Raw genomic sequence first — 57,671 nt, 5'->3', positions numbered from 1 at the left:
TTCGAGTTGATCCGGTGTTGAAATTTATGGTGGTGGCCGTCACTGCCTACGGTATGGCTACCTTCGAAGGTCCCCTTCTTTCGTTAAAAAATGTGAATGCCATCGCACACTATACTGACTGGATCGTTGCGCATGTTCACATCGGTGCTTTGGGATGGAACGGGTTTCTGACCTTCTCTATGTTATATTGGCTTTGGCCGAGAATGTGGAAAACAACCCTTTTCTCAACCAAACTGGCAAACACCCACTTTTGGATGGGGACAATGGGTATTTTATTCTACGCACTACCGATGTATGTAGCCGCATTGACTCAAAGCTTGATGTGGATGGAGTTTGGCGATGCCGGAAGACTGGCCTATCCAAACTTCCTGGAGACGGTCATTCAAATCGTTCCAATGTATATGCTGAGGGCATTTGGCGGATTTCTTTATTTGGCGGGCGCTGTATTGATGGTGTATAACCTGATAAAAACTGCTACTCAAGGCTCATTCCAAGAAGAGGAGGTAGACGAGGCGCCGGCTTTGGAAAAGCATGTGAATACATCCGGTGAATTCTGGCACAGGGCCTGGGAAAGAAAACCCGTATTCTTTACGATTTTAGCAACTATAGCTATCTTAATAGGTGGAGTAGTAGAAATTATCCCCGTAATCTTAATTAAATCAAACGTTCCAACTATTACTAGTGTGGAGCCTTATACACCATTGGAATTGCAGGGAAGGGACCTTTACATTTCCCATGGCTGCGTAGGCTGCCATTCTCAGATGATCCGACCTTTCCGGGCGGAGACAGAGCGGTATGGGGAATATTCCAAGGCTGGTGAATTTGTGTACGATAGGCCTTTTCTTTGGGGGTCAAAACGCACCGGTCCGGATTTGCACCGGGTAGGAGGAAAATATCCGGATAGCTGGCATTACCACCACATGGTGGACCCTAGGAGTATGTCGCCCGGCTCCCTCATGCCTCCCTATCCTTGGATGGTCGAAAATACCATGAGCCACAGTGATCTTCCGGCCAAGATACGGACGATGCAAAAGTTTGGTGTCCCTTATCCGGAAGGCTATGATGAGGTAGCGTTGAATGATTTGATGATACAGGCCAATGCCATCGTCGCCAACCTTAAAGAAACAGGTGTGGATGTAGCTCCGGATACGGAAATCGTAGCCTTGATTGCTTATTTGCAACGTTTAGGTACAGACATTAAAAAAACCGCAGCCACTAATCCCTAAATTCCAAACTCATGTACAAAGAACTGTTAAGATCCATAGAAGATATTGAGATATATCCGATTATCTCCTTGGTTATGTTTGTGCTCTTTTTTGTAGGTATGTTCATCTGGATATCCCAGGTGGACAAAACCTACGTGGACCACATGAAGAGTATGCCACTAAATGATGAACCTAAAAATGAAAACGGACATGAAAAGAATTAAATTGACATTGCTTGTCCTTTTTGGATTATTTGTTTCTTTCCCAACTTTGGCCCAAACATCGGAAATGGGTTTGCTGGAAGGCCTAAGCTCCATGGAAAGCAGTGAAGTTACCCTGTTAGCTATAATGGGGATTTTACTTCTGCTAATCGTAATCCTAATGTTGCTGATGATTTATCTTCTGGTGTTTCTGAGTAAGACTTTAAGCGTAGAAACTCCCGGATTGGAGCATCAGCCGAGTTGGTGGGAAGTCTTCAGGAAGCAGTATATAGTAGGAGAAATGAAGCCGGTCAATGAGGAGAAGGACATTCAACTGGACCATACTTATGACGGTATCAGAGAATTGGATAACTTTATGCCTCCTTGGCTGAAATACGTGTTCTACATCACGATCGTGTTTGGAGTGGCGTATTTTGTGTACTATACTGTATTGGGTATCGGTATGACACAGATAGAGGAATATGAGCAGCAGTTGGCAATTGCCGCAGTAGAAGCAGAACAGCGGCAATTTTTGGCTGTATCTACAATCGATGAAACCAACGTCCAATTTGATGCCAGCGGACCGGCTATCAAGGCGGGGATGACTCTTTATGAGAACAACTGTGTGGCCTGTCACGCTATCGACGGCGGGGGAGGAGTTGGTCCAAATCTAACTGATGATTATTGGGTTCACGGAGGTTCTATTGAAGATATATTCCGAGTGGTCAAGTATGGGGTGATAGAGAAAGGGATGATACCCTGGCAGGATCAACTTAGTCCGGAAGAAATGCAGCAGGTATCCAGTTATGTGCTTACCATGGTGGGTTCGACTCCGGCTAATCCCAAAGCTCCCCAAGGGGATCTATATGAGCAGAAGATTGAGGAGCCTACTGACGCACTCACAGAGGATGAATTGGGGGTAGAAGAAATTTGACAAGAAGAAGGCACTTCCAGCACTAATCAGTAATCTCGGGAGTGCCCTTTTTTTAAAAGGTAAAAAACAAATGGGCAAGAAAAACAGTCCTATCCTACCGGATAATTTTCGGGATTCTCTGGGTACGGTAAAGGAAGACGGAAGTAGAAGTTGGATATATCCAAAAAAAGTTTCCGGAAAATTTTACCGGTGGAGGACGTATGTGTCGTGGGTATTGTTGGCCATACTTTTTGCCGGGCCATTTATTCGGGTTGACGGTAGACCCTGGCTATTGTTCAACATTTTCGAGAGGAAATTCATCATCTTTGGCGTGGTGTTTTGGCCTCAAGACACCTATCTGCTTATTTTTCTGCTGTTGATTTTTGTCGTTTTTATAATCCTGTTTACAGTTGTGTTTGGGAGGGTGTTCTGCGGGTGGGCTTGTCCACAGACGCTCTTTATGGAAATGGTTTTCCGAAAAATTGAATATTGGATTGAAGGAGATGCAAATAAGCAACGCAAGCTTAACGAGATGCCATGGAACGGGGAAAAAATAAGGAAAAAATCCCTGAAAATGTCAATATTTACCCTGATCTCGCTGTTGATTTCACATACCGTGATGGCGTATCTGATCGGTGTAGATCGCGTTAAGGAGATAGTGATTCAGCCACCTGGAGAAAATATGGCCGGATTTATTGGTCTTATGGCCTTTACCGGAATTTTTCTTTTCGTCTTCTCCTGGTTCCGGGAGCAGGCCTGCGTGGTTGTATGTCCATATGGCAGGCTGCAGGGGGTTTTATTGGACAACAATTCAATCAATGTGGCCTACGACCATGTCCGTGGCGAACCTCGGGGTATGATTCGGAAAAGCCAGCCGATAACGGAAAACCTAGGTGACTGTATTGATTGTACACTTTGTGTCCAGGTATGTCCCACTGGAATAGACATCCGAAACGGGGTTCAAATGGAATGTGTGAATTGCACAGCTTGTATCGATGTCTGTGATGAGGTAATGGAGAAAGTCGACAGGCCAAAAGGACTGATTCGTTATGCTTCTGAAACAAGTATCCAAGAAGGTACCCAACGGCTTTTCACTCCCAGAGTGAAGGGGTATTCCGCCGTTTTGATGCTGCTCGTTGCCGGATTTGTATTCCTTCTAACCACTAGGGAAGATTTGGGAGCAACTGTTACCCGATTCCGGGGCATGACCTATCAGGAGCGGGAAGGCGGAGAAGTAAGTAATTTATACGAGGTTACCTTTATTAACAAAACCTTCACCAGCCAAAAAGTGGCATTAGTACCTGAAGATGAAACCTTCCGCCTGGAAATGGTCGGTGACACCAACTGGACACTTGAAGGCCAAACCAGGTTTGATGGAAGGTTTTTTATAATCAAGGACCAGAAGAATATTCAGACCAACCAGCAAGAAATTGTCTTATTGCTCATGCAGCAGGGAGAGGTAATTGACAAAATTAAAACAAGCTTTGTGGCACCTGTCAAGTAAGTAATAAAAACTTAAAACGCTAGAAACTATGGATTGGGGTAAAGGAATTGTATTGGTATTTGTCGCTTTTGCGGCAATCATGATTAGCATGGTGACCATATGTATGAAAAAGGACGACCTGCACTTGGTTACCCAAAATTATTATGAGGAGGAAATCAAGTACCAAGCTCATATCGACAAGGTGATCAATGCCAACGGACTGTCCTATGAGGCACTTCAGTTTGACAACCTACAAAAATCAGTATCCATAAGCCTACCTGTTGGGGCTAAGGGAGAACTTCATCTTTTCAGGCCTTCCGATGCTCGGTTGGATCAGAAGTTGGTGGTGGATGTTATAAATGAAGATACAACTGTCGTGGATTTGGCCATGCTGAAATCCGGTTATTGGCTGATGAAATTAACTTGGTCAGCCGAAGGAAAATCCTATTATCAAGAGAAAAAAATCACGATTTAGATGCTCTGGACTGCTTTTTTGTTGGGGTTTTTGGGATCATTCCATTGCTTGGGCATGTGTGGTCCGATTGCCTTGGCCGTTTCTGCCAAGGACAAACGCAGGTACCTAAAAAACAAGCTGATTTATAATTTTGGGAGGACAGTTACCTATAGTTGCCTTGGCGGCGTAATTGGTTTTCTTGGTTTTTCAATGGCTTTGGCAGGCATCCAACAATGGATTTCTATCAGTATGGGGGTATTGATTGTCGTCATGGCTTTTTTCTATAAACGATCTGAACGCATTGTGGCCCAATCTGGTCTCTTTGGCGCAGTGGGAAGGCTAAAACAAGCACTTAGTAAATACCTCAAAAAAGGTGGAACCGGAGCCTATTTTACCACGGGTATGTTAAATGGATTTTTACCCTGCGGGATGGTATACTTGGCGTTGATAGCTTCCTTGGCGATGCAGAGTCCGTTATATGGGGCTGCTTATATGTTTTTCTTTGGTTTGGGTACGATTCCAATGCTAATTTCATTGATGGTCACCCAACATATGCTGGCCTCACAGGTAAGGAATAAACTTTTAAAGGGCATGCCTTATTTTGCGATGTTTATAGGTATACTTTTTATTGTCAGAGGTATGGGCTTGGGTATACATTACATCAGCCCCAGCTTGTACCTTCCATCCCCGGACAGCGGCGTTGTTGAAATGACATTATGTGAATAATGCGAACACCCGGCAGGACGAAATCGTATAGGGACATGAAAGGCGTTACAGCTAACCTTCTCCAAAAGCGACTTAAATGGCCTTGCTAAAGCCGGGTTTAATTCTTGGGGATTGCATATAGGGATCAAAAGCCATACAAATATTTCGGATAAAAGCCATTCCGCGATCCAAGACCCGTATTTCATTGGCATCATATTCCAAGAGCCCTTCACCCTTAAATTCCGACAGGAAATTAACCCAAATGGGATTATCAACAGGAGAACTTCCTTCCGGCCACTTTGCCCTATGGTTGCAGATCAGGTCGAGTATAAAACTTTTCATCTGAAGGTCGGTGGGGCTCAGGCAATGCCCTTTTACTATAGTCGTTTTCCCATCTAAAATCATTGTTTTATAGGACTCAAGCTGTTTTTCGTTTTGAGAATAGGCAAAAAAAACATCGCTGATGGCGCTGTTTCCCAACCCTATCAAAATCTTGGACGGAAGCGTAGTATACCCCATGAAGTTCCGGTGGAGGGTGTTTGTTTGCTTGGCGATGAATAGTGGATCTGCGGGGAGAGCAAAGTGATCCATACCAATTTCATGGTAGCCCATGCTTTGAAGCAGCTGCTTACCATGCTCGTACAAGCCTCTTTTTTCTTGTTCTTTGGGCAAATGATTTTCAAAACTGCGCTGCGCAGGAAAGGCTTCTGGCACATGGGCATAGCTGTAAAAAGCTATCCGGTCCGGCTTTAGCTCGTCGACCTTTTCAAAGGTTTCTGAAATAGTATCTTTAGTCTGGTGGGGAAGGCCATAAATAAGGTCAAAATTCACTGACTGATACCCAATATTCCGGGAAATTTGGGTGACTTCTGCCACCTTTTCAAATGGCTGTATACGATGGATGGCTCGTTGAACTTTCAGGTCAAAATCCTGTATTCCATAGCTCACCCTGGTAAATCCGACTTCAAATAGTGCGGCAAGATGCGCTTGCGTGGTGTTGTTTGGATGCCCTTCAAAACTGAACTCCGCATTATCAGTCACCCTTACATAGCGTTTGATGTGACGGATTAGTATTTTCAATGATTCGGGAGAGAAGAATGTGGGAGTACCACCTCCCAAATGAATGCCTGCCAACTTTGGTTTTGAAGGAAGGATCTTTAAATAATTATCCCATTCCTTCATCAACGTAGAAATGTAGGGGATTTCCAACGTATGATTGGTCGTAATCCGTTTGTTGCATCCGCAATAAGTGCATAAGCTTTCACAATAGGGGAGATGAATATATAAGCTGATTCCTTCTTGATCGCCGAAATGTTGATAGGCTTTTTTTACTGCTTTTTCCCAAAAAGGTTGTGTTACGTCATTTCTCCAAAAAGGCACAGGAGGATAGCTGGTGTATCGGGGAGCCGGAACATTATACTTTGTGATCAAATCTAAAGGAGGGCTTTGCATGGGTGGATTGGTTTTGTATGCAAATCTCCCAAAATTTCAGAAATTGTTTCATGATAACGGTACGGCTAAAACCTGATAAAAATCATTTATTGAAAATAGCCGATGAAATGCAAAAAACTGGATTCGACAATTTCTGTCAATTCCATAATTTATCGGCTGATGGGTTGTTTTTAAAAACAGTTAGCCTCACCCCTGGGGCTAACTGTTTCTTAATTATAGAAAGTTTTCGACAGGAACATAGGGCAGTCCAAAAGTCTCCGAAACAGCTTCATAGACCACATGTCCCTCAATGATATTCAGTCCTTTTAGTAGTTCTGGTTGATCGATAACAGCTTTCTTCCATCCCTTGTTGGCAAGCTCCAACGCATAGGGGAGAGTGGCATTCGTCAATGCGAGGGTGGAGGTGTATGGCACCGCCCCAGGCATATTGGCCACACAATAATGCAGTACGTCATCTATGATATAAGTGGGGTTTTCATGGGTGGTAGGTCGGCAGGTTTCTATACATCCACCTTGATCTACAGCCACATCCACAAGCACAGTGCCCGGCATCATCAGTTTCAACATAGCCTTGGTTATTAGGTGTGGTGCCTTAGCACCGGGGATCAATACAGCTCCTATTACCAGATCTGCGGTTGGTAGGAGCTTTCGGATGTTAAATTCATTGGACATCATAGTTCTCACGTTGGCTGGCATCACATCGGATAGATACCTCATTCTCGGCAGTGAGACATCAAGGATGATCACATCCGCGCCAAGACCCGCAGCCATCCAAGCTGCTTGTGTGCCGACAATTCCACCACCCAAAATGATCACTTTTGCCGGGAGGGTACCTGGAACGCCACCCAATAATATACCTCTGCCTCCCAGCGGCTTTTCCAAGTAATTCGCGCCTTTCTGCACGGCCATTCTTCCGGCCACTTCTGACATGGGAACCAATAGGGGTAAGCTTCGATCTGACATTTCCACCGTCTCATAAGCGAGGCAAATTGCCTTACTTTGAATCATGGCATTGGTCAGCGGCTCATAGGAAGCAAAGTGAAAATATGTAAATAAAAGTTGATTTCTCCGAATCAAGGAATATTCAGAAGCAATAGGCTCCTTAACCTTGATGATCATTTCTGATATGCCGTACACCTCTTCAATAGTAGGGAGGATTTTAGCACCCGCCAATTCATATAGTTCATTGGGGAATCCACTTCCCTGACCGGCTCCTAGTTGGACATAGACCTCATGGCCCTGCTTAGTCAATTCCTTGGCTCCAGCGGGAGTGAGGGCAACTCGGTTTTCGTTATTTTTTATTTCTTTTGGTACGCCTACGATCATGTGGTTATAGTGTTTGAAGTGAATTTTTGAAGAATGAAATTTAGATAAAATACGGGCCAAGTCGGATCTTGGAACTCAAAAATGGTATAAGGTGCTGAGAATTGGAATTAGCCATTTTCCAGTGTTTCCGGATTTGGAATTTTTGTTGAAATTTGTCCTCAAAAGTAAACAGTTTTGCCGAAAACATATTGACTGCCGGGATTTTTTACCGCAAAAAAATACCAAATAGGTATTGGATTTTTTAAAAGAAATTGAATATGTCAGGAATAAGGAATTAAAAATCTAAGAATAATAAAGTAAATTAATTTATCGCTAAATATAAGTAGGACAAAATAAAATTTTACAAATTGATTTTTTTTAATAAAAAACAGAATAATAGTATATTTTATTGAAAAAATAATCTTAATTATAATTGGGATTTCTGTCAAATTTCTGTATTTTTGGTCCACTTGCATTTTTCCCTCAGTGAAAAACAGTTGCGTTTATAGATAAAGAAATGGAAGAATTGTCCACCCTCAATATTAAGAAAAAGACCGGTTTTGGTCGGGAGCATGTTTTGGAAGATTTTAGATTGGCCATGACAAGCAGGCATGCATCCTTGATGGGTAGGAAGGAAGTCTTTATGGGTAAGGCCAAATTCGGGATTTTTGGTGATGGTAAAGAGCTGGCACAATTGGCAATGACCAAGTTTTTTCAGCTGGGGGACTTTCGTTCTGGGTATTACAGGGACCAGACCTTTATGTTTGCCACCGGAGAGTTGAGTATTCAGGAGTATTTTGCACAGCTCTATGCACATACGGATGTAGAGGCTGAGCCGGCCTCCGCTGGGAGGCTTATGAATGGGCACTTTGCTACCCGGTCGCTCAACCCAGATGGAAGTTGGAAAAACTTGATGAAAATCAATAACTCCACGGCCGATATTTCCCCGACTGCCGCACAAATGCCCAGATTAGTTGGTCTGGCTTATGCCTCAAAGCTTTACAGGGAAAATAAACAGCTTCATCAGTTTACCAATTTTTCCAACAAGGGCAACGAAGTGGCATGGGGTACAATCGGCAATGCGTCGACCGCCGAAGGGATGTTCTTGGAGACTGTCAACGCTGGAGGCGTATTACAAGTGCCGATGATCATTTCTATTTGGGATGATGGGTATGGCATATCGGTTACCAACGAGTATCAGATAACCAAAGCAAGCATTTCGGAAGCTATGGAAGGCTTCAAAAGAACATACGATAAGAACGGATACGAGATATTTGTAGTGAAAGGGTGGGATTATGAAGCCCTAATGGAAACCTATGGCAAGGCCGCAAAAATTGCCCGCAATGAACATGTGCCTGTGCTTATCCATGTTATCGAAATGACGCAGCCCCAAGGGCACTCCACTTCCGGGTCCCATGAGCGGTATAAATCAAAAGAAAGACTTGCTTGGGAAGCGGAATACGATTGTATACCAAAGTTCAAGTCCTATATATTGGAAAACGAAATCGCTACCGAAGACGAACTCGATGAAATCGACAAAGAGGTAAAACAGTTCGTTAAACAAAGCAAAGACAGAGCCTGGAAAGCATTTAATGATGTCATTAGTTCAGAACTGAAACAAGCCGTTGCCCTGATTCAAAAAGCCGGGGCACTAAGTGGTCATCGACCTGCCTTGGAGCAGATGACGCAAGACTTGGTAAAAACCATTAATCCTGTCCGAATGGATCTTATTAGCACAGTTCGGCGGGCTTTGTGGGAAATGAGGCATGATCCCATTGAAATTAAGGAAGAGTTATTGAACTGGTATAAAAAACAGGAGCATATAAATAAGGATAGGTATAACAGTCACCTTTACAGTGAATCCTCCCATCGGGCTTCTCTTGTACCGGAAATACCCGTGTCTTATGGGGAAGATTCTGCGTTGGTGGATGGTAGGGAAGTGTTGCAAGCTTGCTTTGACCAAATGTTAAGTAGGGATCCCCGGGTATTTGCCATCGGCGAAGATGTAGGGAAAATTGGCGATGTTAATCAGGCATTCGCCGGACTGCAAGCCAAATATGGCGAAATCCGAGTGACGGATACCGGTATACGGGAGTGTACTATTATAGGCCAAGGCATTGGTGCGGCCCTTCGTGGACTGCGGCCAATTACCGAAATCCAGTACCTAGACTACCTAGTCTATGCACTGCACACTTTGACCGACGATCTAGCCTGTCTCCATTACAGAACCAAAGGGGGACAAAAGGCACCGCTTATTATACGTACCAGAGGACACCGACTAGAAGGTGTTTGGCATTCTGGTTCGCCCATAAGTATGATTTTAGGCAGTTTACGCGGGATATTGCTATGTGTTCCCCGAAACATGACACAAGCTGCCGGAATGTACAATACCCTTCTGGAAGCTGATGAACCGGCCGTCGTTATTGAAGTGCTCAATGGATACCGGTTGAAGGAAAAAATGCCTGCCAATATTGATAGATTTACTGTACCTGTTGGTAAGCCCGAAGTTTTGCGCACGGGGACCGATATCACTGTAGTCACGTACGGTGCCATGTGCCGGATTGTGATGGGTGCGGCTGATGCCCTTGAAACGATGGGGATATCATTGGAAATTATAGATGTGCAAACCTTAATTCCTTTTGACACATCCCACATCATTGGCCAATCCATCTCCAAGACCAACCGGGTGATTTTTGCGGATGAAGATGTGCCGGGAGGTGCGTCCGCATACATGATGCAGCGCGTAATTGAAGGGCAAGGTGCCTATTACAAGTTGGATTCCGAACCCATTACGATTTCCGCAAAGGAGCACCGGCCCGCCTATTCCACAGATGGGGATTATTTTTCAAAACCGAGCATAGATGATGTCGTTGAGGTCGCTTATGGGATTATGAGCGAAACGGATCCCGAAAGATTTCCCCCTTTATTCTAGTATGGTGATAAAAACTTTATCGGGCTCGCCGAATTTGTGCCAAGGTAAAATCAGGTGTGGATACCAAATTACTTCTGTTCAACTGCCTGTCTTGAATTTGTAAATCAAGTCTGAGCGTATCATTCCTAAATATGCTATTCCAACCCAGTGACAACATGCCATAGCGTATATTCCCTTCTATTGCACGATCCCTATCGTCGGAAAGAATTCTTGGGAATCTGCCGTTAAAGGTTGTAAAATAAGGCGGGTCGGACCATCTAAATTCAGTGTATTCTCCGCTCCTTTTTATGTAAAACTTGACAAAAATGTTATAATAATCCGGATTTTCTTTCACCCAGATTGTATCTCGTACTTCGACATTGTTTATCAAAGGAAAGATAATCCAGTCTCTATTGTTGTAGGAGGGTGCTTCTGCGGGGCGGTTTGCATAAGTGATTAATGTTCCTTGATTATCCACCTGATATTCGAGTTCATTGAATGGAGGATTAATTTCTCTGGGATTAAGACCCAAATCACCTTCAGCATCCCGGAAATTTAATGTCACAATCAAGGAATCTGCATCAGTTGTTTCCACAAATTCCAGATTATTGAAGCTGATTTCAGGTACTGTAGGGAAATTAACTGGAGGAGCTATACAGGAAAATCCCAGGGATAAGATTAGAAGAAGAACGGGCTTATTTACTACCTTCATGGTTTCAGTAACGTTATGCAGCGACTTGTATGATGTAAATTTGATTAAAAAAAGGGGTTAACCATAAAATTAACGATGAAATATTTCAAAAGTTTTTCTGAATCCCTCAAAAATATGGGACATAATGACTTTGAACGGCTTGCACTGGACCTTTTTCATTTTCAGGCAGCCGAAAATCCTGTTTATAAAGCTTATATTCAAGCTCGAAAAATTGACCCTAAAAAAATTTCGAATTTGACCCAAATCCCCTTTCTCCCCATATCTTTTTTTAAGTCCCAGAAAGTTTATTGTGGATCGGACCCTGACCCTAACAAATTCTATTCAAGCAGTGGGACTACCGGACAGGTGAACAGTAAACATTATTATTGGTCCGAAACATTTTACCTAGAGCATGCAAAGCAGATATTTGAGGAAACCTATGGTAGTTTGAGTGATTTCCACATCTTAGCCCTTCTTCCTTCTTATTTGGAGCGTCAGGGAAGCTCACTCGTTTCTATGATTGAGTATTTCATTTCTCAAACCAAATCCCCATTTTCAGGGTTTTATTTATATGATCACCAAAAATTATCAGACACTTTAACCGCAAGCAAGTCATCCGGCAAAAAAGTGCTTTTAATCGGCGTGACTTTTGCTTTGCTGGACTTGATAGAAGAGTTTAAGGAGATTCCTGCGTTAAATAATTTGATAGTCATGGAAACGGGGGGTATGAAAGGGAGGCGAAAAGAAATGATTCGGGAAGAAGTTCATGATCAGTTGAGAAAGGGCTTTCAGATAGATGCCATTCATTCCGAATACGGTATGACAGAATTAATGTCTCAAGCCTATTCGAAAAGCGACGGAATTTATACGCTTCCTAAAACTATGGGCGTTTACATCAGGGATACACATGATCCCTTCGCCTATCAAGACAGGAAGGTAGGCGGGATGAACATTATAGATTTGGCAAATTTCCATTCCTGTGCTTTTATTGAGACGCAGGATTTGGGTAGAATAGATAGAAGCGGAGAACTGGAAATTTTGGGGAGGTTTGACAACAGTGACCTGCGAGGATGTAATTTAATGCTTAATTAGTTTTGTATTGGGTATATATTTATTCATATTTGATCAGTTAAAAAATAGAATTATGAAATCGAGCATAACGAAAGCTTCACATACAGGGATGATTATCGTGGCGAGATTCCATATGGCCGCAAAAAAAAAAAATATAATCATATGAAAAGTTTAATTATTTCGATGTTGTTTGTGGCTGTTTTGGCCATGGGTGCATGTGCCTCCAGTAAGCCATGTCCGGCATATGCCAAGGCAGAGTACACAAATCAAGTCAAAGGATAGAAATATGCTGACCTTAATAGTCAGCATATTTTTTCACGTCCTCTTCTGTGATGGTTTTACTGCCTAAAATAACGAGGCGTTCAACCACATTTCTTAATTCCCGTATATTTCCCGTCCAGGGATTTTGTTGGAGTTTTTTAAGTGCAGCCTCATCAATTTCCTTTTTGGAAGTTCCATATTCCCCGGCTATGTCAGTTAGAAATTTGTCAACAAGCAGGGGGATATCTTCAATCCTGTCTTTTAAGGGAGGTACTTGAATGACGATAACACTGAGTCGATGGTATAGATCCTCACGGAATTCTCCTCTTTTAATCTCGGCTTTTAGATCTTTATTGGTTGCGGCCAAGATACGGACATCTACGGTAATATCTTTGTCACCGCCGACCCGTGAGATTTTGTGTTCTTGCAACGCACGCAGCACTTTTGCTTGTGCGGATAAGCTCATATCTCCCACTTCATCCAGAAAAAGAGTCCCGCCATGGGCTTGTTCAAACTTCCCCTGACGTTGTTTCATAGCGGAAGTAAAGGCACCTTTTTCATGTCCAAACAATTCACTTTCAATTAATTCAGAAGGTATCGCCGCACAGTTAACCGCAATAAATGGTGCATTTGCACGGTTACTTTTCTCGTGGATCCAGTGGGCTACCAATTCCTTTCCGGTACCGTTGGGGCCGGTAATCATGACGCGCGCATCAGTGGGAGCCACCTTTTCGATAGTTTCCTTTACTTGAAAAATTCCTTTGGACTCACCCACCATATCAAGTTTTTTGGAAAGTTTCTTTTTGAGAACCTTGGTTTCCTGCACCAGGGTCTTTTTATCCAATGCATTTCGTACGGTGAGTAATAATCGATTTAGGTCCGGTGGTTTTGGGATAAAATCAAATGCCCCTTTTTTGGTTGCTTCTACGGCAGTTTCTATACTGCCATGGGCGGAGATCATGATAAACTGGGGTTGCCTATCCAGGCTAAGGCTCTTGGTAAGGACTTCCATACCATCCATTTTTGGCATTTTGATGTCACAAAGGACCAGATCAAAATCCTGTTTTTCAATCATCTCAAAGCCTTCCTGCCCGTCTTGCGCTTCAAAAATTTCATATTTTTCGTATTCTAAAATCTCTTTTAAGGTGGACCGAATTACCTTTTCATCATCGATGATTAAAATTTTTGACATATCGTTACTCCTATATTTTAGTTCAATTAAAGGTGCAAGCCTGTAAGCCGGGTTCTGTCTTGTTGCAGGTGGACAAATCCTGATGCAACAATACCTGTCATTTATCTAGCCCAAGCCTCACGACTTGGATCCATCGATCTACCCACTCCGGTTTCCCTACGGGATTGGGCGAGCAACCCTTAGCCCGGAGCCTATTTGATCTTTCAACCCATAAGGTTTGCCCTGCTCCCGATGTCGCCAGCGGGACGGTGGGCTCTTACCCCACCATTTCACCCTTACCCTATCCTTAACAGGAGTTGGGCGGTTTAATTTCTGTGGCACTTTCTGTAATCATTCCGTCGCCAGAATGACCCCTTCCCGTTAGGAAGTATGGCGCTCTGCGTTGCCCGGACTTTCCTCTCTCCCGCATAGGGACAGCGACAGGTCGGCTTGCACGGTGCTAATTTACGGTAATTTGGAGAATTTTGTATGAATGCCTAATAATATCCCCCTTTTGCAACCAAGCTAAAATCAATTGATGTTTTCTATTAACTCAAATACCTTATGCTAAATATCAATGAAGCTTTTCATTTCGTTTATTTGGATTGAATTTAAATAGCAGATATCTTTGCCCTTATTAATATCTATAATAAATCTAAATAAGAAGAGCGGGTATTTATGGAACGTATTTACAATCAAAAATCCTTTCTCAATTTTAAGCCGTTTGTTGCTACGCTCGTACTGGCTATATTTTTCTTTACAGGGACGCACGCAATTTTCGGAAAAAACGGGGTGGATAAGGACTCTGATAATAGGGAACTCGCCATTAAAGGCAGTATCAGCTCATTAGAGGGGGAGCCCATTCCCTACGCCAATATCCTTGTAGTTGGTACGGTAAAGGGGGCACACACGGATATTGACGGTAATTTTCAGATTTATGATCTTTCAGACGGAAAATACACCCTTAAAATTTCAGCCCTCGGTTTTAAGTCTATTCTGGAAGACATTGACGTAGTCAAGGGTAAAATAATGACCTTGCAACTTTCGTTTAGTGAAATCGGCGTGGAAATGCCTCAGGTCACTGTTGTTTCCGAGAAGGATAGGATTTTCAGTAAGGTTCCTGGAGCAGTTACATTTATAGATAAAAAGGAAATTGAAAACATATCCCCCATCAGCGGCAATGAGGTATTAAGAAGGTCGCCAGGTATTCACGTTGTAGATGAAGAAGGTGTGGGTATGCGGGTCAACATAGGCATCAGGGGATTGGATCCAGATCGCAGTCGGTCTGTGTTGGTTTTGGAAGATGGAGTACCGGTAGCTCTCGCCCCCTACGGAGAACCTGAAATGTATTATACTCCCGCCATAGACCGAATGGCAGGTATTGAGATCCTCAAAGGATCGGGTCAAATACTGTACGGACCACAAACCATCGGAGGTGTTGTCAATTACCTCACTCCAAATCCCCCTTCTGAGCAAGAGGGCTCTATTAGAATCCAAGGAGGGCAGGGCGGTTTTTTCAGCGGTTTGGTCAATTATGGAGACACATACGGCAACACGGGAATTCAGGTAAACCTGATGAAAAAACAAGCCCAAAATATAGGTCCTACTGAGTTTGATATTACGGACTTCAACACAAAGTTTCTGTTCAATATGAACGAGAAATCTGAGTTGGGAGTGAAATTGGGTGTATATAATGAAGTGTCAAATTCCACTTATATTGGCATCAATCAGGTGATGTACGATAGGGGAGGCGAAGATTTTGTTCGTATGGCACCGGATGATCAGCTGGATGTTAAGCGGTATTCCCTCAGCTTCAGCCACAAGTATCGGTTTAGTGAAAATGTAAAATTAAGGACTATCGCTTATGGATACACCACTACCCGAAATTGGAACAGACAGGATTTTACATCCAATGAGGCCAACAACGCCCCTGCCAATTGGACTGGGGTAACTTGGGGAAGTACCGATGTGCCAGGTGGAGCCATCTTTATGAGAAACAGCACGGGAAATAGGGACCGGCAGTTTGAAGTAGCAGGGTTTGAACCAAGGCTGGAAGTTAAGCATGACTTATTCGGCAGAAAAAATGACTTGGTTGTTGGAACCAGACTCCTATATGAGCGAGCATTTGAACAACGGGTGAACGGTACAAAGGCCGGAGTTAAAAGTGGAAATCTCGTAGAGGATGAAATCCGCACCGGCCAGGCAATAAGTGCCTATGCCGAGAACAAACTCCAGTTAACCGAAAAAATATTGTTAAGCGGAGGGGTGCGAATGGAAAATTTTAACTACGAAAGAGACATCAACCGACGAAATTTTGCTGGGATTGGTATTGTTGATACGGTTTTGGTAGCAGGTAATTCGGTCACAGAAATCATTCCAGGTCTTGGGTTTAACTACAGACCTAATGTAAAGGTGAGTATATTCGGTGGTGTGCACAAAGGATATGCTCCCCCCCGCACCAAGGATGCCATTACTTCTACAGGAGACGCGTTGGATTTGGACGCGGAAGAAAGCTGGAATTATGAATTGGGTTTTAGGTCTGACCTAAAGCGTTGGCTATTCTTGGAAATGACCGGGTTCCGCATGGACTTTTCCAATCAGATTATTCCGGTGGCGGAATCAGCGGGAGGAATTGGTTTTGGCGTGGTAAACGCAGGGGCTACTTTACACCAAGGGTTCGAGTCAGCTCTCGTTTTCGATATAGGCCAAGTGTTGGGATTTAATTCGGTGAACTTACGCTACGATGTCAATGCAACTTATGTACAATCAACTTTTTCCGAAGATCGATTTATGGGTGACATGAACATAAATGGCAATAGGACTCCCTATGCCCCGGAATGGTTTATCAACACCGCTTTGACATTTGAATCAAACATGGGATTGGGTGCCCGGGTTACAGCCAACTATGTCGGAAATCAATTTACAGATGAGGTCAATTCCATTGCACCTTCTGTGGACGGAAGGACGGGTGAAATTCCTTCATATTTTTTGATGGACGCCAATGTTTTTTATAATGTGGATAAATGGAATTCAAGATTTAATCTGTCAGTTAAAAACATTTTCAATGAGCGCTATATTGCCAACAGAAGACCTCAGGGGATTCGGGTGGGAATACCGCGATTTATTACCATGGGGTATGAATTCCGATTTTAGTATAATTATTTAAAACTTTTTCAAAAACAGAAAGTTATATCCACGTAAGGCTTTTATTAGCTTTTCTTCATAGTGCTGGGTTATGCCGCCTCAATTCGTTGGGGCGGCTATTTTTTTGATGCGGTTACCTATAGAGGAAGGGTAAATAATCCTTACCTTTGAAGGCTAATTCAGAAATGATGATTATAGTAGAAAACGCCGTCCTAAGTGATGATATAAAAGAGAATTTTTTTGTCTGTGATTTGGAAAAATGCAAGGGAGCCTGTTGTGTGGAAGGCGATGCCGGCGCACCGTTAGATGAGGATGAAATTGATGAACTTCAAAAAAACTATTTGGCCATTCAACCATACTTATCTGCAGAGGGCATTGAAGTTATTGAAGAGCAGGGAGTTTGGGTGTTTGATATGGACGGTGAAAAAGGTACCGCAACAATCGGACAGAACGGTGCCTGTGCGTTCTCACTTCGGGACGAAAAGGGGATATTGAAGTGCGGGATAGAACAAGCTTACTTTGACGGAAAATCTACTTTCCGAAAGCCAGTTAGCTGCCATTTGTATCCTATTAGAATCACTAAATACGACCAATACGATGCATTGAATTACGATCGTTGGGAAATATGCGATGCAGCCTGCGTCCTCGGGAAGACACTTGGCGTGCCTCTCTACAAATTTCTGAAAGATGCCCTAGTGCGTAAGTACGGAGAGGATTGGTATAGGCAGTTGGTGGAGGAAATAGAGGGGAATTAAAAAAGGCCCCGTAATTCGTCATTCGTAATTTTTAATCAATCATTCCGTGGAAAAGATAGAGGGAAATTGGAAAAAGGAGCCCGTAATTCGTAATATTTATTTCAATCAGCTGGTAGAAGAGATTGAGGGGAGTTAGAAAACGCGCCCCGTAATTCGTGATTTTTAATTCGTAATTTTCAGTTCAACCAGTTGGTTGAGGAAATAGAGGGAAATTAGAAAAAGGCCTCCGTAATTTGTAATTTTTAATTCGTAATTTCTATGAAGTTAGTTGACAAAATAAACCATTCCCAATCGAAACACTCCCTGCCCCCTGTTTTGTGCCTGTAATTTTATTTCCGGATTAAATGCAAAGCGCTCTGCAAATTTTAAGACACCTCCAGCACCGATATTTGCCCCCTGCCTACCGGAAGTTCTCCTGCTCCCATCAGTAAATTCCACTGTCAACCAGTTGTTGGTAAAACCGGCAAGACCATACCACTGTAAAGTGCCTTCGGTAAAGTAATACCTCAAATCCAAGTTCAAGCTACTTGCTCCTCCATACTCAGGTAAATAAATGGTGAAATTGGGTGCAAATGAAGTTCGTTTATCAACGAAATATTCCCCACCCAGATTAACTCCAAATAACTCCGACCTATAGCCATAGTCTGAACCAGCTTGGATACGAATATCTCCTTGTTCTTGGGCATACCCATGCGTTGTTGTTAGCGCAATGGCAAAAAAGAATAGCAATTTTTTCATAGCTAATAGTAAAATAGGTCAGGTCATAATCGGTTAAAAAACGATTTAAAAGTAATTCAAATGATTGGATTTTTGATACTCCCCGCCGTAAATTATTTTTTTTCTCTGTTTGAAAAATCACAGTTTTCAATACCGATATAAATGCGTCTAAATTTTCTGTGCAATCTTTTTATTTCGTTCTGTTGTTATGAAATCGAGCCTGACGTACCCGTCACACACTGGGATGTTTATAATGGTGAGATTCCATGTGACCTTTGAAAAGCAAATTATAAACACATGAAATCGAGCATGACGAAAACGTCACACAGTGGGATGATTATCGTTGCGAGATTCCATCTGACCGTTAAAAATCAAATTATAAACAGATGAAAAAGTGTGGATTCAAATCTAAATTTTTGTCATTGCAAGCCGGCATCTAAATCTGCCTCCCCCTAATTCGTAATTTTTAATTCGTAATTTCTATTCCAACCAGTTGGTGAACGAGATAAAGTTCAATAAGAAAAAGGCTCCCGTAATTCGAAATTCGTAATTTTCACCTCAACTAGGTGATGTAGGAGATAGAGAGAAATTAAATAAGGGAGTCGGTAATTCGTAATTCGTAATTTTTAATTCAATTCGTGAATTACCTGCTTAAGTTAAAAAAAGGGGATCCTTTCCAGACCCCCCCATGATATCTAATTGATAAAATACACCAAGCCAAGTCGAAAGACGGCCTGTCCTCCAGACATCGCCTGATATTTTATTTCCGGATTAAACGCAAGCCGATCGGCAAACTTCAATACGCCACCGGCACCGATATTCGCTCCCTGGGTACTGGATGTTATGGTGCTTGATCCGAAGTCGACACTAGCCCAATGGTTCGTAAATCCGGCAAGGCCATACCATTGTAGTATTCCTTCTGTCAGGTAATACCTGAAATCAACGTTCAAGTTACTTGCACTTCCATAATCAGGGAAAAAGATGGTGAAATTCGGTGCGGCGGATATCCGGTCCACTACGAAATATTCCGCTCCTATATTTAACCCAAAAAGCTCCGAATTAAAGCCAAATTCTCCGCCGAGCTGAAGGCGTGCATCTCCTTTTTCCTGTGCCTGTGCCAGCGCTGCTGTAAGCACAAAGGCAAAAATTAATAGTGATTTTTTCATAGCTAATAATGTTATGGTTTAAGGAAAAATCAATGCAAAAATCAATCCAAAGGTAACGTGCAGTGGCGAACTCTTTATTTTGTATAAAAAGCAATCCCAACCCGATTGATATGATCTTTCAGGTCACTGTTTTCAATGTTCTGAAAATTGGATAAGTCAATTCGGTAAGGCAAAAGTAAATCATCCAATGTTGTTTCAATTTTGTATAAGGTTGATAAATCTAATTCCTCTCCTTTTAACGTTATGTCGATGTCTGAATTCGGACGGTAATTTCCTTTAGCCCGTGAACCATATAATATAGCGCATGTAATCTGGGGATATTTTCTAAAAACATCAGTAATGGCATCGACGGTATGTTGTTCTAACCCGATATTCATTATGAAAAAATATCGCGTTGTGTTCCACCTCTTATAGTTTCCATTTTTTGCAGAAATAAACGAAATGCGGGCAGATATTTTTTTATAATATGTGTAAAAATTTCATTTGCCGTATCTTCATTATACGTATGTGAGGTATCGTTACGACTTTTTATCATCTCCATCCATACTTCGCCATTTTCAATCAAGCCTGTGGCAAAGCCTTCCCGTGAGGCATCTCTTGATCCCCTGATTTCCGGATTTCCCTGATACGCCGCATAATCTTTTATAACATTCCAAGCCAACTCATGGGTAAACTCGAAGCTTTGAATCAATCCCTGTTTTATTAAATTGTTTAATACAACACCTGAATTTTCTTCGTCATCTTCGCCATTGTCCCTGCCCAACGAGCTATCCTGAATATAATTCACACCCTCTTCCAATTTGGTCAACGCTTTTTTAAAATTGCTTAGCCGTTGCTCCCAGCGAATATCCTGATTTTTCATATATTTTGAATCCAGCAACTTTAAAAATAAATAAAAAAACCGAGATATTATCCCGGTTTTTCTCTGTTTTAATCAATTCGTTCTATCTTGGCTCCCAAAGCATTTAGACGCTGGTCGATATATTGGTAACCCCGGTCTATCTGTTCCACATTGTCTATTACCGAAGTGCCTTCGGCAGACATCGCAGCGATAAGGAGTGCTACCCCTGCCCGTATATCTGGAGATGTCATGCGGATTCCCCGTAGGGAGTATTTCCTGTCCAACCCAATGACCGTGGCCCTGTGCGGGTCACAAAGGATGATTTGGGCTCCCATATCTATCAATTTATCCACGAAAAATAAGCGGCTTTCAAACATTTTTTGATGGACCAGTACCGTTCCTTTAGCCTGGGTGGCTATTACAAGAATTATACTTAATAAGTCTGGCGTAAAGCCAGGCCAGATGGCATCAGCTACCGTTAGGATAGATCCGTCTATAAAAGTTTCAATCTCGTAATGCTTTTGTGCGGGAATATAGATATCGTCACCGATGATCTCCAGTTTGATTCCCATACGGCGAAAAGTTTCAGGAATAATACCTAATTTTTCTACTTGAACATCTTTAATGGTAATTTCGGATTGGGTCATGGCCGCAAGACCGATAAAGGACCCAATCTCAATCATGTCAGGCAGAAGGGTATGAACAGTTCCTCCAAGTGTTTTTACACCTTCAATAGTCAATAAATTGGATCCAATGCCAGTTATCTTCGCCCCCATCCGATTAAGCATCAGGCAAAGCTGCTGTAGGTAAGGTTCACAGGCGGCATTATAGATTGTTGTGGTGCCCTCTGCCAACACTGCAGCCATGACTATATTTGCCGTCCCGGTGACGGAAGCCTCGTCCAATAGCATGTAGCAGCCCTTAAGCTGACTTCCGTCGATATTATAGATCTCTTTCTTCTTGTCGTAATGAAATGAAGCGCCCAGCTTCTGGAACCCGGTAAAGTGAGTATCCATCCTTCTTCTGCCGATCTTATCTCCCCCTGGTTTGGAAATTTTACCTTTTCCAAATCGGGCCAACAGCGGACCTAAAATCATGACAGATCCTCTAAGAGCAGATGCTTTCTGCAAAAAATCCGTTGTCTCCAAGTAATCCAGATCAATAGAGGAGGCGGTAAATGAATAGGATTCGGTGTCAATTTGTGTGACAGCCACTCCCATCACCGAAAGCAATTCGATTAATTTGTTGACATCCCGGATATTTGGCACTTTATGCACCGTAACTGTCTCCGGTGTAAGCAAAACGGCACATAAAATTTGAAGTGCTTCATTCTTTGCTCCTTGTGGAATAATTTCCCCTTTTAATTTTACTCCCCCCTGTACTCGGAATGAACCCATTAATTTCTTCTTTTTTTAACGTTTGATCCCGGGTTTCTGCGTTTGTTGTTGCCGTTGTTATAGTTTCTCCTTCCGCTATTGTTGTTGTTCTCATTTTCAATGACGGACGGTGGCTTGAAATCCCGGCGTGTACTTGTTTCGAAAAGACCATTTTCTTTCACCTTTTCCAAGTCAATGTGCAGTTTGCCCTTAGAAAGGATTTTAATGTCATCTATGATGATGGCATCGTCAAAGTTTTCCCTGTTCCATGTTGAGTGAAAGCTGCGCATAAGCTGGCCGATGAAAATAATGGCAGCCTCTTGTTCTTCATCGTCTTCAATCTCAGTTGCTTTTTCGATCAGTTTTTCGATATTCCTGCCGTAATGTTTGAATTTTACCTCTCCTTCCAGGTACCCAATAGGCTTGGGTCTTTTGCCCAGAAGTTCCTTCATTGGCATGGGGAAGGGGGCTTCTACATCCAGTTCAAAGTCGGACATGATATATAGATCATCCCAAAGTTTTTGGTCACTTTCTGACTTCAGTTGGGGATTGAGCTGTTTCATCAGTTCCACAAGGGCATAAGCGTATTCAGTTCGCTTTTCTTTGGAATCGACCGTTTTGATGAAATCGACCAGCTTTTGGATATTTTTTCCGTATTCTTTCAAGATGAATGTGTTTTAAGGCTTTTCTGTAAGTTTCATGCCATACATCATTTCAGACACTGACGAATTCAATTATTAAAAATCTTCAAATTCGGGAAATCAGTATCGATGTACAATAAATATAGCGAATGGTTCTAGTCTACTATTCTGAGCTTTGCAAAGCTAAGTAATAAAGTTTTATCACCAAAATTATCAAAATGTATAAATGCTTTTCTATTGGCTCCTTCCATTTCGATTTTATGGACTTGGCCAAAACCGAACTTGGGGTGCTCAACCTTCATTCCCTCAGTCAGGTTGTGTGTATTGGAGGGTTTGAAATCAGGACTGGGCGTGTGTACCTTTGCGGTGGTTCCGGCCCTTACCGCAGGTTTTCTGAGGCCTACAAATCCATTTGTACCTTCCCGTTCCTGAAAGCTACTCCCAATCGACATTTGGCTACCCAGTTTTTTATTTACCTTTAAGTAGGTAGGGTCGACTTCATCCAGAAACCGGCTGGGCTCACAGTTGAGGAGTCGGCCGTATCTGTACCGGGTCATTGCATAGCTGAGAAACAGTTTTTCCATTGCCCTAGTCGCTGCCACATAGAATAGACGCCGCTCTTCTTCCAAATCCTCACGGCTCTGCATCATCATTTGAGAAGGAAAAAGGTCCTCTTCCATTCCTACAACAAATACATTTTTAAATTCCAGCCCCTTAGAGGCATGAATGGTCATCATGGTAACTACATCCGTATCCTGCTTGTTCTGATCCTCATCCGTCAGCAGGGCAATTTCCTGCAAAAATGAGCCCAAACTTTTATCCTCATTTTCCGGGCTGTCCACATAATTCTTGATGGCGTTAAGCAATTCCTGCACGTTTTCGTAGCGGTTAAGTCCTTCGATCGTTTTGTCCTCGTATAGTTCACGCAGGATGCCCGATTGCTTGGCTACGCTAGAGGCGACCTCATAAGCGTCCTTCCGTTCCATCTCGATTACAAAGCTTTTGATCATGATAGAAAAATCTTCCACGGAGGCAGCGGCTCTTCCCGTCAGAAAACTTGAACTGTTGCTGACTACTTCCCAGATAGAGATGTCGTGCTCATAGGCCGCAATCATAATTTTTTCCACACTGGTATCCCCAATACCCCTTTTGGGATAGTTGATCACCCTCTTGAAGGCTTCCTCATCGGCCGGATTTACCACAAAGCGAAGGTACGCCATCAGGTCTTTGATCTCCCGGCGCTGATAAAAGGACAGACCGCCAACAATCCGATAGTTGATGTTCATCTTCCGGAGGGCTTCTTCCATTGCCCTGGATTGGGAGTTGGTACGGTAAAGAATGGCAAAGTCGCTGTTTTTGAGCTGGTGGTTATTTTTTTGTTCAAAAATAGCACTGGCCACTATCCTTCCTTCCTCATTATCGGAGGCCGCTTTGATGAGTTCAATGGGCTCCCCGTGCACATTGTCTGTCCAGATGTTCTTTTTTAGCTGGGCTTTGTTTTTTGCAATGATGGAGTTTGCCGTATGTACTATGCTTTTGGTAGAGCGGTAATTTTGCTCCAGCTTCACTACGAAGAGGTCAGGATAATCCTTTTCAAAATTCAGGATGTTTTGAATATTGGCTCCCCGGAAGGCATAGATGCTCTGAGCATCGTCTCCCACTACGCATATGTTTTGGTGGACAGCAGCCAATCTCTTCGTGATCAGGTACTGGGAAAGGTTGGTGTCCTGAAACTCATCCACCATGACGTATTTGAAACGTTGCTGATACTTGTTAAGCACGTCAGCATGATCTCGGAACAGCACATTGGTGTTGAACAATAGGTCGTCAAAATCCATTGCAGAAGACTTAAATAATCTTTCTTGGTAGGTTTTGTAGATCTCTCCCATCTTGGGCTTCATGGCAGCATCATCGTCAGCCTGCACGTGTGGGTCATTAATGTAAGTCTGCCAGGAAATCAGCCGGTTTTTGGCACCTGATATTCTGGATAAGACCGTACTGGGTTTGTATACTTTGTCGTCAAGCCTTTTTTCTTTGACAATAGTCCTGATGAGTGATTTGCTGTCTTCTGAATCGTAAATCGTAAAATTGGAGGGATAGCCAATTCTGGAGGCTTCTACCCGAAGGATTTTAGCAAAGGTAGAATGGAAGGTACCCATCCAGGTATTCCTCGCTTCCAGTCCGATCAGCTGCTCTATACGGTGTTTCATTTCGCTCGCAGCCTTGTTGGTGAAGGTAAGCGACAAAATATTAAAGGGATCAATCCCTTTGGAGTGGATGAGGTGGGCAATTCTAATCGTCAACACGCGTGTTTTGCCAGAACCCGCACCCGCTATAATCATCAGTGGTCCATCTGTATGTTCTACTGCTTCTCGTTGGGGTGGGTTAAGACTCGACAAATAATCCATCATGGTAGTTTCAATCTAAGCGTTGAACGGAAATGGTTATATTCCGTTTGCTTTGACAAAGTTACGATTTCCTTTCAACTTTTGATTCTTTCCATCGGTTATGGGACCAAAGATACAGAGCGGGTTCGCGGTGTATGTTAGCCTCGACGGCATCAATATACAGTTCCGTTATGCTGTGATCGGCGTCATCATTATAGGGTGGCGCACATAAAACTCTATATTCGAAAGTATAATACCCACGTTTTGGTTTGGAAATTTCCCCATAAATTACGGGCTGATTAAATTTCTTGGCCAGCTTTTCGCCTCCCTCAAAGAAAGCTGTTTCCCTGCCCATAAATGAGGTCCAATACCTTATTTCAGCAAATTGTGGGCGTTGGTCAGCCGCCAGAACAATTAGACGGGGAGTGTTGCGGGTGGCCATAAAATGTCGCGTAAAGGAATTTCTTTCAACTAAAGTCGCCCCAAACCTGCTCCGAAGGGTTTTCATAAAATGGTTGAAAAATGGATTAGTAATCTTAAGATACACCACCTCACATAACGGACCGATTCTGGAACTCATGGCCAGTTCGTGCCCTTCCCAGTTGAAAAAGTGCGCCTGCATACCTATGATTATTTTACCATCGGCTATTGTTTCTGAGATCAAATCCGGGTTGATTATCTGGAATCGCTTCTGCAATTCCCGTTGGTTCATTGTCAGAAGTTTTATCGTTTCCGCAAAAGAATCTGTCAAATTTCTAAAAAATCGTTTTTCTATTGCCTTTCTTTGTACTTCCGTTTTAAGTGGGAAGGCTTGTCTTAGGTTTTCCCGGACTACTTTCTTCCTATACCCCACCACATAGTAGGCTACCAGGTAAAGTATATCACTGAATACATACAAAATGGACAGATTCAGGTAAGAGAGTGTCTTGAAAAAAAACATGAAATGACGGGATAATTAACAATTGGTTGGCGTAATACGCCATATCAGAATTCAAAATAAAGAAAATCAATCGACTTTCTTTCTAAATATTAGTTATAAATTACGCCAATTCGTAATTTTAAATTCTATGTCAGAGGTACAACGAAAAAAATATTCGGATAAAGATAAAAACAGCATTTTTGACCAGGAGTTTATGCCGCACATAGACTCTATGTACAATTTTGCCTATAGGTTGACCTTTGATGAAGATGATGCCAAAGATTTGGTGCAGGACACCTATCTGAAAGCCTACCGATTTATCAACTCATTTGAGAAAGGGACAAACGCCAAAGCATGGCTATTTCGGATTCTTAAGAATAGCTTCATTAATGAATACCGTAAAAAAAGTAAGCAACCTTCCAAGGTAGATTATCAAGAAGTTGAAACTTATTACAACTCAGATAATGTTGACTACAATATGACTTCTGATCTGCGGGTTGATGCGGTGAAGGATATGTTGGGTGATGAGATCTCCAATGCACTTAATAGCCTGGCGGTGGATTTTAGGACAGTTATCATCCTATGTGACTTGGAAGGGTTTACCTATGAAGAAATGGCCAAAATTCTTGATATCCCTATAGGAACAGTCAGGTCCAGACTTCACCGAGCTAGAAACCTATTAAAAGAAAAACTAAAAGCATATGCCCAGAACATGGGCTATGATACAGAGGAAGAATAAAATTTGAATAGAACTAAATACTAAAATGGAGAATAATTTCGACTCATCTAATCAACGTAAACTCAACTGCAGTGATGCCAGTAAATGCTTTAAGTTGTTGGAAAGCATTCTGGACGGACAGGCGGATTTGGAATCAAAGGCAGTTTTGGATGAGAAGCTGGCAAAATGCCAACCTTGTTTTGAGCATTTCCATCTGGAAAAGGTCATTCGGGAGGTGTTAAAAACCAAATGTACCAAACAACTCGTCCCAGTGGAACTGGTAGACAGTATTCGTCAAAAAATCCAGGACTTAAAGTAACCAAAGCTACATGTCCGCAGGAAAGGCGATAATATTTTCAGCACCATCTGGATCCGGTAAGACAACGATTGTAAAGCACCTTTTGCAAAAATTCCCAAACCTAGGATTTTCAATTTCCGCCTGTACAAGAGACAGGAGGGGGCGCGCTGAGCAAGATGGAAATGACTATTATTTTTTAACCCCCGATGAATTCAAGGATAAAATTGACAAAGATCAGTTTATCGAATGGGAAGAAGTATACGAAGGGAATTTTTACGGTACCCTTAAGGAAGAAATCCAACGCATCTGGGACAATGGAAAGCACGTCATATTTGACGTGGATGTCAAAGGAGGTCTGAATCTTAAAAAATATTTCGGAGACAGAGGCCTTGCCATTTTTGTGGAAGTGCCCTCAATGGATGACCTCGCTATGCGCCTAAGGGACAGAGGTACCGAATCAGAAGCCAGCCTTTCACGAAGGCTCTACAAGGCCAAATTTGAAATGGGCTTTAAGGATAAATTCGACATTATTTTGCTAAATAACGACCTTCAAACTTCATTCAGAGAAGCAGAAAATCTGGTTTCGGACTTTATCAATCAGGACAAAGCTTGAAAGTAGGATTATTTTTTGGATCGTTCAACCCTATACACATTGGCCACCTGATCATTGGGGACATTATGAGGGATAAGACTAACTTGGATGAAGTGTGGTTTATCGTCAGCCCACAAAATCCCATGAAGTCCAGCAAATCCCTGCTGCATGAATTTGACCGGCTGCGAATGGTAGAACTGGCCATTGCGGATAATTATCATTTTAAGGCCATGGACGTGGAATTTCATATGCCCAGGCCAAGCTATACTATCGATACCCTCACCTACCTTTCTGAAAAGTATCCCCAGCACGAATTCAAGTTGATTATCGGAGGAGATAACTTGAACCATTTTCATAAGTGGAAAAATAGCGGTCAAATATTGGAGTTCTATGAGATTTACGTATATCCCCGCCCGGGTAAAAACAAAATCCTGGAACATCCGGCCATCAGGTTTATCGATTCTCCGTTGATTGACATTTCGGCTACCTTTATCCGGGACACAATCAAAGAAGGTGGATCAGTACGCTATCTGGTACATCCGGATGTGTCGGATTATATTCGGGACAAAAAGCTCTATTATTAACTATTGATTATCCGTTTAATCGAAAGCTAGGGGTGAGGGTGTTTTTCTGGTTTTAATCCTGGAAAGCAAATGACGTGCCACCTCTTCCCCCTGTTCTATTCCGTAATCAATGGCCGGAATGTAATGAATTCCACCGTAAAAACGGCTTATGGCTGCCTCAGCGGCAGCTTCATTGAATGAGTGAAATTCCCTAATACCCAATCCAAACTTGACCTCTGTGGAATCTACAAAATGGAAGGGCTCTCCCAACAAGTCTGTTAGTACCCTGGATGCCGCAGTGGATATAACACTATGGCCACTTGTATGTTCTGGAAAGGGAGGCGTTTGCAATAAGGGTACCCAATCCTCGTCCATATAAAGATTGATATAGGTTTCAGGTCTGATAAGAATGCTTCGATACTTCTCATCCCAACAGGAAATAAACCCGTCAAAGACCGCAATGGCCGTGAGTATAAGGGCTTCGGATGTAGCCTTCCAATCCAAGTTGGCTGTTTTGGAAGATATGCCGGCTATTCCTATCCAATGACCACCAGGGGTGATCTTTTTCTCCGCATACATCACATGGCCTTTTACATTCATCTTATAGGGATTACAATCCCAAAAAAAGGCAATATCTCTAGCTTCTTCATCCAGATTATTCCCAGCGTCCATTACAGCTTTAGCTTCCTGAAAAAAAATACTTTCAGGTGTTATCTCGAAGGGGGTTGGTGCTTGAGGAATAAATTGGTTGGCAGAGTCCAGTACAAAAGGCCTTATTTTATTCCAATTGGGTTCTATCCCCTCCATGTATGCCGGAGGAGTTGGTTTCCACGATTTTGGGTCATTTATTGGGGTGTATTTTTCGAAAGACCGACTTTGATGGTAATTGTCTTTTGAGGCATAATCGAGCACATGTTGTCCCACCGCTTCGCCGAATTCAATCGAGGCTTCAAGGGTTTTTTTGGTCATTCCCAGCTTCCTCACCTTTTCAAAGAGTTCATCTCTATGGGTTATGATCTTATTTTCCGAAAATACCAGCCGGGCACCTACGTAATAAAACGCAGCCATTGCTGCCATTGGATAGTAAGCATCCGATTGTGGGGAGAAATCTTTTTTTTCAAAGCCATTCAGTTGCCCCATCAGGGATTGGATATTAGCACTGTCGGCAAATGCGGCAACCTCAAAAGGAGCCAACGCAGCATAAGCATAAATTCTGCTGGCAACTGGTGGTGAAAAAATATCGTGAACCATTGCATCCGTCAGTTGGTCGTTGGCCAGCACAAGTGGCTCGCTGGATGCTAGAAAACCCTGATAATTTTCCTCGAAGGTGCATGCCCCCAACCAACTGACAAGAAATAAAAAGACTACTGTTATTCTATTCATTATAAGTGACTTCTGGGTGATGAATGGCACGCTAATCAGTGATCGACAGGGATGATAAGGACAGCGGACTGGCCAGTCCGGAGTTTTCTAACGTTTGGATAACCCAATTTCCGACGAGTTTTCCCTGTTCCTGACCTTCTACGATGGCATCCATAAAATGAATGCCACCATACAAGCGGGAAATACTGGCTTCTTCAGAGGCCTGAAGGAAGGAGGTAAAATCCCTACTTGGAAGCTGATATTTCTCTTCTACGGTATCTGTATAAGAGAAGTTGTCGCCAAAGTAATGGGTCAATATCGTAGCGGCGGTGGTAGAAATGGTAGAGTGGCCACTTAAATACTCCGGAAAAGGAGGAGTTTGTAATAAAGGCCTATAGGAAGTGTCGATGTATTTGCGGATGGCTGTTTCAGGGCGAATCCGGTTGCTGCGGTATTTTTCATCCCAGCAACTAAGAAAGCCGTCAGTAAGTCCGATCGCCACAATGGCTGTAATTTCCATTGCCTGTTCGAAGCTTAGATTTGCATCCTTACAGGCTATATTGGTGATCCCCATCCAATGTCCCCCTGGCGAAATCTGTTTTAACCCTACCATCAAATGTCCGGTCTCCTCCAATGCAAAGGGGTTACAGTCCCAGAAAGCGGCAATCTCCCGTTGTTCTTTTGTCAACTCTACCTCATAAACCTCCTGCATGAGTTTATAAAACTCTGAATCTGTGGAAGTCGAAAATGTTACCGGCGGTTTTGGTTTGAACTGATCTGGCTGCACGAGTGTAAAGGGGCGGATCGAATTAAAATAGGGTTCTACCGGCGCAAAATATGCAGGTGGAGTAGGGTACCAATATCCGTCCTCCTGTTTAGGTGTGTACCTGGGGTAATTGCTGATATTCTTATAAAGGTCTTGCTGTGCATACGCTAGTATACTTGAGCTTATCTCTTTTCCATATCCCATTGCATCCTCTAGGGTACGATCTGAAAAGCCCCAAAATCGGCAGGAATCCAAAAACGAATCTCTTAATTCGTGCAAATCCTGTCCCGAGGGCTGCATGGTGGCTGCGGTCTCAATCATTGCAAGTACCGCACTTACATGGGGGTGGTGATTGGGGAAATCTCCTGAGACCTTCATTTCAGGATAATCATTCAGGACCCCGTGGAAACTAAGGACGTCCGGATTTTCTTGGCTGATGGCCTCGTATCCCGCCAGGCTGGCATAGGCGTAGAATCTAGCGGCTAGCGGAGGGTTGGTGATGTCATGCACCATAATGTCTGTCATCGCTTCAGTAACCCATCCAATTAACTCCGGTCCCAAAACTTTGTCTTTGTCCGACTCTGGGGTTTGGCAGGAAGAAGCAAACATCAAACAGATAAAAAACGTTGATAGTTTAATTATTGAAGACGTTCTTATATCTGAAAATGAAATGTTTCTTAAAGAGCTGATTATCATCTATTCTTAATTTTTCTCAAAGGCAACGACACCTACCTGATTGATCCCGAATAAGATGGTGTCATCCAGGGATTGAATGCTTCGAATATCACCTTGAATATTAAATCCGGATTTACGTTGTGGGACATAGGTGAATCCGCCTTTTCCATCTCCCTTTAGTAGTATGCCAAAGTTAGCATCATATTTCCCAAAACGTAACCTTGCCCGCTGAATATTTCCTCCCAAAAGAAGGTCCTGATGGCCGTCCCCATCGGCATCGAATACTAAAACGGAAAACACAGGAGAGGATTGTGCTTCGATGGGCAATGGTTTTAGCTGAAATGACCCACTTGTTTGGGATTCGAAGTAAGCAGTTTCCAACATGTTGGCCTTTAGGTAACCTGCATCTTTCATTTCTTGGGGAGTAAATATTTCAGAAATGGACAGGTTCGCATAGTCGGCATAATTCCTGAACCGGGTTCGCATGAACGAAATTTGGTCCAATAGTTCATCCCGGGTAACATACGGATAGCTCTTCCCCTGAATATAAAAGCAGAGGATGGGGTCCACAGCTCCATTGTTGTCAAAATCTTTGTAATACATTTCGGCGGGCTCATCAGGACTAGCTTTGACTTGAGTGTTTTTTCCATGATTTCCAACGATCAAGTCTGCCTTACCGTCACCGTTGATGTCTGCCACTGTAAGGCTATTCCACCAGCCACTATATTCTGCTTCGAAATAATGCTCGGTGACATTGGTGAAGGACTCGTTTGATTTTTCCCAAACGGAAATGGGCATCCATTCGCCCACCACAATCAATTCCGGTACATCATCTCCATTAAGGTCCAGCCACTCGGCATCAGTAACTAAGCCCAAAGAGTTAAAGGAGGATGCCCATTTTTGTGTTTCATCCGAGAAATTGCCCTTACCATCATTTACCAGCAAATAGCTGGGGGGGATCTCCGGATACCTTCCGGGGATTACCCGGCTTCCGACAAATATATCGGGAGCACCGTCTCCCGTAAAATCCGCAAAGGCAACAGCACCTGTGCTGGTAAGCATCGTTGGAAGCGCACTTTGGGCCTTGATAAAATTGCCCTTGCCGTCATTTATGTATATTCTATCCTGAAGTCGTTCATCCGCTGGAAGAAAATCTCCATAACCCCCGCTGCCTACATATAGGTCCGGATGCCCATCCCCGTTCAAGTCCACAAAGACAGCTTTTGTATCCGCCGATTCCTGATCAGTGATAAATGCGGATACACTCACTTCCTGAAAAGCACCTGCGGATAGCTGTACATATAATTTACCTGGAATTCCTGCATCGCCACCTACATAGATGTCCAATAGACCATCGCCATTTACGTCTCCTTTGGCCATGGCAGGACCCGAGAAGGATAGTGGGTTAACCATTAGGGGCTGCCGTTTGAAATCATTAAGCGTATTGGGAGGCTGGCTGTTTTGTATTGGAGTGTTTACTGGTTTGAATAGGGGAGTAATGGCATTTCTAGTACGTTGGTCTTGGGTAGCATTCGATTCTGATAAACTAAGGGTTTGATTAACTGGCACATCGTACAATACTTGAGTTTTTCCACCAGGCCATTCAACGATAAGAGAATCGACTTTAGCAACTTTTCCCATTCCCAAGTGCAGTGTGGGAGATACACTGGATTGGTATCCCCGACTGGGCATTTGTTCTATGAACTGCAATGTTTCCCCTTGGTGAGCCGTGATTTTTGCTCCTAAACCATGCGTATTTTGCCTACCACCTGCAAGCTGGATTTTTAGGTAATTGTTGGGATTTATCATGTCTGCATCATTTCGATAGATAAATGCAGGGTGACTGACGTTGTTGACTATTAAGTCGAGGTCACCATCGTTGTCCAGGTCGGCATAAGCTGCCCCGTTGCTGTTGGCTACATGATGAAGGCCCCAGGATTCTGTGCGGTTGTCAAAGGTAATGCCGCCGGTGTTTTGGAAGGCGTAGTTGACGACATTGGATGAAGGCATCTGGTACACTAGATCGAGTACGTTTTCCCTTCGAAGGCCTTGGTTGTTTTTGAGGAAATCAGACATGTATTTCAAAAAATCCATGTTCGTATAGTCCCGGTGATATCCATTGGTTATATAGAGGTCTTTCCAGCCGTCATTGTCAAAATCCGCAAAGAGCGCCGCCCAACTCCAGTCTGTGTTGGATACTCCCGCTAGCTGACCGATTTCGCTAAATGTTCCGTTTCCATGATTAAGGTGGAGCATGTTCCGCATGTATTGATGGTGGAAACCTACCCGAAGGTTAAAGTCAAATTTCTCATAATTATCCGGAGCCATCAAAAGTTTTTGACGTGCATTTCCTTCAGGAAGCATGTCTAGTGTAAACACATCCAGGAGACCGTCATTGTTGATATCAGCGATGTCGTTGCCCATGGAGAAATTGGAAATATGCCCCATGGCATCCTGAATTATGTCCGTAAAAGTTCCGTCGCCGTTATTGATATATAGGAAATCCGGAGCAGTGTAATCATTGCTGATGTAGATATCCATAAAGCCGTTCCGGTTAATATCCGCAACTCCAGCTCCTAATCCATATGACAGCGCTGATTGTTGTATTCCCGATTCTAGGGTGGTTTCGGTGAATATCCCACCATCATTACGAAAAAGTTGCGGCCCCGCGGTGTCCGGTTTCTTTAGCAGTTCGGCTGTAATGGACTCATCAAGGACAGGGAGGGATTTGGGATTGTGGTTAAGAAGGAAAAGGTCCAAGTCCCCGTCGTTGTCAAAGTCGAAAAATACCGCATGGGTACTGGTGGCATCGCTGGCGATACCGTACTTTTCAGCTTCCTCCACAAAAGTGGGAATACCTTCAGCATTGACTCCCTGATTAATAAACAGTTGATTTTTTCTTTTATCCGGAGGTAAGCTGCCAGAGCTGCACACATAGATATCCAACAATCCATCCCCATTCACGTCGGCCATGGTGACGCCGGTGGTCCATGGTCCTTGACGGCCAGCGACTCCCGCCTGCTGGGTAATGTCTTCAAACTGCATATTTCCCTTGTTCAGGTAGAGTGCATTGCCTACCATGTTGCCGGTAAAATAAATATCATCCAGACCATCCCCGTTTAGGTCACCTACGGCTACACCACCCCCGTTGTAAAAATATTCATACATCAAAATATTGGTGTTTAATCCCTCAGTAAGCGTATTCTCAAACGTTATACCGGACTCATTTCCAGAGAGGAGGGTAAATAGGGGAGGACCTTGGGGTAGAGTAGGTTTGGCGGTTTCCTTTGGGCCACAATTGGGCAGTATCGAGATACCCCCCAAGAGAAAGACGAAGGAAGCTTTAAAAGACAATGACATAGAAAATAAGTAATTCGTGTTCAAATATATAAATTTATCGATTAGGTTATGGCCTATTCGCCTGATTGCTATTGATTTTACATTTCTGCCGGGTAGCAACAAAATAACGATTACATATAGGATGAATCCTTGGCTGAGAAGAAATCATAGTCTTACTTGTAGTATACGGTAATAAACAGAAATAAAAAAAGGGTTGCCAAACATAGCAACCCTTTTTTTAGTATTAAAAGCCATCAGAAATCAATAACCCGGATTCTGAATCAGGTTATCATTACGTTGTGTTTCAGCAAAGCTGATAGGCATCCAGTACATTTTGTCCAGCCAAAGCCTATTTTCTTTACCTGGATCAATGTCGAATACCTCGTAGGAGTAATCATAAATATCCGGATCGTACCTGTATAAGGAATTTGTCTGTCCCGGCTTTAGGGTTCCGACAATGCTTATTCCGTTGGCTTGCCTACCAAAAGTTTGTGGAGCAATCATCCATCTTCTGGCGTCATAGTAACGTTGTTCTTCGTGAACCATTTCCTTACGTTTTTCATTGATAAAGGCCATTTTAAGATCTTCACCCGATTGAGTCAACGCTGGAAGTCCTGCTCTAAAGCGGATTTTGTTTAGCCATGTTCTAGCTTCCTCGTCATCTCCTAGGAATATACAAGCTTCCGCATAGTTAAATACTACTTCAGTAAACCTGATATTCGGCCAAGGAATTTCCTGCCAAGTATTTTGATCCACAAAGTTTGGATCTGGTTCTATAAACTTGCGGATATAATAGCCCGTATAGCTTCCGTTCCAGTCTTCGATGGGACTGTTTCGGGTATCTAATCCGAAATGGGTTACTTTTTGCCCTGCGGAATTGGTCACTTCATACCTACCAGTTTGGATTTGGCCCAATGGATCCCTAGCTTGGTTTGCAGGAGAACGGGGCTTCCACTGCGCTCCGTCAAAAAGGAATGTAGAATAGAATCTCGCTTCCCTGTCAGTGTAGGGGGCTTTTTCATGCTCCGGATTATTCCAATCAAATGGCGTTCCATCCATCATGGCATAATCGTCAATAATCAACTGAACGGGTGTATTACCTGCCCAGTTATTATAACCATTTGGTCCATTGAATAAACCTTGTCTGCCGCCTCCTTCTGGTTTCTGAGATAAGAAATACCGGCCGAAAATCATTTCAGCTTCACCACCGTTCCTTGAAAGAGAATTGTTTTCGTAGACTTGAACAGCTTCTGCATGTGGAAGTGGTTCAGTAAGGTTTAGCATGTTTCCATCAGCAATATCAAGAACTGCCTTTGCAGCTGCTTTTGCCTGCTGAAGTCTTTCAGTCCTGTTCCCTGAAGTATATCCTATTAATTCTTTATTCTGATACGAAGAAATAACACTTGACTTGCCAGAAGCAGTGGGCATATCGTGTAAATCACTAGCCGCATAAATCAGGACTCTTGATTTTAATGCCAAGGCAGCTACTTGATTTGCGCGGCCACGCACCATGCTTTTTCCTTCCAAGAGTTGTGCCGCTCTATCCAGATCTTGAATGATAAAGGCTACTACCTCAGCATAGGTATTTCTTGGGATTTCATAGGTCTCTTCGTCTAACGTAAAGGGCCTGTCAGCAATAGGAACCCCACCGAAGTTTCTCAACAACTGCTGATGAAAATAGGCGCGCATAAAGGTAGCCTCACCCAGTAAGCGATCTACAATACCCCCGGTATTTTCAAATTGGGGATCACTGAGGTTTGCGATTGCTATGTTTGCACTTCGTAGTCTGCTATACATATTGGACCAACCTCTTGTTCCGTCAATCCATCCGGTTGCTTCCGGATTAGACCTCGCTTCTGTCACTACGTTGATGTTCCGGCCTGGATGGGTGAATATGGCTTCGTCTGTAAGGGAGGCTAATGCCTGCTCGGAAAATCCTCCTTGTTCGAGACCTCCATAAATGTCTGTCACGAAAGCCTCAGCTAAGCCCGCATCTCTCCAAACTGCCGCTTCGGAAACTTGTCCCAGAGGTTGGGTATTTAGAAACTCGTCGTTGCATGAAGTTGTCAGCAATACGCCAAACAACCCTACACATATATATTTTAATTTGTTTTTCATGTGTTTCATATTTTGGGAATTAGAAAGATACGGATACGCCGCCGTTGATGACACGTGCCTGTGGGTAGTACTGACCTGTTGAATTGTCAGATTCAGGATCGTAAACCTTCAATTTGTCCCAAGTCAAAAGGTTCAACCCGTTAACGTAGACTCTTAAATTACTCATGCCAAACCGCTCTCCCCACTGTGAGGGTATAGTATAACCCAATTCTAGGTTTTTAAGGCGGATATAATCCGAACTTCTGTACCAGAAATCATTTCCTCCAGAGTAATACTGATCACTTCTATTGGCAATTCTTGGATATTCCGTACTTGGATTGTCGATTGTCCAGCGATTTTCATAGAATTCCGTTAAGTAATTACCGATATTCCCGGATTCACCCAAAGACACTAATGCAATAGCGCCGGCCGCTCCTTGAAATAAGACAGAAAGGTCAAAATTTCTCCATTGGGCATTCATATTAACACCTCCCTGAAATCTGGGGATATTGTTTCGGTCCATTCTTACCCGATCTAATGGTGTAATTTGACCGTCACCATTTACATCTTTGAAGCGCATATCTCCAGGACGAAGTTGGTTGGTTATTGCAGAATAATCTAAGGTTTCTGCGGCAATTTGCTCTTGGGTTGCAAATACACCATCATATAAATAAACAGGAGCTGGGGTATTCATGGGCAATCCTGTAGAACGCTGCCATTCAGGAGCTCCTGGAGGCTCATCCCAGAAAAGTATTCTGTTGTAAGCATATCCACCATTGGCACTGATGCTATACTGCAGGTCTCCTTTTTGACCTCGGTATCCTATATTTATATCAAACCCTTTGTTTTCAACCTCACCAATGTTTTCGGCAGGTAATAAGGCAGCCAAGCCACTGGATTCGGGTACAGAAGCATTCTTTCTCCAGAGAATGTTCGTTCTCTTATTGTAAAAATAATCAAATTCGAAGAATACTTTACCATCCAATAAGGAACCTTCTATCCCGATGTTGGAGTTGTTGGCAACTTCCCAAGTAATGGCATTATTCGGTACTCGAGTTTCAAATAGCGTTTTGGCTTCTGTATTTTCCAAAATGTGACTTCTGAAACCATAGGTAGACAAGAATTGGTACTCTTGCAGTGCTCCTCCAAAGAAGATCTGATCGTTACCCATCTGACCCCAAGAACCCCGAATCTTAAAGAAATCCATTACAGGTACATTGCTTTTCCAGAAATCTTCTTCGGAAACAACCCAACCCCCCATGACGCCAGGGAAGAAACCATATCGGGTTTGTTCAGGGAAAATATAGGATCCGTCATTTCTCCACAAAAATTCAAAGAGGTATTTATCTTTGTAGTTGTAAGCAACCCTACCGAAATAGTTAAGACGGGCTCTTTCAAATGCGCCACCGCCGTTGTCCTTTTCAGCATCCCCACCTGCAAACATCTGATCGATGGCTGGGGAGATAAAGAATCTTCTATAGGCAAAGAAATCGTCACCGGTAACAGTCTCTCTGTTTACGCCCGCTAGAATATTGAATTGGTGATCATTGATTTTTTTATCATATGTAAAAACACCACCTAAGAGTATATTCAACTGGTTGTTGTTGGATTGTCTTAAACGTGGCTCTGCGGGACCTCTTTCACTGGGTACTAAAATTGGGGTAGTTCCATCAGCTTCAAAACCGCTTCCCCGCTGATACAGAATCCAAGGGGTCTCCCACCTTTTATTGAATTGGCTCAATTTATCCACAGAAGCCGTTCCTTGAAATTTCAATCCTTCTACTCCCGGAATTTTGATGTTTAATACTCCATTGGTTTGGAAATAATCTCTGGTATCTCTATCGTATCCGGTTGCGTTGGTAGTGATTACCACCGGGTTTTCACCATTTTCGATATCTGGTCCTGGTCTGCCGTCAGGCCAAAAAGCTGGCTCATGTGGCTTTCCTCGCATTTGCATCCTAAAGATGGCTCCTGCGGGTCTAGTTGGGAAAAACCGGGCTTCCTGTCTTGCCAATACACCGATTTGAAGGTCTATAAATTCATTGACTTTCGCATCCACGTTTAAGCGCATGTCGTATTGTTTAAATCCTGTCGCCGAATTTTTGTAGTAGGCATCCTGGTTTTGGTATCCTAAGGAGGCCAAATAACGAATGTCTTCGTTTCCACCATTTAGCTGTAGGTTGTGCCGCGTCTGAGGAGACCAGGTCTTCAGGGTTTCCCCATACCAGTCTGTATTGGGATAGTTCCAAGGATCAGTACCAGCCCGGTGCATTTCTAAAGCATTGGGGCTAAATGGTGCTGTTCTAACTTGGCCGTCGGGACGGGTATAGGTACCTGTAGCCCGATAAGCATCTGTGGCAGCGCGCCATTCACCTACAGGCAACTCATACACATGGAGGTCATTGAGCATTTCCCCGTATTGTGCCGCATCAGCCAATTTAGGTATTACAGTAGGCTGGGCAAAACCCTGATTGAATTGATAACTCAATTCCGGCTTTCCTGATTTACCCCTTTTTGTAGTAACCAAGATTACTCCGTTTGCAGCCCTAGCGCCATAGATGGCAGCAGAAGCATCCTTCAATACGGAAATGGTCTCAATGTCGTTTGGATTTAATCGATCAATACCACCTGCTCTTGCCGGGATACCATCTATTACGATAAGGGCATCGTTGTTTCCCAAGGTATTGGAGCCCCGGATACGAATACCGGCTCCATCATAACCCGGCTCACCGCTTCGGTTTACAGCAATTACTCCCGACATTCGTCCGGCGATTGAATTCGTCAAGTTCATGGCTGGAGATTTCACGAGGTCAGCGCCTTTTACAGTAGCTACTGACCCGGTGATGGTCTCTTTCCTTTGTTCGCCATACCCTACCACGATTACTTCGCTCAATGACTGCATGTCAGGCATTAGAGTCACATCAATCGTGGTTTGGTTGCCAACTTCTCTTTCAAAAGGAGAAAATCCCACAAAAGAGAATACCAAAATATTGTCTCCAGGCTGCAGTGAAACTCGGTAATTTCCGTCGATGTCAGTGACGCCACCTCTAGTGGTACCTTTGACTAGTACAGATACTCCCGGAAGGGTTAGATTATCCTCTCCTGAGATTACTGTTCCCGTCACCTCCCTGGTCTGGGCCTGCATTGTCAGGGGGAGTGCCAGAAGCAGTGCCAATCCCAACAAAAACAGTGTAGTTTTGGGTAAATAATTTTGCATACATTTTTTGATTTAGGTAATAGATTTAATGATTGTTAAAATAACACGTTAAATATGTGAGGAATATTTATTTTATGCAATCCCTGAAATCCGGTACAAATTTCTGATTAATTAATTAGGAGGTGTTTTTTTAAAGTTATTTTATTAATGTGTTAAAATAAGTTAATTATAGTTAATGGTTACACAATAGACTGAACTGATTATTATCATTCTGTTAAATTTAGAGTTTTAAAAAAAAAGTACAAAAAACGGCATGTTTTTGGAGAAAAAACCGGAAAAAATATCCTAAAAAGTTAGGTTTAAATTAAATGCTTCAGGTGGTTACTTTTTTTCATAACAACCGTTAGTAACTAGAATTGTGATTTTCGGGGTAGTGATGTGATGGTAGGTAAATTGGGTATTTAAATCAAAAAATCAATCGGGTAATGCGGATTAAAATTTTGATTCTTTTGTCTTTGATATTGTTCTTGGACCTGCAAACTTTCGCGCAGGGGGTCAGAGGATATGTGCGTAATGAAAGGGGCAATCCCTTGCCTTTTGCCTCCATATTTATCAGAAATTTGGGAGACGGAATTCCCTCCAACGCCGAGGGCTATTTTCAATTGAATTTGAAGCCGGGGGTGTATGATGTGTGGATTCAGTTTATGGGATACGAATCTGTTCTGAAAACAGTAGAAATAGACCAGAATTGGGTGGAAGTAGATTTTGTCCTCAAGGAACAGATGTATGCGTTGAAAGAAGTTACAGTAGATAGCAAACAGGAGGATCCCGCGTTGACAGTGATGCGCAGGGCGATTGCCAAATCCGATTATCACCGCCTACAGGTAGACAGCTATTCGATGAAGGTGTATTTGAAGGGGACTGGTAAACTGACGAACGCTCCTTTTTTTGTTCGTAAAAAATTGGCAGAAGAGGGCCTAAACCTGAATGAGGCCTATACCACGGAATCGATTTCTGAAATTACCTTCAGACAGCCAAATTACCTGGAGGAAAAAGTAATAGCTATACGGACCGTAGGAGAAGATATGCAAACGTCCCCGTCTCCTTATATAGCAGCGACGTTTTATCAGGATAAGGTGGTGGACATTATATCTCCTTTGTCCAAAATGGCCTTTTCCTATTACCGTTTCCAATTTATGGGGTCTTTTATGGACAATGGCGTGTTGGTAAATAAAATCAGAGTGAGGCCAAGATCTCCCGGAGAGCGTGTATTTGACGGCTATTTGTATATTATTGAAGATTTGTGGGCCATCCATAGTTTTGATTTGGAGACATCTTATCTGGGATTTCAAATTAAGGCAAAGCAGCAGTTTGCTCCGATTGCTGAAAATGTCTGGATGCCTGTCACCCACACCTACCAAGTCAGCGGAAAGTTTTTCGGCTTTGGAGGGGAATTTCAATATTTGGCTTCTACAGGTGAGTATGTGCTGGAACTGAATCCAGACTTGATAGCGGAAACAGCCATATTGGATGAAAAAGTGGAGGAATTACCCGCCGATCTTTCTGGATTTGACAAACGGGAATCAGTAACAGAGCAACTTGCTGCAGCGGAACAAATGTCACAAAAATCCTTTCGAAAAATGATCCGTACCTATGAAAAGCAAATTGAATTGGAGAGGGAAAACAATGAAGTAGTTCGCGAAAGAAAATATGCGGTAGATAGTTTGGCCACAAAACGGGAATTAAACTTTTGGGACAGCATACGGCCAGTGGCTTTGACTTCCGAGGAAATCCAGGGTTACCGGCGAGATGATAGCCTGGCTAGAGTAGAATCAGCCAAAGAGGCCACACCCGAAAGTACGGATACAAGCATAAACAAAAAATTCCAAGTATTTGACGTGCTTGGTGGCGGAGATTATTTTTTTGGCAGAGGGTTGTCCGCAGGCTTCTACAACAATGCCGGAAAAAAGGGATTCAACTCCGTGGAAGGATTTAAATTCGGTTTGGCGGGATACCTGAGGTATAGAAAAAGAGAAAAGTTGGCGGACAGTGTCAATTTCCGAACCAAACAGGTGCTAATCCGACCTGAGGGAAGATACGGATTGTCTAGTAAAACCTTGTACGGTAGACTTGCTGTCACAGGTTTGATTAGAAATGAAGGATCGCATACCCAGCTTTCGGCGGAAGGTGGACGTTTTATTTTTCAGCTAAACAGAGAGGAACCCATATCGGAGTGGGTGAATAGTGCCTACACCCTGTTACTTAGTCAAAACTGGATGAAGCTCTATGAGCAGCGGTACCTGCGGGTGGATTTGGAAAGACAGGTCAGTGCAGCTTTGACGGTTGGGTCGGGAATAGAATATGCGGAAAGAACATTCTTGGAAAACACAAGCAGTTACAGCTTCAGAGAGGGTGCTCAAAGAAGAGTAACCTCCAATAGACCGGGTAATAGTTCAGCGACAAAGAGCGGTTTTTCTGATCATCGCCTGTATCTATGGCGATCCCATATTTCCTGGAGACCCGGGTTGAAATACAGTATCCGCAACAACAGAAAATCTCCGCTCTACAGCACTGCCCCGCATTTGACATTGGCTTACAATAAAGGCATACCGGTTGCATCGGCAAATCAGTCTTCACAATTTGACCAATTGGAAGCTAATTTCAGGCATGCCTTTTCTTTTGGGGTAAGTGGCAAATTGGATATCAATCTAACTGCGGGATCATTTTTGAATAGATCGCAGGTGTATTTTATGGATTTCAAACACTTCGGAGGCAACAGGACTATTTTTACCAGTATGGGTGCCGCTTCAGAATATCGGTTGCTTGATTACTACCGATTTAGTACGGATGCAAACTATATAGGCGGAATCCTTCACTACCAGTTCAGGAAATTTTTATTCACCCAGTTGCCAATGCTACGTTTCACGGGGGTTCGGGAAAACATCTTTTTCAATTACCTCAAAACGGACACCTCTCCCCATTACATGGAGATCGGGTATTCTTTGGATAATTTATGGCGCATATTTAGGGTGGAATTTGCAGCTGGGTTTGAAAACGGGGCCTATGTCCACTCCGGACCACGTTTCGGCATAGCAACCTTTATCACTATCAGCTCGGGGGAATAATTTTCATTTTCTATTTGAAATTCCATATATTTGCCACTGTAAGGTTTACTATAGGAAAGAATGGTCAGCTTATGGCTGTCTGTTCTTTATTTTATCTTTTTACCCTATTTAATGACACTGATTTTTTACAACGATCTAACAGAAACTCCTCAAACTCTAGACAAATTAGCCGAGATTTTAATAATCTTAGTCCTACTCATTCCAGGACAAAAAACTTATGACCAATCAACTTGCTTATTTCCCTTTTTGCTAAGTTTACGAATATTTTGGAAAGTATTGGTCCTGATATATTCACCAAAATAATCCCTCAATCGATTTTTAGTTGTACATGTTAATATTAGTTAAATTTGAAAAAATTTAATTTTTAATATATATTTTAGGCTTTAAACATTTATTTAGCTTTACAATTATTTACTAACTACAAGATATTATTGACATGAAGTTTTTAATTTTTAGCCTCATTTTTGTCCTAGTCGGCTACCATGCAAATTCCCAGGGATTATTACAGTTTGAGGGGTACGGGGGTCCTTCTGTGGGATTTTATAATGCGACGATTTCCTCACCAGACGGAGATGAAATGACTTTGTTCCCCACGATGGGCTATCATCTGGGATTGAGTGTCGTTGGCAAAGTTACCGATCAATGGCAGGTAGTTCTTCAGGGCGAATATCTGCACAGGCCGATTGGAATGAGGCAGCAATTAGCTAATGGAAATGTTTTTGAGAACAAAGATTCCGTGTTTGGAAATAATTTCGGGAATTATTCTCTAGGAGCGAGGTATAGTATTCCGAAGGAAAAATTTGAGTTGTACGTGCAGCCTGCGATAGGTGTGGCCCTCAACCGTGATCCCCCGAACTTTTCTGGTGGTGGAGGCTTTGGCGGCACCACGGGTAGTATAAATTCTAATTTTCTACTGAGGTTTGATGTTGGGATCAAAAAGTACATCAAACGAAACAATTATTTCTTGGCCGGGCTAAGGTATCAGCAGGGAGTTGGAACTCTTGATGAATTAAGATTTGAACGTACCGAATTCAACAGCCAAGAGATTGATTTCAGCAGTAGGGCATCCTACATCGGGTTATTTGTAGGATTTGGAATAAGTACCGACCGCTGGTTTAAATAAGGAATAGCGGTTGGTTTGCAATTGCAAGTAATATAGAATGTAAAAGGACGGGTCCTTCCCGTCCTTTTTTTGAGTAATTATACTTTCATGATTTCTTCCTCTTTTTTGGCGAAGTGGTCATCGATTTTGCTGGAATATTTATCTGTATATTTTTGCACGATATCTTCACCTCTCTTCACTTCATCTTCCGGCGCTCCGTCCTTTTGAAGCTTTCTTAATCCCTCATTCGTGTCTTTTCTTACGGTCCTGATGCTTATTTTTCCATTTTCGCACTCGTTTTTCACCTGCTTCACGAGGTTTTTTCTGCGCTCCTCCGTGAGTGGTGGGATGGTTAGCATGATCATTTCCCCGTTGTTTTGGGGATTCAGACCCAAATCGGAGTTGATGATCGCCTTCTCAATCTCTGAGATCAAGTTCCTTTCCCAGGGCTTAATGGCGAGGGTCCGAGCGTCAGGGGTAGTTACAGACGCTATTTGTTGTAGAGGAGTGGGCGCACCGTAGTAGGACACTACTATGCCGTCCAAAAAATTCGGCATGGCTTTCCCTGCGCGTATTTTTACAAGTTCGGCAGCGGTATGGTCCACTGCTTTTTTCATCAGTAATTCAGCTTCTTCGAGGTATAATTGGATTTCTTCCATGGTAAGTTTAGCTTATTTAGAAGTTATAAGAGTCCCTACGTCCTCTCCTTTTACGAGGTTGATGAGGTTGTCTTTTTTATTCATGTCAAAGACGATAATAGGGAGGTTGTTTTCTTGGCAAAGGGTGAAAGCGGTCATGTCCATAACATTGAGGTTTTTTTCGTACACTTCCTGAAAAGAAATAGTGGCGTAGCGGGTAGCTGTCTTATCTTTTTCGGGATCTGCAGTGTAGACACCATCGACTCGGGTACCTTTTAGCACCACTTCCGCTTCTATTTCGATGGCCCTTAGGCTGGCAGTAGAGTCAGTTGTGAAGTATGGGTTTCCGATTCCGGCGCCGAAAATGACGATTCTTCCTTTTTCAAGGTGTCGGATGGCCCGTCGGCGGATAAAGGGCTCACATACACTCTCTACTTTAATACCAGACATCAGCCTAGTGTACATGCCGTTTTGTTCGAGGGCACTCTGAAGTGCCATGGCATTGATAAGGGTGGCAAGCATGCCCATGTAGTCTCCTTGGACCCGGTCAATACCCACATGACCGGCTTGCACTCCCCTAAAAATATTACCTCCTCCGATTACAACGGCGATTTCTACTCCCTGATCACGTACTGCCTTGATTTCGTCAGCGTATTGCTGTAGTATTTTGGAGTCAATGCCATAGGATTTGTCACCCATTAGGGCCTCACCACTAAGTTTGAGGAGGATTCTTTTGTATTTCATCTGTTTATATTTTGTTTTTCAAAGGTCAGAATTTGCCCCGCACTAGCAGTCGGGGTGGAATCTCACCGTGATAATCATCCGGTGTGTAACGCTTTCGTCATGCTCGCTTTCATCAGCTTAAAATTTGTTTTCAGTTTAAGAAAAAACGCTTGTCTATCCAACTAGCCCGCAAGGCATTATCCAGCTGGTGTCACAACGTTCGAATCATAATCAGCCTTGAATTTTGCACGTATTAGCGCCTTCAATTAAGCCTTTGAAATGGAAATCAACTCAAATATTACATGATTCAAACCGGACAAAGATAATTTCTTGTTTTTTACAAAACTAAATCTATTCTTTAAAATTGGATCATCACCTGATTTTTTTCCACGCCCTGACCAGTGTCGACAAGGATTTTCCTGATTGTGCCCGATTGGGAGGACTTAATGGAATTTTCCATTTTCATTGCCTCCAAGACAATCAATACCTCGCCCTTTTCTACAGTATCACCTTCTTTGATGGGAATATCCAGTATAAGACCGGGCATGGGTGCTTTTATTTCGGTTAAAAGATTCCCCTTGGTCTGCTTTAATCCCATCTTCTCCAATAGTAAGTCCTGCTCAGTACTGACTATTAGTTCAGCCAATCGATCATTCAGCTTTATCTGAAGTTTTTTTGTAGAAGGATCCCAGGATACGATTTCCATTGTCAGTGACTGCTTGTCAACAAGCAAATGGAATGCATTTTCGCCTATTTTCACACTATCCATCGAGATTATCTCCCCGTTGACTTTGGTTTGCTCCCCATTTTTTTCAACCAGGTAGACTTCATTTTTCAATTTTACTTCATACATTTCGTTTCTTTTAAAGCGGCGATTCTATTTGTAAGTTTTGACTGCTTCAAGGATTACCTCCACCCCATCCATGGGAATTTATTTTAGAAACATAACTTAATAATTCCTTAGGGAAAATTATTTTCTTCAAATATGCGCTATTCATTTTACTTCTATTCTCTATTTGCAATTAATTTTTTACTTCTTTTTTCCTGCAAAAATGCCCAAATCACCCCCCAACCTGAACCGATTATCGAATCAGTAGGGGAGAATGAGGCATTGGAGTTAATTATTCCCAGTGCGCCGGATTCGCTAATGAGACTGAAAGAAGCGACCATGGAGGGGTACCGTCCGAGCCGGGAGAGGAAATTTGACCTGATCCATACTTCGCTGGATTTGTCGTTTGACTTTGAAACCAGTCAAGTAAAAGGAAGCGCCCTTCTTCTTCTGAAGCCCTACTTTTACGATCAGGAAATTCTTGAGCTTGACGCAAAGGACTTTGAAATATCGGATGTATGGTTGGACGAATCGGGAATAACTTCTACGCTTAATTTTTCCTACACGCCAAAACGGGTGACTGTATATTTACCACGAGCATATACATCAAACGATTCGCTACAGGTAGGGATAAAATATATCGCCAAACCCGAGGAAACAACTGTACCGGGCGGTACGGCGATCACAGATACCAAAGGCCTTTACTTCATCAACCCATCAGGGACGGAAGACAAGCCCATACAGATATGGACTCAGGGAGAGACTGAATTTAGTTCGAAGTGGTACCCAACAATTGACAGCCCGAATGAACGGCAAACCCACGATTTTAAATTGAGGGTGCCGGAAAGATTTATTTCGCGTAGTAATGGAAAGCTCGTCAATCAGCAACTGAACGATGATGGTACCAGGACCGATCATTGGGTGATGGATATGCCCCATGCTCCCTATCTCTCAGCATTGGCAATAGGCGAGTTTGCTGAAATAAAGGATAGCTGGAAGAACCTTGCGGTCAATTATTATGTGGAAGAAAAATATGCTGAAGGTGCCAAGACGGTGTTTCAACACACGCCGGAAATGATCGGGTTTTTCTCAGAACTACTTGGTGTGGATTATCCATGGCAAAAGTATGATCAGGTTGTCGTACGGGACTTTGTTTCTGGTGCTATGGAAAACACAACGGTGTCCATTTTCATGGAGGCATTGAACTTGGATGAACGGGAGGCACTGGATAGTGAGTGGGATTATATTATAGCCCATGAGCTATTTCACCAGTGGTTTGGCAATTTGGTTACAACCGAGTCTTGGTCCAATTTGCCTTTGAACGAAGCATTTGCTGATTACTCGGAGTATCTCTGGTTTGAATACAAGGAAGGAAAGGACAAAGCGGACAAGCACCACCTTGATGCCATGGAACAATATTTCTATGAGTCCCAAGAAAAGCAGGTTGACCTTATCCGGTTTCAATATGAGGATAAGGAGGATATGTTTGATAGCCACAGCTACGCCAAGGGTGGACGGATTCTTCATATGTTACGCAAAAGTGTGGGCGATGAGGCATTTTTTGCGGCATTGAAACATTATTTGGAAGCAAATGCATTTGGAAGCGTGGAAGTGCACGATCTCAGGTTGGCTTTCGAACATGTTACCGGAAGAGATATGAATTGGTTTTTCAACCAGTGGTTTTTGGATTCTGGTCATCCAGTATTGGCCATTGATATTGATGAGAGTGATCCGGACAGGCAACTTCTTACCGTGAGGCAAAAGCAGGATTTAACCAATACTCCACTTTACAAACTGCCGATAAAAGTAGCTGTTTACAAAGCCGGGCAGCGGGAGGAAAAGACCTATTGGGTAGATAGGGGAGTGCAGCAGTTTGCTATCGAAAACGGGGCCGGAACCGACCTTGTTCTGGTTGATGAGTATATGGAACTGTTAGCTGAGAAGCAAACAGACAGGGGAATGGACCGCTTGATAAGCCAATTTCAACATGCGCAATCAGGTATTGCGAGATTGGAAGCCTTGGATAGTCTAACGGCGGTTTTTGCTGACACACAAAATTGGACACCAACCATTACCAAGGCATTGGGGGATAGTTTTCATGAGGTCAGGGGATTGGCGGTGAGCCGGATTCCTCAGTTGATGTCCAAGGAAGAGGTAGGTTCCGAGATGGAAGAAATGTTGGTAAGGCTGGCTGAAAATGACCCCAACAATGAAGTCCGCTCGTCCGCTATTGCGCTTTTGGGAACCTTAAGCGGCACCAAATATGCGCCTCTTATAGCCCGTATGATTGAAGCTCCTTCCTATGTGGTAGCCGGCGGGGCATTGACGGCCTTGATGGATATGGAAGGGGAGGAAGTCAAAAAGAGGGAAATTTACGAACGTTTCAAGGGGGAAAAGAACATCCGGATGGTAGTTCCACTGGCGGATTACCTTACACAAGTCCAGGACAGTACCCAGTCGACTTGGTTCAACGAAAAGCTAGGACTGCTGACGGGGGAATCCTTATATTATTTCATTGGGTATTATGGGGACTATTTTGCCTCAATTGCCGGGACGGACAAAAAAGAGGCCATTGAAAGGTTAATGGCATTAGCAGAAGATCATCCGGCAAATTATGTCCGTTTGACTGCTTTTCAATCCATCTTCGGGTTTATTGATGAGGGGGATATTCTGGAACGGGTAATCAAAATCAATCAAAACGAATCCGATGAGTTGGTAAAGAGCTATCAGGAGTTTTTTCTGGAGCCTTACCTCGAGGAAAATTAAGCGTCTGATTGTTAAAACAGTACTGAATTACTGGATTAAAATCCAATATTTTTTTTTGGTTTGTTTTGAATGTTAGAGAAAAGGGTATAATTTTGCCATCCGTTAAGATAAGCAAGAAAGTTATTTAGCGGAAATTTGTTGGGGGAATACCAAAGCGGCCAACTGGGACGGACTGTAAATCCGTTGACTTATGTCTTCACAGGTTCGAATCCTGTTTCCCCCACCAGTTAGATATTTCTTAATGAGATATTTAACCTTAGGTAGTTTATTCTAGAAAATTAGTATAGATTTGCCTTTCGATTTTACCAAGCCTGTTGTTCAAATCGGGCAACAACACATTAAAAGCGGGAGTAGCTCAGTTGGTAGAGCGGCAGCCTTCCAAGCTGCAGGTCGCGGGTTCGAGCCTCGTCTCCCGCTCTATGCTTTTAGGGGCATATTACGAATGTTAATAGCCGACGTAGCTCAGGGGTAGAGTGCTTCCTTGGTAAGGAAGAGGTCACGGGTTCAAATCCCGTCGTTGGCTCGATACATTGATTTAAAACAAACGAAATTTTATCATTAACTAAACAAAGGATTTTCACGCATGGCAAAAGCAACCTTTGACCGATCCAAACCACACGTTAATATAGGTACGATTGGTCACGTCGATCATGGAAAGACTACTTTGACTGCTGCCATTACTACGGTATTGGCAAGGAAGGGTCTTTCTGAATTAAGAGACTTCGCTTCTATCGACAACGCTCCGGAAGAAAAAGAAAGAGGTATTACAATTAACACCTCACACGTAGAGTATTCTACTGAAAAAAGACACTACGCACACGTTGACTGTCCAGGTCACGCTGATTATGTAAAAAACATGGTTACGGGTGCCGCCCAGATGGACGGTGCTATCTTGGTAGTTGCGGCGACTGATGGACCAATGCCTCAGACTAGAGAGCACATTCTGTTAGCCCGTCAGGTGGGTGTTCCTGCATTGGTGGTCTTCATGAACAAAGTCGATTTGGTCGATGATCCAGAATTGCTTGAGCTTGTTGAGATGGAAGTAAGAGAATTACTTTCTTTCTATGAGTTTGACGGAGACAATATTCCTGTTATTGCAGGTTCTGCTCTTGGAGCACTTAACGGTGAAGAAAAGTGGGAATCTACTGTAATGGAATTGATGAACGCTGTAGATGAGCATATCCCACTTCCAGAAAGAGCAATTGACAAAGATTTCTTGATGCCTGTAGAAGACGTCTTCTCCATCACTGGACGAGGTACTGTTGCTACTGGTAGAATCGAAAGAGGTGTAGTCAATTCCGGTGAAGCAGTAGATATCATCGGTATGGGTGCGGAAGGATTGAAATCTACCGTTACAGGTGTGGAGATGTTCCGTAAGATTTTGGATAGAGGTGAAGCTGGTGACAACGTAGGTTTGTTGCTTCGAGGCATCGAGAAATCCCAAATCAGAAGGGGTATGATTATCTGTAAGCCAAATTCTGTGAAACCACACGCTCACTTCAAAGCTGAAGTGTACGTTCTTTCGAAAGAAGAAGGTGGTCGGCATACGCCTTTTTTCAACAGATACCGTCCTCAGTTCTACCTAAGAACAACAGACGTAACTGGTGAGATCACGCTTCCTGAAAATGTGGAGATGGTTATGCCAGGTGACAACGTTACAATCGAAGTGAATTTGTTGAGTACAGTTGCTCTAGAGAAGGGACTACGATTTGCTATCCGTGAGGGTGGTAGGACAGTAGGTGCCGGTCAGGTGACTGAGATCTTGGACTAATCACATTCCAGATATAGATTTACAAATGCGATTCTGAAATTTTCGGAATCGCATTTGTTTCTTATGACAATATTACCTAATTTTGCGTTCCGTAAAAGAATGGGTATACTACGGGCGTAGTTCAATGGCAGAATAGCGGTCTCCAAAACCGTTGATGGGAGTTCGAATCTCTCCGCCCGTGCATCACCGTAAAATCAAACGAAGTACTTCATGCGTTTTTACCAATGAATTAGACAGAGTTGGGAAAAGATAAAAACGGGCGTAGGGAGTACACATAAAATTAAGGCTGCATGAATGTAAAGAATTTTGTAGTAGAATCCATCGATGAGATGAGGAACAAGGTCACATGGCCTAAATATGCTTCACTTCAAAACAGTGCGGTATTGGTACTTGTTGCGTCGTTGATTTTCGCCTTGGTAATAGGGCTTATAGATCTTTCGTTCGAAAGTCTTATGAAGTGGTTTTATGATTTATTTTAATTGAATCTAAATTACATAATGGCTGATCACAAATGGTATGTGCTTAGAGTTGTTGCTGGGCAGGAGAAAAAGGCTAAAACCTATTTAGACAACGAAGTTGCTAGGCAGAAACTTGAGGAATACATTCCTGAAGTTTTGATACCCTCTGAGAAAATATACGAGATGCGCAATGGTAAGAAACGGGTTCGGGAGAGAAATTTCTTTCCGGGCTATGTTTTGGTTCATGCGGATCTCAGCCATGGAGAGGCCAATCATGTAATTACGAGTATTCCGGGAGTTATCGGTTTTTTAGGGTCAAACCAAGGGGGGGCTTCCAAAACCCCCGAGCCATTACGTCAGTCGGAAATCAACCGGATCTTAGGTCGGGTTGAGGAGATTGATGAGTTTGCGGAAAAACTGGATACACCATTTATAGTTGGAGAGACCGTTAAAGTAATGGACGGTCCTTTCAGTGGTTTCTCAGGGATGATAGAGGAGGTATTTGAAGACAAGAAAAAACTTAATGTTATGGTTAAGATTTTCGGTCGAAATACCCCGGTAGAATTAAACTTTATACAAGTAGAAAAACAAGACTAGGAAATGGCTAAGGAAATCACTGGTTATGTGAAATTACAGGTGAAAGGTGGCCAGGCTAATCCTTCTCCTCCGGTAGGACCTGCCCTTGGTTCCAAGGGTTTGAACATCATGGAGTTCTGTAAGCAGTACAATGCTAGAACTCAGGATAGAATGGGCCAAGTACTTCCTGTGCTTATCACGGTTTATTCGGATAAGTCTTTTGATTTTGTGGTTAAAACTCCTCCCGCAGCGAACATGTTGTTGGAAGCAGCCAAGATCAAAAGTGGTTCAGCAGAACCTAACAGAAAGAAAGTAGGCTCCGTATCCTGGGATCAGGTAAAGGAAATTGCAGTCGTGAAGATGCCTGACTTAAATGCTTTTGAAGTGGAGTCTGCCATGAAAATGGTTGCAGGCACCGCAAGAAGCATGGGAATTACAGTTTCGGGAACAGCTCCTTGGGAGGATTAAATAAAGAAAAATGGCTAAGTTAACAAAAAAACAAAAAGAAGCTCTTTCTAAATATGATCCTAGCCAAACCTATTCTCTGGCTGAGGCTTCTACCATTGTGAAAGACATCACTAACGTAAAGTTTGATGCTTCTGTAGATCTTGACATCCGTCTGGGTGTAGATCCGAGGAAAGCTGATCAGATGGTGCGAGGTGTGGTGGCCCTGCCGCATGGTACTGGTAAGGATGTTAAGGTGCTCGTATTGTGCAGCCCTGACAAAGAAGCCGAAGCAAAAGAAGCCGGTGCCGACCACGTAGGTTTGGACGATTATATCGCCAAAATTGAAGGTGGCTGGACAGACATAGACGTGATTATCACCACGCCCAATGTGATGGCTAAAGTAGGTAGACTGGGTAGGGTTTTGGGACCAAGAGGCTTGATGCCGAATCCCAAATCAGGTACAGTTACACTGGATGTGGGTAAAGCTGTAAAGGACGTAAAAGCAGGTAAAATTGACTTCAAAGTAGATAAATTCGGTATCCTTCATGCGAGCGTTGGAAAAGTGTCTTTCTCTCCGGAGAAAATACAGGAAAACGCACTTGAACTGATCAATACCGTTTCGAAAATGAAGCCTTCTGCATCGAAAGGTACGTACTTTAGAAGCATTCATATCTCCAGTACCATGTCGCCTGGGATCATTATTGACAAAGGAAGTATTCAAGGTATATAATCATGACGAGAGAAGAAAAAAAATCCATCATTGACGAACTTACCGAGAAATTTAAAGTAACCCCGCATTTTTATGTGACTAACGCGTCGGGGTTTTCAGTTGCTCAGGTAAATGCTTTCAGAAAGACTTGTTTTGAAAAAGGACTCGAATATAAAGTGTACAAAAACACGCTGATCAAAAAAGCGTTGGAAAGTATGGACACCGATTACGAGAAATTTAACGAAACAGCCTTGAAAGGATTCTCCGGCATTCTTTTTTCTAAAGAAGCTGGAAATCTTCCTGCGAAGGTGTTGTTGGAGTTCCGAAAGAAAATGGGCAAGAAGGAAACTCGTCCCGTATTCAAAGGTGCTTCAATAGATGGGGACTTATTTCTGGGAGAACAAAACCTGGAATTACTGTCCAACCTAAAATCCAAAGAGGAATTACTTGGAGAAGTTATCGGGTTGCTTCAATCTCCTGCCAAAAATGTGGTTTCTGCCCTGCAAAGTGGCAAACATATTCTGGCTGGTTTGGTTAAAACCCTCTCCGAGAAGGAATCTTAATACATTAAATCAATCAAGTTAAAAATCAATCAATTTAAATATTTTATACAATGGCAGATCTTAAAGCATTCGCTGAACAGTTAGTTAACTTAACTGTAAAAGAGGTAAATGAGTTAGCCGCAATTTTGAAAGACGAGTATGGTATCGAACCCGCTGCTGCTGCTGCTACTGTTGTAGCCGGTGGTGGAGGAGGAGAAGCCGCTGCTGAGGAAGAAAAAACTTCCTTCGACGTAATCTTGAAAGCTGCTGGTGGACAAAAATTAGCGGTGGTTAAACTTGTTAAGGAATTAACTGGTCTTGGCCTTAAAGAAGCTAAAGAAGTTGTAGACAACGCTCCTAAGGCGATCAAAGAAGGTATCAGCAAGGATGAAGCTGACGCTCTTAAGAAGCAACTTGAGGAAGCTGGTGCTGAAGTAGAATTGAAATAATTTGAAAAACCTGTCCTCCTAGGCATAGGTTATTCTTAGTAGACCTGACTTTTAAGTCAGGTCTTTTCCTGTTTATAGACAATAAAAAACTTGCATTATTCCAAGTGCATATTGTTCTTATTTAATAATTACTATCACTATAAATATATACTGCCTTGGCTATCCAGAATCAAACCGAAAGGAAAAGTTTCTCATCTATAAAGGTAGTCAAAGACTATCCAGATTTTCTCGATATTCAGCTGCAATCCTTCAAAGATTTTTTTCAGCTTGATACTCCCGCAGAAAAGAGAAGGCAGGATGGTCTTTTCAAAGTGTTTTCTGAAAATTTTCCCATCAGTGACTCTCGGGAAAATTTTACCCTAGAATTCATTGACTATGCCGTAGATCCTCCCAAGTATAATGTTTCCGAATGTATCGACCGGGGACTTACCTATTCTGTCCCTTTGAAAGCAAAACTTCGGTTGTTGTGTTCAGATGAAGACAATGAGGATTTCGAAACCATCGAACAGGAAGTGTTTTTGGGAAATCTCCCCTACATGACCGAAAAGGGCTCCTTTGTAATCAATGGTGCCGAGAGAGTTATCGTTTCCCAGCTGCACCGCTCTCCAGGTGTGTTCTTTGCGCAAAGTAAGCATACAAACGGGACAAAATTATACTCGGCTAGGATCATTCCATTCAAAGGTTCGTGGATTGAATTCGCTACCGACATCAATAATGTGATGTATGCGTACATTGACCGTAAGAAGAAATTTCCAGTAACGACTTTGCTACGGGCGATCGGTTACGGTTCCGATAAGGAGATTCTTGATCTGTTTGGTCTATCAGAGGAAGTGGATGCCAATAAATCCAATTTGAAAAAGGTAATCGGTCGTAAGTTAGCCGCGAGGGTTCTGAGAACTTGGGTGGAGGACTTTGTAGATGAAGATACCGGAGAGGTAGTTTCCATAGACAGGAATGAAGTGCTGCTTGAGCGCGATTCTATTCTGACCGACGAGGATATAGATCTGATTTTGGATTCTTCTACCAAAAGCATCATTCTCCACCGGGAGGATGTGAACGTGGCAGATTACTCCATTATATATAACACGTTACAAAAAGATAACTCCAACTCTGAAAAAGAGGCGGTAGAGGTTATTTACCGACAGCTTAGAAATACAGAGGCTCCGGATGAAGCGACTGCCAGGGAAGTTATTCACGGGTTGTTTTTCTCCGACAAGCGTTATGATTTGGGAGAAGTTGGTAGGTACAGAATAAACAAAAAATTGGGTCTGAGCATAGATCCTGATAAAATCGTCCTTACTACACAGGATATCATATCCATTGTGAAGTATCTGATTGGGCTTATCAACTCCAAAGCTGTAGTCGATGATATTGACCACTTAAGCAATAGGAGGGTTAGGACAGTTGGAGAACAATTGTATAGCCAGTTTGGGGTAGGTCTTGCCCGGATGGCCCGTACTATTCGTGAGAGAATGAACGTAAGGGACAACGAGGATTTTAAACCCGTCGACTTGATCAACGCCAGAACATTGTCTTCCGTGATCAATTCCTTCTTTGGTACCAACCAGCTTTCACAGTTTATGGACCAAACCAATCCGCTGGCCGAACTGACGCATAAGCGTAGGCTTTCTGCTTTGGGTCCGGGTGGACTATCCAGAGAGCGCGCAGGTTTTGAAGTAAGGGACGTTCACTATACCCACTACGGAAGGCTTTGTACCATTGAAACGCCGGAAGGACCGAATATTGGATTGATTTCCTCGCTATGTGTGCACGCCAAAGTGAATAGCATGGGCTTCTTGGAGACACCTTATCGAAAAGTAGCTGACGGCAAGGTTAGCATGGTCAGTGAAGATATTGTGTTCCTAACTGCCGAGGAGGAAGATGATAATAACATTGCGCAAGCAAATGCACCCTTGGATGATAAAGGTAAATTTATCAACGACAAGGTAAAGGCAAGATTTGAAGGTGACTTCCCCGTGTTGGATCCTTCTGAAATCACCTTTATGGATGTTGCGCCAAATCAAATTGTTTCGGTGGCAGCTTCATTGATTCCTTTCTTGGAACACGATGATGCCAACCGGGCTTTGATGGGTTCCAACATGCAGCGTCAGGCAGTTCCTTTGCTGAAAGCCGAGGCACCTATTGTAGGTACCGGTTTGGAAGGCAAGGCGGCAATTGACTCCAGGTCATTGATTCGCGCAGAGGCAGATGGGGTGATCGATTATGTTGATGCTAAGAAAATAGTCCTTAAGTATGATCTTACGGAAGAGGATTTACTTGTCAATTTCAGCGATGAGTACAAGACGTATTTACTGACAAAATTCCGTAGAACCAACCAAGATACTACGATCAACCTGACTCCATTGGTTCTTAAAGGCCAACGGGTTACTAAGGGACAGGTCTTGGTGGAGGGTTATTCTACCAATAATGGGGAACTTGCGTTGGGTAAAAACTTGCTAGTGGCATACATGCCTTGGCAGGGATACAACTTCGAGGATGCGATCGTCATCTCCGAGCGGGTTGTCCGTGAAGATGTCTTCACATCTATACACATTGAGGAATTTCAGCTGGAAGTTAGAGATACCAAACGTGGAGAAGAAGAACTTACGTCGGAAATTCCAAACGTATCGGAAGAGGCAGTTAAGAATTTGGATGAAAACGGTATAATCCGTGTAGGTGCTGAACTGAAGGAAGGGGATATCATTATTGGTAAAATCACCCCTAAAGGTGAAACTGACCCAACCCCAGAGGAAAAGCTACTTCGTGCGATTTTTGGAGATAAAGCGGGTGATGTGAAGGATGCTTCATTGAAAGCTTCTCCCTCTCTCAACGGAGTGGTAATCGAAACCAAACTCTTCTCCAGACCTAAAAAGGATAAAGATCTCCGAGTAAAAGCAAAAGCTGAGGTTGAAAAACTGAAGCAGAAGTACGGCAAGGATCTTTTGGTAGTTAGAGCAAGAATGATCCAAAAGTTGGTTGTATTGCTGGACGGAAAAGTTTCCAATGGTGTAAGGCATAAATTTGGGGATGAAATCATCACTAAAGGAATGAAATTCAACCACCAGAACATTGAGAACAATCTCTTTCCGGCGAAGAACCCATATAGGGATGAGAGTAACTACAACGTAGCAGAGGAAGCCAATCTGATTTCAGATATCATCTTAGATGACTGGACAGACGATGCACACACCAACTCGTTGGTACAGCAATTGGTGAAGAACTATACCAATACCAGAAATGAAATTTCCGGTATCTTCAAGAGGGATAAATTCACCCTCGAAGTAGGTGACGAACTTCCTGCGGGGATTGTTCAACTTGCAAAAGTGTACGTGGCTAAGAAACGTAAGCTGAAGGTAGGGGATAAGATGGCTGGACGCCATGGTAACAAGGGTATCGTTGCCAGAATTGTCCGGGATGAAGACATGCCATTCTTGGAAGACGGCACACCTATGGATATTGTATTGAATCCGTTGGGCGTACCATCCAGGATGAACATTGGACAGATCTTCGAAACGGTCCTTGCGTGGGCCGGTATGCGGTTAGGTAAGAAATATGCGACACCTATCTTTGATGGGGCGACCACTGAAGAGGTGGCTGCTGAACTGACGAAAGCAGATTTGCCAAGTTTCGGTCGAACGTACCTTTATGATGGTCTTAGCGGCAAAATGTTTGATCAGGCAGTCACTGTGGGGATATCCTACATGCTGAAATTGGGGCACTTGGTGGATGACAAGATGCATGCTAGGTCTATTGGACCTTACTCACTGATTACGCAGCAGCCTTTGGGCGGTAAAGCGCAGTTTGGAGGTCAGCGATTTGGAGAAATGGAAGTTTGGGCACTTGAAGCATTTGGTGCTTCGCACGTGCTTCAAGAGATTCTTACCGTGAAGTCAGATGATGTAATTGGCAGGGCCAAGGCGTATGAAGCCATCGTTAAAGGGGAAAACCTTCCGAAACCTAACATTCCGGAATCCTTTAATGTATTGGTACACGAATTACGTGGTCTTGCATTGGAAATTACTCTTGACTAAATAAGAAAATATTGGGCCGAAAGGCCCTCAAACTACTCACAAAAATTACTATGGCGTTCAGAAAAAATAAAAAACTAAACAACGACTTTTCTCGGGTCACCATTAGTTTAGCTTCTCCAGAGTCCATTTTGGACAGTTCTCATGGTGAAGTGACGCAGCCGGAAACAATC

Annotated in this window: 46 protein-coding genes, 4 tRNA genes and 1 other RNA gene (2 of these 51 running past the window's edge); 30 read left to right on the top strand and 21 right to left on the bottom strand. The window is 43.0% G+C overall.

Annotation, left to right across the window (positions count from 1 at the left end):
• From ccoN to FQ608_RS11560, 6 genes are all read left to right on the top strand, one after another.
• Positions 1–1,226, top strand: partial view of a cytochrome-c oxidase, cbb3-type subunit I gene (ccoN, locus tag FQ608_RS11585; protein WP_158858389.1) — the 3' portion only. Its footprint begins 907 nt before the window's first position; 1,226 of the gene's 2,133 nt are visible here — the last part of the coding sequence; the start codon falls outside the window, past its left edge; the stop codon is at positions 1,224–1,226.
• 11 nt (positions 1,227–1,237) lie between these two features.
• Positions 1,238–1,429, top strand: a complete 192-nt coding sequence (locus FQ608_RS11580; RefSeq protein ID WP_158858388.1) for a cbb3-type cytochrome c oxidase subunit 3 — start codon at positions 1,238–1,240, stop codon at positions 1,427–1,429.
• On the top strand, positions 1,416–2,339 hold the full coding sequence (locus FQ608_RS11575; RefSeq protein ID WP_158858387.1) for a cbb3-type cytochrome c oxidase N-terminal domain-containing protein: 924 nt from the start codon (positions 1,416–1,418) through the stop codon (positions 2,337–2,339). Before FQ608_RS11580 ends, FQ608_RS11575 begins: the two co-directional genes overlap by 14 nt.
• Before the next feature lie 70 nt (positions 2,340–2,409).
• Entirely contained in the window at positions 2,410–3,822 is a 1,413-nt protein-coding gene (ccoG, locus tag FQ608_RS11570; RefSeq protein ID WP_158858386.1) for a cytochrome c oxidase accessory protein CcoG, read from the top strand.
• 28 nt (positions 3,823–3,850) lie between these two features.
• The gene (locus FQ608_RS11565; protein ID WP_158858385.1) at positions 3,851–4,276 is read left to right on the top strand and encodes a FixH family protein; all 426 of its coding nucleotides are present in this window, start codon (positions 3,851–3,853) and stop codon (positions 4,274–4,276) included.
• A complete protein-coding gene (locus FQ608_RS11560; RefSeq protein ID WP_158858384.1) occupies positions 4,277–4,981 on the top strand; it encodes a sulfite exporter TauE/SafE family protein in 705 nt (234 codons plus the stop codon).
• 72 nt (positions 4,982–5,053) lie between these two features.
• Here the strand turns inward: FQ608_RS11560 and hemN are convergent, their stop codons facing one another.
• Positions 5,054–6,412 (bottom strand): oxygen-independent coproporphyrinogen III oxidase, encoded by a 1,359-nt coding sequence (gene hemN, locus FQ608_RS11555; RefSeq protein WP_158858383.1) that lies wholly within the window; start codon positions 6,410–6,412, stop codon positions 5,054–5,056.
• A 213-nt stretch (positions 6,413–6,625) separates the two neighbouring features.
• A complete protein-coding gene (gene ald, locus FQ608_RS11550) occupies positions 6,626–7,738 on the bottom strand; it encodes an alanine dehydrogenase (RefSeq protein ID WP_158858382.1) in 1,113 nt (370 codons plus the stop codon).
• 496 nt (positions 7,739–8,234) lie between these two features.
• On the opposite strand from ald, the gene FQ608_RS11545 reads away from it, so the two are divergent.
• On the top strand, positions 8,235–10,649 hold the full coding sequence (locus tag FQ608_RS11545) for an alpha-ketoacid dehydrogenase subunit alpha/beta (protein ID WP_158858381.1): 2,415 nt from the start codon (positions 8,235–8,237) through the stop codon (positions 10,647–10,649).
• A 16-nt stretch (positions 10,650–10,665) separates the two neighbouring features.
• Here the strand turns inward: FQ608_RS11545 and FQ608_RS11540 are convergent, their stop codons facing one another.
• Positions 10,666–11,340 carry a hypothetical protein gene (locus FQ608_RS11540; protein ID WP_158858380.1) on the bottom strand — a complete coding sequence of 225 codons (675 nt, stop codon included), beginning with the start codon at positions 11,338–11,340 and terminating at the stop codon, positions 10,666–10,668.
• A gap of 75 nt (positions 11,341–11,415) precedes the next feature.
• On the opposite strand from FQ608_RS11540, the gene FQ608_RS11535 reads away from it, so the two are divergent.
• A complete protein-coding gene (locus FQ608_RS11535) occupies positions 11,416–12,411 on the top strand; it encodes a LuxE/PaaK family acyltransferase (RefSeq protein ID WP_158858379.1) in 996 nt (331 codons plus the stop codon).
• Positions 12,412–12,685: 274 nt separating this feature from the next.
• Here FQ608_RS11535 and FQ608_RS11530 read toward each other — a convergent pair whose 3' ends face one another.
• Together FQ608_RS11530 and rnpB are read right to left on the bottom strand one after the other, a co-directional pair.
• Positions 12,686–13,843, bottom strand: coding sequence for a sigma-54-dependent transcriptional regulator (locus tag FQ608_RS11530; RefSeq protein ID WP_158858378.1), 1,158 nt, complete (start codon positions 13,841–13,843; stop codon positions 12,686–12,688).
• A 27-nt stretch (positions 13,844–13,870) separates the two neighbouring features.
• Positions 13,871–14,279: RNase P RNA component class A (gene rnpB, locus FQ608_RS11525), an RNA gene on the bottom strand.
• A gap of 221 nt (positions 14,280–14,500) precedes the next feature.
• On the opposite strand from rnpB, the gene FQ608_RS11520 reads away from it, so the two are divergent.
• Both FQ608_RS11520 and FQ608_RS11515 read left to right on the top strand, forming a co-directional pair.
• On the top strand, positions 14,501–16,975 hold the full coding sequence (locus FQ608_RS11520) for a TonB-dependent receptor (RefSeq protein WP_158858377.1): 2,475 nt from the start codon (positions 14,501–14,503) through the stop codon (positions 16,973–16,975).
• 179 nt (positions 16,976–17,154) lie between these two features.
• The gene (locus FQ608_RS11515) at positions 17,155–17,721 is read left to right on the top strand and encodes a DUF3109 family protein (RefSeq protein ID WP_158858496.1); all 567 of its coding nucleotides are present in this window, start codon (positions 17,155–17,157) and stop codon (positions 17,719–17,721) included.
• Positions 17,722–17,985: 264 nt separating this feature from the next.
• Here FQ608_RS11515 and FQ608_RS11510 read toward each other — a convergent pair whose 3' ends face one another.
• The 8 genes from FQ608_RS11510 to FQ608_RS11475 form a co-directional block, all read right to left on the bottom strand.
• On the bottom strand, positions 17,986–18,459 hold the full coding sequence (locus tag FQ608_RS11510; RefSeq protein ID WP_158858376.1) for a hypothetical protein: 474 nt from the start codon (positions 18,457–18,459) through the stop codon (positions 17,986–17,988).
• Between the two features lie 674 nt (positions 18,460–19,133).
• Positions 19,134–19,604: a hypothetical protein gene (locus FQ608_RS11505; protein ID WP_158858375.1), complete on the bottom strand. Its 471-nt coding sequence runs from the start codon at positions 19,602–19,604 to the stop codon at positions 19,134–19,136.
• Between the two features lie 74 nt (positions 19,605–19,678).
• Complete coding sequence (locus FQ608_RS11500; protein WP_158858374.1) at positions 19,679–19,981, bottom strand: nucleotidyltransferase domain-containing protein; 303 nt, start codon at positions 19,979–19,981, stop codon at positions 19,679–19,681.
• Positions 19,981–20,466 (bottom strand): nucleotidyltransferase substrate binding protein, encoded by a 486-nt coding sequence (locus tag FQ608_RS11495; protein ID WP_158858373.1) that lies wholly within the window; start codon positions 20,464–20,466, stop codon positions 19,981–19,983. The genes FQ608_RS11500 and FQ608_RS11495 overlap by 1 nt, the downstream gene beginning before the upstream one ends.
• Positions 20,467–20,534: 68 nt before the next feature.
• On the bottom strand, positions 20,535–21,842 hold the full coding sequence (murA, locus tag FQ608_RS11490; protein WP_158858372.1) for a UDP-N-acetylglucosamine 1-carboxyvinyltransferase: 1,308 nt from the start codon (positions 21,840–21,842) through the stop codon (positions 20,535–20,537).
• Positions 21,842–22,486: a DUF4290 domain-containing protein gene (locus tag FQ608_RS11485; RefSeq protein WP_158858371.1), complete on the bottom strand. Its 645-nt coding sequence runs from the start codon at positions 22,484–22,486 to the stop codon at positions 21,842–21,844. Before FQ608_RS11485 ends, murA begins: the two co-directional genes overlap by 1 nt.
• Positions 22,487–22,617: 131 nt before the next feature.
• Complete coding sequence (locus FQ608_RS11480; RefSeq protein WP_158858495.1) at positions 22,618–24,870, bottom strand: ATP-dependent helicase; 2,253 nt, start codon at positions 24,868–24,870, stop codon at positions 22,618–22,620.
• Between the two features lie 61 nt (positions 24,871–24,931).
• Entirely contained in the window at positions 24,932–25,789 is an 858-nt protein-coding gene (locus tag FQ608_RS11475) for a lysophospholipid acyltransferase family protein (RefSeq protein ID WP_158858370.1), read from the bottom strand.
• A 127-nt stretch (positions 25,790–25,916) separates the two neighbouring features.
• Here FQ608_RS11475 and FQ608_RS11470 point away from each other — a divergent pair, with 127 nt between their 5' ends.
• From FQ608_RS11470 to nadD, 4 genes are read left to right on the top strand one after another with little or no spacing between them, the layout of a single operon-like run.
• Entirely contained in the window at positions 25,917–26,507 is a 591-nt protein-coding gene (locus tag FQ608_RS11470) for a sigma-70 family RNA polymerase sigma factor (protein ID WP_158858369.1), read from the top strand.
• Positions 26,508–26,532: 25 nt separating this feature from the next.
• Positions 26,533–26,805 carry an anti-sigma factor gene (locus FQ608_RS11465; protein WP_158858368.1) on the top strand — a complete coding sequence of 91 codons (273 nt, stop codon included), beginning with the start codon at positions 26,533–26,535 and terminating at the stop codon, positions 26,803–26,805.
• A gap of 10 nt (positions 26,806–26,815) precedes the next feature.
• The gene (gene gmk, locus FQ608_RS11460; RefSeq protein ID WP_158858367.1) at positions 26,816–27,397 is read left to right on the top strand and encodes a guanylate kinase; all 582 of its coding nucleotides are present in this window, start codon (positions 26,816–26,818) and stop codon (positions 27,395–27,397) included.
• Positions 27,394–27,960 carry a nicotinate (nicotinamide) nucleotide adenylyltransferase gene (gene nadD / locus FQ608_RS11455; protein ID WP_158858366.1) on the top strand — a complete coding sequence of 189 codons (567 nt, stop codon included), beginning with the start codon at positions 27,394–27,396 and terminating at the stop codon, positions 27,958–27,960. The genes gmk and nadD overlap by 4 nt, the downstream gene beginning before the upstream one ends.
• A gap of 15 nt (positions 27,961–27,975) precedes the next feature.
• Here nadD and FQ608_RS11450 read toward each other — a convergent pair whose 3' ends face one another.
• The 5 genes from FQ608_RS11450 to FQ608_RS11430 all read right to left on the bottom strand — a co-directional run bounded on the left by FQ608_RS11450 (position 27,976) and on the right by FQ608_RS11430 (position 39,395).
• Entirely contained in the window at positions 27,976–29,322 is a 1,347-nt protein-coding gene (locus FQ608_RS11450) for a vanadium-dependent haloperoxidase (RefSeq protein WP_158858365.1), read from the bottom strand.
• Positions 29,323–29,353: 31 nt separating this feature from the next.
• Positions 29,354–30,763: a vanadium-dependent haloperoxidase gene (locus FQ608_RS11445; protein ID WP_234364176.1), complete on the bottom strand. Its 1,410-nt coding sequence runs from the start codon at positions 30,761–30,763 to the stop codon at positions 29,354–29,356.
• Positions 30,764–30,769: 6 nt separating this feature from the next.
• Entirely contained in the window at positions 30,770–34,102 is a 3,333-nt protein-coding gene (locus tag FQ608_RS11440) for a VCBS repeat-containing protein (protein ID WP_158858364.1), read from the bottom strand.
• A gap of 240 nt (positions 34,103–34,342) precedes the next feature.
• Complete coding sequence (locus FQ608_RS11435) at positions 34,343–36,199, bottom strand: RagB/SusD family nutrient uptake outer membrane protein (RefSeq protein WP_158858363.1); 1,857 nt, start codon at positions 36,197–36,199, stop codon at positions 34,343–34,345.
• 19 nt (positions 36,200–36,218) lie between these two features.
• On the bottom strand, positions 36,219–39,395 hold the full coding sequence (locus FQ608_RS11430; protein ID WP_158858362.1) for a SusC/RagA family TonB-linked outer membrane protein: 3,177 nt from the start codon (positions 39,393–39,395) through the stop codon (positions 36,219–36,221).
• Positions 39,396–39,820: 425 nt separating this feature from the next.
• On the opposite strand from FQ608_RS11430, the gene FQ608_RS11425 reads away from it, so the two are divergent.
• Together FQ608_RS11425 and FQ608_RS11420 are read left to right on the top strand one after the other, a co-directional pair.
• On the top strand, positions 39,821–42,460 hold the full coding sequence (locus FQ608_RS11425; RefSeq protein ID WP_158858361.1) for a DUF5686 and carboxypeptidase regulatory-like domain-containing protein: 2,640 nt from the start codon (positions 39,821–39,823) through the stop codon (positions 42,458–42,460).
• Positions 42,461–42,896: 436 nt separating this feature from the next.
• Positions 42,897–43,583 carry a hypothetical protein gene (locus FQ608_RS11420; RefSeq protein ID WP_158858360.1) on the top strand — a complete coding sequence of 229 codons (687 nt, stop codon included), beginning with the start codon at positions 42,897–42,899 and terminating at the stop codon, positions 43,581–43,583.
• Between the two features lie 77 nt (positions 43,584–43,660).
• Here the strand turns inward: FQ608_RS11420 and frr are convergent, their stop codons facing one another.
• The 3 genes from frr to FQ608_RS11405 all read right to left on the bottom strand — a co-directional run bounded on the left by frr (position 43,661) and on the right by FQ608_RS11405 (position 45,776).
• Complete coding sequence (gene frr, locus FQ608_RS11415) at positions 43,661–44,221, bottom strand: ribosome recycling factor (protein WP_158858359.1); 561 nt, start codon at positions 44,219–44,221, stop codon at positions 43,661–43,663.
• A gap of 12 nt (positions 44,222–44,233) precedes the next feature.
• Positions 44,234–44,944: a UMP kinase gene (gene pyrH, locus FQ608_RS11410; protein WP_158858358.1), complete on the bottom strand. Its 711-nt coding sequence runs from the start codon at positions 44,942–44,944 to the stop codon at positions 44,234–44,236.
• A gap of 337 nt (positions 44,945–45,281) precedes the next feature.
• Positions 45,282–45,776 (bottom strand): acetyl-CoA carboxylase biotin carboxyl carrier protein subunit, encoded by a 495-nt coding sequence (locus tag FQ608_RS11405; protein WP_158858357.1) that lies wholly within the window; start codon positions 45,774–45,776, stop codon positions 45,282–45,284.
• A gap of 132 nt (positions 45,777–45,908) precedes the next feature.
• On the opposite strand from FQ608_RS11405, the gene FQ608_RS11400 reads away from it, so the two are divergent.
• The 14 genes from FQ608_RS11400 to rpoC form a co-directional block, all read left to right on the top strand.
• The gene (locus FQ608_RS11400; RefSeq protein WP_158858356.1) at positions 45,909–48,518 is read left to right on the top strand and encodes a M1 family metallopeptidase; all 2,610 of its coding nucleotides are present in this window, start codon (positions 45,909–45,911) and stop codon (positions 48,516–48,518) included.
• A 140-nt stretch (positions 48,519–48,658) separates the two neighbouring features.
• Positions 48,659–48,744, top strand: a tRNA-Tyr gene (locus FQ608_RS11395).
• 118 nt (positions 48,745–48,862) lie between these two features.
• Positions 48,863–48,935, top strand: a tRNA-Gly gene (locus FQ608_RS11390).
• Positions 48,936–48,969: 34 nt separating this feature from the next.
• Positions 48,970–49,041, top strand: a tRNA-Thr gene (locus FQ608_RS11385).
• A 60-nt stretch (positions 49,042–49,101) separates the two neighbouring features.
• Positions 49,102–50,289 carry an elongation factor Tu gene (tuf, locus tag FQ608_RS11380; protein WP_158858355.1) on the top strand — a complete coding sequence of 396 codons (1,188 nt, stop codon included), beginning with the start codon at positions 49,102–49,104 and terminating at the stop codon, positions 50,287–50,289.
• Positions 50,290–50,399: 110 nt separating this feature from the next.
• Positions 50,400–50,470, top strand: a tRNA-Trp gene (locus FQ608_RS11375).
• Positions 50,471–50,579: 109 nt separating this feature from the next.
• Positions 50,580–50,768, top strand: a complete 189-nt coding sequence (gene secE, locus FQ608_RS11370) for a preprotein translocase subunit SecE (protein WP_158858354.1) — start codon at positions 50,580–50,582, stop codon at positions 50,766–50,768.
• Positions 50,769–50,786: 18 nt separating this feature from the next.
• The gene (nusG, locus tag FQ608_RS11365; RefSeq protein ID WP_158858353.1) at positions 50,787–51,344 is read left to right on the top strand and encodes a transcription termination/antitermination protein NusG; all 558 of its coding nucleotides are present in this window, start codon (positions 50,787–50,789) and stop codon (positions 51,342–51,344) included.
• Positions 51,345–51,347: 3 nt separating this feature from the next.
• Positions 51,348–51,791 carry a 50S ribosomal protein L11 gene (gene rplK / locus FQ608_RS11360; RefSeq protein ID WP_158858352.1) on the top strand — a complete coding sequence of 148 codons (444 nt, stop codon included), beginning with the start codon at positions 51,348–51,350 and terminating at the stop codon, positions 51,789–51,791.
• A gap of 10 nt (positions 51,792–51,801) precedes the next feature.
• Positions 51,802–52,500 carry a 50S ribosomal protein L1 gene (rplA, locus tag FQ608_RS11355; RefSeq protein WP_158858351.1) on the top strand — a complete coding sequence of 233 codons (699 nt, stop codon included), beginning with the start codon at positions 51,802–51,804 and terminating at the stop codon, positions 52,498–52,500.
• A 2-nt stretch (positions 52,501–52,502) separates the two neighbouring features.
• Positions 52,503–53,042, top strand: a complete 540-nt coding sequence (gene rplJ / locus FQ608_RS11350) for a 50S ribosomal protein L10 (protein ID WP_158858350.1) — start codon at positions 52,503–52,505, stop codon at positions 53,040–53,042.
• Between the two features lie 50 nt (positions 53,043–53,092).
• The gene (gene rplL / locus FQ608_RS11345; protein ID WP_158858349.1) at positions 53,093–53,470 is read left to right on the top strand and encodes a 50S ribosomal protein L7/L12; all 378 of its coding nucleotides are present in this window, start codon (positions 53,093–53,095) and stop codon (positions 53,468–53,470) included.
• A gap of 155 nt (positions 53,471–53,625) precedes the next feature.
• Positions 53,626–57,501 carry a DNA-directed RNA polymerase subunit beta gene (gene rpoB, locus FQ608_RS11340; RefSeq protein WP_158858348.1) on the top strand — a complete coding sequence of 1,292 codons (3,876 nt, stop codon included), beginning with the start codon at positions 53,626–53,628 and terminating at the stop codon, positions 57,499–57,501.
• Positions 57,502–57,551: 50 nt separating this feature from the next.
• Positions 57,552–57,671 carry the 5' end (the start) of a DNA-directed RNA polymerase subunit beta' gene (gene rpoC / locus FQ608_RS11335; RefSeq protein WP_158858347.1) on the top strand. 4,194 nt of this gene lie beyond the right edge of the window, so 120 of the gene's 4,314 nt are visible here — the first part of the coding sequence; it begins with the start codon at positions 57,552–57,554; the stop codon falls past the right edge of the window.

Source organism: Lunatibacter salilacus (genome assembly GCF_009797935.1).
GTDB lineage: Bacteria > Bacteroidota > Bacteroidia > Cytophagales > Cyclobacteriaceae > Lunatibacter > Lunatibacter salilacus.
Note: the sequence above shows the minus strand (reverse complement) of the source record. Positions and strands in the feature narration are given on the sequence as shown.

What these genes read in the sequence shown, in the direction of transcription:
- FQ608_RS11580 (WP_158858388.1), top strand. Translation starts at nt 1,238, where the DNA reads ATGTACAAAGAACTGTTAAGATCCATAGAAGATATTGAGATATATCCG.
- FQ608_RS11575 (WP_158858387.1), top strand. Translation starts at nt 1,416, where the DNA reads ATGAAAAGAATTAAATTGACATTGCTTGTCCTTTTTGGATTATTTGTT.
- ccoG (WP_158858386.1), top strand. Translation starts at nt 2,410, where the DNA reads ATGGGCAAGAAAAACAGTCCTATCCTACCGGATAATTTTCGGGATTCT.
- FQ608_RS11565 (WP_158858385.1), top strand. Translation starts at nt 3,851, where the DNA reads ATGGATTGGGGTAAAGGAATTGTATTGGTATTTGTCGCTTTTGCGGCA.
- FQ608_RS11560 (WP_158858384.1), top strand. Translation starts at nt 4,277, where the DNA reads ATGCTCTGGACTGCTTTTTTGTTGGGGTTTTTGGGATCATTCCATTGC.
- hemN (WP_158858383.1), bottom strand. Translation starts at nt 6,412, where the DNA reads ATGCAAAGCCCTCCTTTAGATTTGATCACAAAGTATAATGTTCCGGCT.
- ald (WP_158858382.1), bottom strand. Translation starts at nt 7,738, where the DNA reads ATGATCGTAGGCGTACCAAAAGAAATAAAAAATAACGAAAACCGAGTT.
- FQ608_RS11545 (WP_158858381.1), top strand. Translation starts at nt 8,235, where the DNA reads ATGGAAGAATTGTCCACCCTCAATATTAAGAAAAAGACCGGTTTTGGT.
- FQ608_RS11540 (WP_158858380.1), bottom strand. Translation starts at nt 11,340, where the DNA reads ATGAAGGTAGTAAATAAGCCCGTTCTTCTTCTAATCTTATCCCTGGGA.
- FQ608_RS11535 (WP_158858379.1), top strand. Translation starts at nt 11,416, where the DNA reads ATGAAATATTTCAAAAGTTTTTCTGAATCCCTCAAAAATATGGGACAT.
- FQ608_RS11530 (WP_158858378.1), bottom strand. Translation starts at nt 13,843, where the DNA reads ATGTCAAAAATTTTAATCATCGATGATGAAAAGGTAATTCGGTCCACC.
- FQ608_RS11520 (WP_158858377.1), top strand. Translation starts at nt 14,501, where the DNA reads ATGGAACGTATTTACAATCAAAAATCCTTTCTCAATTTTAAGCCGTTT.
- FQ608_RS11515 (WP_158858496.1), top strand. Translation starts at nt 17,155, where the DNA reads ATGATTATAGTAGAAAACGCCGTCCTAAGTGATGATATAAAAGAGAAT.
- FQ608_RS11510 (WP_158858376.1), bottom strand. Translation starts at nt 18,459, where the DNA reads ATGAAAAAATTGCTATTCTTTTTTGCCATTGCGCTAACAACAACGCAT.
- FQ608_RS11505 (WP_158858375.1), bottom strand. Translation starts at nt 19,604, where the DNA reads ATGAAAAAATCACTATTAATTTTTGCCTTTGTGCTTACAGCAGCGCTG.
- FQ608_RS11500 (WP_158858374.1), bottom strand. Translation starts at nt 19,981, where the DNA reads ATGAATATCGGGTTAGAACAACATACCGTCGATGCCATTACTGATGTT.
- FQ608_RS11495 (WP_158858373.1), bottom strand. Translation starts at nt 20,466, where the DNA reads ATGAAAAATCAGGATATTCGCTGGGAGCAACGGCTAAGCAATTTTAAA.
- murA (WP_158858372.1), bottom strand. Translation starts at nt 21,842, where the DNA reads ATGGGTTCATTCCGAGTACAGGGGGGAGTAAAATTAAAAGGGGAAATT.
- FQ608_RS11480 (WP_158858495.1), bottom strand. Translation starts at nt 24,870, where the DNA reads ATGGATTATTTGTCGAGTCTTAACCCACCCCAACGAGAAGCAGTAGAA.
- FQ608_RS11475 (WP_158858370.1), bottom strand. Translation starts at nt 25,789, where the DNA reads ATGTTTTTTTTCAAGACACTCTCTTACCTGAATCTGTCCATTTTGTAT.
- FQ608_RS11470 (WP_158858369.1), top strand. Translation starts at nt 25,917, where the DNA reads ATGTCAGAGGTACAACGAAAAAAATATTCGGATAAAGATAAAAACAGC.
- FQ608_RS11465 (WP_158858368.1), top strand. Translation starts at nt 26,533, where the DNA reads ATGGAGAATAATTTCGACTCATCTAATCAACGTAAACTCAACTGCAGT.
- gmk (WP_158858367.1), top strand. Translation starts at nt 26,816, where the DNA reads ATGTCCGCAGGAAAGGCGATAATATTTTCAGCACCATCTGGATCCGGT.
- FQ608_RS11450 (WP_158858365.1), bottom strand. Translation starts at nt 29,322, where the DNA reads ATGAATAGAATAACAGTAGTCTTTTTATTTCTTGTCAGTTGGTTGGGG.
- FQ608_RS11445 (WP_234364176.1), bottom strand. Translation starts at nt 30,763, where the DNA reads ATGATAATCAGCTCTTTAAGAAACATTTCATTTTCAGATATAAGAACG.
- FQ608_RS11440 (WP_158858364.1), bottom strand. Translation starts at nt 34,102, where the DNA reads ATGTCATTGTCTTTTAAAGCTTCCTTCGTCTTTCTCTTGGGGGGTATC.
- FQ608_RS11435 (WP_158858363.1), bottom strand. Translation starts at nt 36,199, where the DNA reads ATGAAAAACAAATTAAAATATATATGTGTAGGGTTGTTTGGCGTATTG.
- FQ608_RS11430 (WP_158858362.1), bottom strand. Translation starts at nt 39,395, where the DNA reads ATGCAAAATTATTTACCCAAAACTACACTGTTTTTGTTGGGATTGGCA.
- FQ608_RS11425 (WP_158858361.1), top strand. Translation starts at nt 39,821, where the DNA reads ATGCGGATTAAAATTTTGATTCTTTTGTCTTTGATATTGTTCTTGGAC.
- FQ608_RS11420 (WP_158858360.1), top strand. Translation starts at nt 42,897, where the DNA reads ATGAAGTTTTTAATTTTTAGCCTCATTTTTGTCCTAGTCGGCTACCAT.
- frr (WP_158858359.1), bottom strand. Translation starts at nt 44,221, where the DNA reads ATGGAAGAAATCCAATTATACCTCGAAGAAGCTGAATTACTGATGAAA.
- pyrH (WP_158858358.1), bottom strand. Translation starts at nt 44,944, where the DNA reads ATGAAATACAAAAGAATCCTCCTCAAACTTAGTGGTGAGGCCCTAATG.
- FQ608_RS11405 (WP_158858357.1), bottom strand. Translation starts at nt 45,776, where the DNA reads ATGTATGAAGTAAAATTGAAAAATGAAGTCTACCTGGTTGAAAAAAAT.
- FQ608_RS11400 (WP_158858356.1), top strand. Translation starts at nt 45,909, where the DNA reads ATGCGCTATTCATTTTACTTCTATTCTCTATTTGCAATTAATTTTTTA.
- tuf (WP_158858355.1), top strand. Translation starts at nt 49,102, where the DNA reads ATGGCAAAAGCAACCTTTGACCGATCCAAACCACACGTTAATATAGGT.
- secE (WP_158858354.1), top strand. Translation starts at nt 50,580, where the DNA reads ATGAATGTAAAGAATTTTGTAGTAGAATCCATCGATGAGATGAGGAAC.
- nusG (WP_158858353.1), top strand. Translation starts at nt 50,787, where the DNA reads ATGGCTGATCACAAATGGTATGTGCTTAGAGTTGTTGCTGGGCAGGAG.
- rplK (WP_158858352.1), top strand. Translation starts at nt 51,348, where the DNA reads ATGGCTAAGGAAATCACTGGTTATGTGAAATTACAGGTGAAAGGTGGC.
- rplA (WP_158858351.1), top strand. Translation starts at nt 51,802, where the DNA reads ATGGCTAAGTTAACAAAAAAACAAAAAGAAGCTCTTTCTAAATATGAT.
- rplJ (WP_158858350.1), top strand. Translation starts at nt 52,503, where the DNA reads ATGACGAGAGAAGAAAAAAAATCCATCATTGACGAACTTACCGAGAAA.
- rplL (WP_158858349.1), top strand. Translation starts at nt 53,093, where the DNA reads ATGGCAGATCTTAAAGCATTCGCTGAACAGTTAGTTAACTTAACTGTA.